This is a genomic window from Mesorhizobium comanense (assembly GCF_005503535.1).
GTDB lineage: Bacteria > Pseudomonadota > Alphaproteobacteria > Rhizobiales > Rhizobiaceae > Mesorhizobium > Mesorhizobium comanense.
The window spans coordinates 114,192-171,862 of the sequence record NZ_SCNN01000005.1; the positions used below are offsets into that span (position 1 = coordinate 114,192).

Annotated in this window: 47 protein-coding genes (2 of these 47 cut by a window edge); 28 read left to right on the forward strand and 19 right to left on the reverse strand. The window is 63.3% G+C overall.

Annotation, left to right across the window (positions count from 1 at the left end; genetic code table 11):
• The 5 genes from FFS37_RS11145 to FFS37_RS11165 all read right to left on the reverse strand — a co-directional run.
• Nucleotides 1-345, reverse strand: the start of a protein-coding gene (locus FFS37_RS11145) for an NUDIX hydrolase (RefSeq protein WP_137930998.1). Its footprint begins 396 nt before the window's first position; only the first 345 of its 741 coding nucleotides appear in the window; the start codon lies at nt 343-345; the stop codon falls past the left edge of the window.
• A gap of 72 nt (nt 346-417) precedes the next feature.
• Complete coding sequence (locus FFS37_RS11150; RefSeq protein WP_137930999.1) at nt 418-870, reverse strand: DUF983 domain-containing protein; 453 nt, start codon at nt 868-870, stop codon at nt 418-420.
• Nucleotides 870-3,176 (reverse strand): ribonuclease R, encoded by a 2,307-nt coding sequence (rnr, locus tag FFS37_RS11155; protein ID WP_137931000.1) that lies wholly within the window; start codon nt 3,174-3,176, stop codon nt 870-872. Before rnr ends, FFS37_RS11150 begins: the two co-directional genes overlap by 1 nt.
• A 6-nt stretch (nt 3,177-3,182) precedes the next feature.
• Nucleotides 3,183-5,804: a type I DNA topoisomerase gene (topA, locus tag FFS37_RS11160; protein ID WP_137931001.1), complete on the reverse strand. Its 2,622-nt coding sequence runs from the start codon at nt 5,802-5,804 to the stop codon at nt 3,183-3,185.
• Nucleotides 5,805-6,171: 367 nt separating this feature from the next.
• Nucleotides 6,172-6,549 carry a COG4315 family predicted lipoprotein gene (locus FFS37_RS11165; RefSeq protein WP_137931002.1) on the reverse strand — a complete coding sequence of 126 codons (378 nt, stop codon included), beginning with the start codon at nt 6,547-6,549 and terminating at the stop codon, nt 6,172-6,174.
• A gap of 258 nt (nt 6,550-6,807) precedes the next feature.
• Here FFS37_RS11165 and FFS37_RS11170 point away from each other — a divergent pair, with 258 nt between their 5' ends.
• On the forward strand, nt 6,808-7,554 hold the full coding sequence (locus FFS37_RS11170) for a cytochrome c biogenesis CcdA family protein (protein WP_137931003.1): 747 nt from the start codon (nt 6,808-6,810) through the stop codon (nt 7,552-7,554).
• 42 nt (nt 7,555-7,596) lie between these two features.
• Here the strand turns inward: FFS37_RS11170 and FFS37_RS11175 are convergent, their stop codons facing one another.
• A complete protein-coding gene (locus FFS37_RS11175; protein ID WP_137931004.1) occupies nt 7,597-8,727 on the reverse strand; it encodes a hypothetical protein in 1,131 nt (376 codons plus the stop codon).
• Nucleotides 8,728-8,932: 205 nt separating this feature from the next.
• On the opposite strand from FFS37_RS11175, the gene glmU reads away from it, so the two are divergent.
• On the forward strand, nt 8,933-10,306 hold the full coding sequence (gene glmU / locus FFS37_RS11180) for a bifunctional UDP-N-acetylglucosamine diphosphorylase/glucosamine-1-phosphate N-acetyltransferase GlmU (protein ID WP_137931005.1): 1,374 nt from the start codon (nt 8,933-8,935) through the stop codon (nt 10,304-10,306).
• A 1-nt stretch (nt 10,307) separates the two neighbouring features.
• On the opposite strand, the gene FFS37_RS11185 is transcribed toward glmU, so the two are convergent.
• Entirely contained in the window at nt 10,308-10,676 is a 369-nt protein-coding gene (locus FFS37_RS11185) for an ADP-ribosylation/crystallin J1 (RefSeq protein ID WP_137931006.1), read from the reverse strand.
• 27 nt (nt 10,677-10,703) lie between these two features.
• The gene (locus FFS37_RS11190; RefSeq protein ID WP_137931007.1) at nt 10,704-11,099 is read right to left on the reverse strand and encodes an MAPEG family protein; all 396 of its coding nucleotides are present in this window, start codon (nt 11,097-11,099) and stop codon (nt 10,704-10,706) included.
• Between the two features lie 278 nt (nt 11,100-11,377).
• On the opposite strand from FFS37_RS11190, the gene glmS reads away from it, so the two are divergent.
• From glmS to FFS37_RS11210, 4 genes are all read left to right on the forward strand, one after another.
• Nucleotides 11,378-13,201, forward strand: a complete 1,824-nt coding sequence (gene glmS / locus FFS37_RS11195; protein WP_137931008.1) for a glutamine--fructose-6-phosphate transaminase (isomerizing) — start codon at nt 11,378-11,380, stop codon at nt 13,199-13,201.
• 97 nt (nt 13,202-13,298) lie between these two features.
• Nucleotides 13,299-13,580, forward strand: a complete 282-nt coding sequence (locus FFS37_RS11200; protein ID WP_137931009.1) for a type II toxin-antitoxin system RelE/ParE family toxin — start codon at nt 13,299-13,301, stop codon at nt 13,578-13,580.
• A 37-nt stretch (nt 13,581-13,617) separates the two neighbouring features.
• Nucleotides 13,618-13,917 (forward strand): HigA family addiction module antitoxin, encoded by a 300-nt coding sequence (locus FFS37_RS11205; protein ID WP_137931010.1) that lies wholly within the window; start codon nt 13,618-13,620, stop codon nt 13,915-13,917.
• Between the two features lie 81 nt (nt 13,918-13,998).
• Nucleotides 13,999-14,751 carry a DUF502 domain-containing protein gene (locus FFS37_RS11210; protein WP_137931011.1) on the forward strand — a complete coding sequence of 251 codons (753 nt, stop codon included), beginning with the start codon at nt 13,999-14,001 and terminating at the stop codon, nt 14,749-14,751.
• Here the strand turns inward: FFS37_RS11210 and recG are convergent.
• Nucleotides 14,703-16,811, reverse strand: coding sequence for an ATP-dependent DNA helicase RecG (gene recG, locus FFS37_RS11215; RefSeq protein ID WP_137931012.1), 2,109 nt, complete (start codon nt 16,809-16,811; stop codon nt 14,703-14,705). The two genes, FFS37_RS11210 and recG, sit on opposite strands and share 49 nt — an antisense overlap.
• Before the next feature lie 313 nt (nt 16,812-17,124).
• On the opposite strand from recG, the gene FFS37_RS11220 reads away from it, so the two are divergent.
• The 4 genes from FFS37_RS11220 (at nt 17,125) to FFS37_RS11235 (ending at nt 23,262) form a co-directional block, all read left to right on the forward strand.
• Nucleotides 17,125-17,412: a succinate dehydrogenase assembly factor 2 gene (locus FFS37_RS11220; RefSeq protein WP_137931013.1), complete on the forward strand. Its 288-nt coding sequence runs from the start codon at nt 17,125-17,127 to the stop codon at nt 17,410-17,412.
• 13 nt (nt 17,413-17,425) lie between these two features.
• A complete protein-coding gene (mfd, locus tag FFS37_RS11225; RefSeq protein WP_137931014.1) occupies nt 17,426-20,923 on the forward strand; it encodes a transcription-repair coupling factor in 3,498 nt (1,165 codons plus the stop codon).
• Between the two features lie 216 nt (nt 20,924-21,139).
• Entirely contained in the window at nt 21,140-22,513 is a 1,374-nt protein-coding gene (locus FFS37_RS11230) for a class II 3-deoxy-7-phosphoheptulonate synthase (protein ID WP_137931015.1), read from the forward strand.
• Between the two features lie 179 nt (nt 22,514-22,692).
• A complete protein-coding gene (locus FFS37_RS11235) occupies nt 22,693-23,262 on the forward strand; it encodes a DUF4337 domain-containing protein (protein WP_232375625.1) in 570 nt (189 codons plus the stop codon).
• A 44-nt stretch (nt 23,263-23,306) separates the two neighbouring features.
• Here FFS37_RS11235 and FFS37_RS11240 read toward each other — a convergent pair whose 3' ends face one another.
• Nucleotides 23,307-24,377 (reverse strand): diguanylate cyclase domain-containing protein, encoded by a 1,071-nt coding sequence (locus tag FFS37_RS11240; protein WP_137931232.1) that lies wholly within the window; start codon nt 24,375-24,377, stop codon nt 23,307-23,309.
• A gap of 394 nt (nt 24,378-24,771) precedes the next feature.
• Between FFS37_RS11240 and FFS37_RS11245 the strand changes: the two genes are divergently transcribed.
• Together FFS37_RS11245 and FFS37_RS11250 are read left to right on the forward strand one after the other, a co-directional pair.
• Nucleotides 24,772-25,191 (forward strand): GFA family protein, encoded by a 420-nt coding sequence (locus FFS37_RS11245; RefSeq protein ID WP_137931016.1) that lies wholly within the window; start codon nt 24,772-24,774, stop codon nt 25,189-25,191.
• Between the two features lie 77 nt (nt 25,192-25,268).
• Nucleotides 25,269-25,628: a diacylglycerol kinase gene (locus tag FFS37_RS11250; RefSeq protein ID WP_137931017.1), complete on the forward strand. Its 360-nt coding sequence runs from the start codon at nt 25,269-25,271 to the stop codon at nt 25,626-25,628.
• 30 nt (nt 25,629-25,658) lie between these two features.
• On the opposite strand, the gene FFS37_RS11255 is transcribed toward FFS37_RS11250, so the two are convergent.
• The gene (locus tag FFS37_RS11255) at nt 25,659-26,246 is read right to left on the reverse strand and encodes a DedA family protein (protein WP_137931018.1); all 588 of its coding nucleotides are present in this window, start codon (nt 26,244-26,246) and stop codon (nt 25,659-25,661) included.
• Nucleotides 26,243-26,803 (reverse strand): DUF1003 domain-containing protein, encoded by a 561-nt coding sequence (locus FFS37_RS11260; protein ID WP_137931019.1) that lies wholly within the window; start codon nt 26,801-26,803, stop codon nt 26,243-26,245. The genes FFS37_RS11255 and FFS37_RS11260 overlap by 4 nt, the downstream gene beginning before the upstream one ends.
• 88 nt (nt 26,804-26,891) lie before the next feature.
• Here FFS37_RS11260 and FFS37_RS11265 point away from each other — a divergent pair, with 88 nt between their 5' ends.
• The 7 genes from FFS37_RS11265 (at nt 26,892) to gltX (ending at nt 36,611) form a co-directional block, all read left to right on the forward strand.
• Nucleotides 26,892-27,608 (forward strand): DNA-3-methyladenine glycosylase I, encoded by a 717-nt coding sequence (locus tag FFS37_RS11265; protein WP_137931020.1) that lies wholly within the window; start codon nt 26,892-26,894, stop codon nt 27,606-27,608.
• Between the two features lie 95 nt (nt 27,609-27,703).
• Entirely contained in the window at nt 27,704-29,380 is a 1,677-nt protein-coding gene (locus FFS37_RS11270) for an NAD+ synthase (RefSeq protein WP_137931021.1), read from the forward strand.
• Between the two features lie 137 nt (nt 29,381-29,517).
• Nucleotides 29,518-30,405 carry an SPFH domain-containing protein gene (locus tag FFS37_RS11275; protein WP_137931022.1) on the forward strand — a complete coding sequence of 296 codons (888 nt, stop codon included), beginning with the start codon at nt 29,518-29,520 and terminating at the stop codon, nt 30,403-30,405.
• Nucleotides 30,402-31,364, forward strand: coding sequence for a diacylglycerol kinase catalytic domain-containing protein (locus tag FFS37_RS11280; RefSeq protein ID WP_210240451.1), 963 nt, complete (start codon nt 30,402-30,404; stop codon nt 31,362-31,364). The genes FFS37_RS11275 and FFS37_RS11280 overlap by 4 nt, the downstream gene beginning before the upstream one ends.
• A 372-nt stretch (nt 31,365-31,736) precedes the next feature.
• Nucleotides 31,737-33,542, forward strand: coding sequence for an ABC transporter ATP-binding protein (locus tag FFS37_RS11285; protein ID WP_137931023.1), 1,806 nt, complete (start codon nt 31,737-31,739; stop codon nt 33,540-33,542).
• Between the two features lie 376 nt (nt 33,543-33,918).
• Nucleotides 33,919-35,094, forward strand: coding sequence for a hypothetical protein (locus tag FFS37_RS11290; protein ID WP_137931024.1), 1,176 nt, complete (start codon nt 33,919-33,921; stop codon nt 35,092-35,094).
• A gap of 143 nt (nt 35,095-35,237) precedes the next feature.
• Nucleotides 35,238-36,611, forward strand: coding sequence for a glutamate--tRNA ligase (gene gltX, locus FFS37_RS11295; RefSeq protein WP_137931025.1), 1,374 nt, complete (start codon nt 35,238-35,240; stop codon nt 36,609-36,611).
• Here the strand turns inward: gltX and FFS37_RS11300 are convergent.
• The 4 genes from FFS37_RS11300 to FFS37_RS11315 form a co-directional block, all read right to left on the reverse strand.
• Nucleotides 36,529-37,731 (reverse strand): DUF2865 domain-containing protein, encoded by a 1,203-nt coding sequence (locus FFS37_RS11300; protein WP_137931026.1) that lies wholly within the window; start codon nt 37,729-37,731, stop codon nt 36,529-36,531. The two genes, gltX and FFS37_RS11300, sit on opposite strands and share 83 nt — an antisense overlap.
• A gap of 86 nt (nt 37,732-37,817) precedes the next feature.
• Entirely contained in the window at nt 37,818-38,489 is a 672-nt protein-coding gene (locus tag FFS37_RS11305) for an outer membrane protein (RefSeq protein ID WP_137931027.1), read from the reverse strand.
• Nucleotides 38,490-38,683: 194 nt separating this feature from the next.
• A complete protein-coding gene (locus tag FFS37_RS11310; RefSeq protein ID WP_137931028.1) occupies nt 38,684-41,008 on the reverse strand; it encodes an NADP-dependent malic enzyme in 2,325 nt (774 codons plus the stop codon).
• A 175-nt stretch (nt 41,009-41,183) separates the two neighbouring features.
• The gene (locus FFS37_RS11315) at nt 41,184-41,963 is read right to left on the reverse strand and encodes an SDR family oxidoreductase (protein ID WP_137931029.1); all 780 of its coding nucleotides are present in this window, start codon (nt 41,961-41,963) and stop codon (nt 41,184-41,186) included.
• Nucleotides 41,964-42,115: 152 nt separating this feature from the next.
• Between FFS37_RS11315 and FFS37_RS11320 the strand changes: the two genes are divergently transcribed.
• Together FFS37_RS11320 and FFS37_RS11325 are read left to right on the forward strand one after the other, a co-directional pair.
• Nucleotides 42,116-42,898 carry a UDP-2,3-diacylglucosamine diphosphatase gene (locus FFS37_RS11320; RefSeq protein ID WP_232375626.1) on the forward strand — a complete coding sequence of 261 codons (783 nt, stop codon included), beginning with the start codon at nt 42,116-42,118 and terminating at the stop codon, nt 42,896-42,898.
• Nucleotides 42,899-43,026: 128 nt separating this feature from the next.
• Entirely contained in the window at nt 43,027-44,241 is a 1,215-nt protein-coding gene (locus FFS37_RS11325) for an MFS transporter (RefSeq protein WP_137931031.1), read from the forward strand.
• Here FFS37_RS11325 and dgcA read toward each other — a convergent pair.
• Nucleotides 44,212-45,195: an N-acetyl-D-Glu racemase DgcA gene (gene dgcA, locus FFS37_RS11330; protein ID WP_137931032.1), complete on the reverse strand. Its 984-nt coding sequence runs from the start codon at nt 45,193-45,195 to the stop codon at nt 44,212-44,214. The two genes, FFS37_RS11325 and dgcA, sit on opposite strands and share 30 nt — an antisense overlap.
• A 77-nt stretch (nt 45,196-45,272) precedes the next feature.
• On the opposite strand from dgcA, the gene FFS37_RS11335 reads away from it, so the two are divergent.
• The 4 genes from FFS37_RS11335 (at nt 45,273) to FFS37_RS11350 (ending at nt 49,344) form a co-directional block, all read left to right on the forward strand.
• Nucleotides 45,273-46,460 (forward strand): ABC transporter permease, encoded by a 1,188-nt coding sequence (locus FFS37_RS11335; protein ID WP_137931033.1) that lies wholly within the window; start codon nt 45,273-45,275, stop codon nt 46,458-46,460.
• A 1-nt stretch (nt 46,461) separates the two neighbouring features.
• Nucleotides 46,462-47,271 carry an ABC transporter ATP-binding protein gene (locus tag FFS37_RS11340; RefSeq protein ID WP_137931034.1) on the forward strand — a complete coding sequence of 270 codons (810 nt, stop codon included), beginning with the start codon at nt 46,462-46,464 and terminating at the stop codon, nt 47,269-47,271.
• Nucleotides 47,272-47,285: 14 nt separating this feature from the next.
• Nucleotides 47,286-48,659 carry an MlaD family protein gene (locus FFS37_RS11345; protein ID WP_137931035.1) on the forward strand — a complete coding sequence of 458 codons (1,374 nt, stop codon included), beginning with the start codon at nt 47,286-47,288 and terminating at the stop codon, nt 48,657-48,659.
• A gap of 88 nt (nt 48,660-48,747) precedes the next feature.
• Nucleotides 48,748-49,344 (forward strand): ABC-type transport auxiliary lipoprotein family protein, encoded by a 597-nt coding sequence (locus FFS37_RS11350; RefSeq protein WP_137931036.1) that lies wholly within the window; start codon nt 48,748-48,750, stop codon nt 49,342-49,344.
• A gap of 30 nt (nt 49,345-49,374) precedes the next feature.
• Here FFS37_RS11350 and FFS37_RS11355 read toward each other — a convergent pair whose 3' ends face one another.
• A complete protein-coding gene (locus FFS37_RS11355) occupies nt 49,375-49,989 on the reverse strand; it encodes a 3'-5' exonuclease (RefSeq protein ID WP_137931037.1) in 615 nt (204 codons plus the stop codon).
• Between the two features lie 112 nt (nt 49,990-50,101).
• Entirely contained in the window at nt 50,102-56,485 is a 6,384-nt protein-coding gene (locus FFS37_RS11360) for a kinesin (RefSeq protein ID WP_137931038.1), read from the reverse strand.
• 271 nt (nt 56,486-56,756) lie between these two features.
• Between FFS37_RS11360 and FFS37_RS11365 the strand changes: the two genes are divergently transcribed.
• From FFS37_RS11365 to FFS37_RS11375, 3 genes are all read left to right on the forward strand, one after another.
• On the forward strand, nt 56,757-57,125 hold the full coding sequence (locus tag FFS37_RS11365) for an Hpt domain-containing protein (RefSeq protein WP_137931039.1): 369 nt from the start codon (nt 56,757-56,759) through the stop codon (nt 57,123-57,125).
• 101 nt (nt 57,126-57,226) lie between these two features.
• Complete coding sequence (locus tag FFS37_RS11370) at nt 57,227-57,547, forward strand: 2Fe-2S iron-sulfur cluster-binding protein (protein WP_137931040.1); 321 nt, start codon at nt 57,227-57,229, stop codon at nt 57,545-57,547.
• Between the two features lie 90 nt (nt 57,548-57,637).
• Nucleotides 57,638-57,671, forward strand: the beginning of a protein-coding gene (locus FFS37_RS11375) for an NAD(P)/FAD-dependent oxidoreductase (RefSeq protein ID WP_137931041.1). Its footprint extends 998 nt past the window's final position; 34 of the gene's 1,032 nt are visible here — the first part of the coding sequence; the start codon lies at nt 57,638-57,640; its stop codon lies beyond the right edge, outside the window.

Below are 57,671 nucleotides of genomic sequence, written 5' to 3' on the forward strand. Positions count from 1 at the left end.
GGCTTCCTCGTAGGTCTCGCGAATTGCCGACAACGCGACGGCCCGGGCTCGCGCCGCGCTCGTGCGGCCAGGACCGGCAAGCAGCTTTGCCTCTTCATCACGATGCAATGCGGTGGATGTCGGTATGCGGCTGTCGGCCGGATCGGTGCGGCCGCCGGGGAAAACAAACTTGCCCGGCATGAAGGCGTGGGCGGCATGACGCCGGCCCATCAGCACCAGGACATCGGCGCCCTTGCGGTCGAGCAGGATGAGCGTTGCGGCATCGCGCGGACGCAAGGGCCGGCCGCTATGCGCGGCAAGCCCCTTGTCGAGCTTGTCGACATCCGCCTTGGTCATTGCTTCCATGCGCTGGACCTAGCGGAAACTTCATGCATGCGAAAGTGGCCTTGACGATTGGCGTGTTGCGCCAGCGGCGCTTCAGGCGCCGTGGTGGGAATCCATCCCATCCTTTTCGCCACCGAAGCCGTGCATATAGAACGCCCATTGCAGTCCGATGACGGCGCCTTTCACCGGTTGCAGCAGCGCCACCGACAACAGGATGGTCAACGGCACCCAGATCAGGATGTGCTGCCAGGTGGAAAGCGTCGAGGTCGCTTCCACGCCCATGAAGGCGCCGAGAACGATGTGCCCGACGATGACGATGACCAGATATGCCGGCAGGTCGTCGGCGCGATGGTGATGAATTTCCTCGCCGCACACGCTGCACGTGTCGACAGTCTTGGTGAAGCCGCGAAACAGCTTGCCCTCGCCACAGTTCGGGCAGCGCCCCAGAAGCCCGCGCTTCATGGCCGTCCACAAGGGACGGGCAACACGGCCCGTGTGATGTTCGCCGCCAAAAACCTGTTGTTCCATCCCAAATTCTTTCGGCATCATCGTCTCCTGCCGCGCGAACCTGGTCGCGATTGCGACGCGCGGGCGCGGCCCTTGGCCTTGTGAAACGACCTGGTGGAGCCTGGCAGGGGCTTCGGGTCGGTCAGCATCTCGAAGCGCATCGCGCCGGCCATCGGCGCCACCTCGACGAGCCGCACCTCGACGCGGTCGGCAAGCTGGTAGCCTTTGCCTGAGCGTTCTCCGAACAGGGAGCGGGCCGTTTCGTCGTATATATAGTAATCGCCGCCGAGAGTTGACACGGGGATGAAACCATCGGCGCCATATTGCGGCAATTGGACAAAAAGTCCTGATTTTGTCACGCCTGAAATACGGGCGTCGAAGCGGTCGTCCACCCGCTCGGCGAGATAGGATGCTATCAAGCGGTCAACCGTATCACGCTCGGCGGCCATGGCGCGGCGTTCCGTGCCGGAGATCAGCACCGCGACGTCTTCGAGGCGTGCCTCTTCCTCCCGCGTCAATCCACCGGGACCGAGGCCGAGCGCGGCGATGAGCCCGCGATGCACGATCAGGTCGGCATAGCGGCGGATAGGCGAGGTAAAATGCGCGTAGCGCCTGAGGTTGAGGCCGAAATGGCCGATGTTCTTGGGCGAATACTCGGCCTGGCTCTGTGAGCGCAGCACCACTTCGTTGACCAGTGCCTCGTTATCGGCGCCGCGCACGCGCTCCAGGATGCCGTTGAACTGGCTCGGCCGCATCTGTGCGCCGCGCGCCAGCGACAGGCCGAGCGTCTGCAGGAATTCGCGCAGCGATTCCTGCTTGGCGAGCGATGGAGCGTCATGGACGCGGTAGACCAGCGCCTGCTTCTTCGCCTCCAGCGTTTCCGCGGCCGCGACATTGGCCTGGATCATGAATTCTTCGATCAGTTTATGGGCATCGAGCCGCTCCGGCACGATGACCCGATCGACCGTGCCGTCCGGCTTGAGCAGGATCTTGCGCTCCGGCAGGTCGAGTTCGAGCGGCTGGCGGCCGTCACGTCCGCGCTTGAGGACCGCATAAGCGTCCCATAGCGGCTTCAGCACCGTGTCGAGGATCGGGCGGGTTTTCTCATCCGGCACGCCGTCGATCGCTGCCTGCGCCTGCGGATAGGCGAGCTTGGCCGCCGACTTCATCATGACGCGATGGAAGGAATGCCTGAGCTTTCGGCCATCGGCCGAAAAAGTCATGCGCACGGCGAGCGCCGGGCGGTCCTGGCCCTCGCGCAGCGAACAGAGATCGTTCGAGATACGCTCCGGCAGCATCGGTACGACGCGATCCGGGAAATAGACGGAGTTGCCGCGCTTCAGAGCCTCGCGGTCAAGGGCCGTGCCGTGCCGGACATAGGCCGCGACATCGGCGATGGCGACCGTTGCGATCACGCCTCCGGGATTGTTCTCGTCCGGGTCGGGCATGGCGAACACGGCGTCGTCATGGTCCTTGGCGTCGGCCGGATCGATGGTGACCAGCGGCAGGTCGCGCCAGTCCTCGCGATGATCGAGAGTCGCCGGTTTGACGGCTTCGGATTCGGCAATGACGTCGGCCGGGAAGATGTGCGGAATGTCGTGGGCGTGGATGGCGATCATCGAGACCGCCTTTTCGCTGGTCAGCGACCCCAGCACGTTAAGCACCTTGGCCCGCGGCAGCCCATAGCGGGAGGCTCGAGCAGGCTCGACCTCGACCAGGTCGCCGTTCCTGGCGCCGTTCTGGAATTCCTTGTCGACGATCAGTTCGGGCTGGCGCCGTTCCACCGGCTCGATGCGGAAGCTGCCGTCGGCGAGCACGCGGAAAACGCCGAGCACGGCATCGCTGCGCTTCTCGAAGATTTTCATCACCCGGCCGGTGTAGGCCGGGCCCGACGGATCATCGGTCGGGAAGGTCTTGGCAAGCACCCGATCGCCGATGCCGGGGGCGGGTCCATTGCCGCCGCGCGAAACGCGGATCGAGACCACGGGCGGCTCGCCGGGGCCGACAGCCTCGGCCGGGTGTGCCAGCAGCACGCCATCGCCGTCACGGCCGAAAATGTCGAGCACCGCGACATGGGGCAGGGCGCCGACGCGGGCCAGCCGCTTGCGCTCCTTGCTGAGGACGCCTTCGTCCTGCAGGTCGCGCAGCAGGTCCTTCAGCCAGATGCGGTCGTCGCCGCGCAGCGCGAACGCCTTGGCGATTTCGCGCTTTCCGGCGCGGTCTGGATTTTCGGCGATGTAGCGCAGGATTTCGTCGCGCGAGGGCCGGTAATCGTCCTTGACCTTGGCCCGGGTGTCGGCGGCGCGGGGATCGCCGTGGCTTCTTCCGGAGATCCTGCGCGCCACCCTGACCTATCCCTTTTTCTTCGCGGCCGGTTTCTTCGCAGCCGTCTTCTTTGCCGCGGGTGCCTTGGCGGCCGCCGCCTTGCGGGCCGGCTTCCTGCCGCCACCACCCTTGGCTTCCTTCTCCGCGATCAGCGCCAGCGCGTCCTCGACAGTCACCGACTGAGGGTCCTTGCCCTTGGGCAGCGTGGCATTGACCTTGCCGAAATTGACGTAAGGCCCGTACTTGCCGTCGCGCACGACGATCTTGCCGCCGCCGTCGGGATGGTCGCCGAGGTCCTTGAGCGCTGCCGGCGTGCCGCCATTGCGGCCTCCTTTGCCCTTTGCCTGCTTCTCGGCAATCACCGTCACGGCGCGGTTGAGGCCGATGGAGAACACGTCCTCGATGCTGTCGAGATTGGCGTAGGTGCCGTCATGCAGCACGAACGGGCCGTAGCGGCCGAGCCCGGCCGAAATCATCTTGCCGCTTTCGGGATGTTTGCCGACATCGCGCGGCAGCGCCAGCAGCGCCAGCGCCTTCTCATGGTCGATGGATTCGGGCGTCCAGCCTTTCGGCAGGCTGGAGCGCTTGGCTTCCTTGCCGTCACCGCGCTGGATGTAGGGGCCGAAACGGCCCGAGCGCAGCGTGATTTCCTCAGCCGTATAGGGATCCTTGCCGAGCACCTTGGTGCCGTCCTCGCCGCCGCCATTCTCGCCATTGGGATTGGCCGCGTCGCCGAGCTGGCGCGTGAAGGAGCATTCGGGGTAGTTCGAGCAGCCCACGAAGGCGCCGAACTTGCCGAGTTTCAGCGACAGATTGCCGGTGCCGCATTTCGGGCAGATGCGCGGGTTGGAGCCGTCCTCGCGCACGGGGAACACCAGCGGCGCCAGTTCCTCGTTCAGCGCATCGAGCACATCGGTGACGCGCAACTCCTTGATGTCGGCGACGGCGCCGGAAAAATCCTTCCAGAAATCGCGCAGCACATCCTTCCAGGCAAGCTTGCCGTCCGAAATCTCGTCGAGCTTCTCCTCCAGCGATGCGGTGAAGTCATATTCGACATAGCGCTCGAAGAAGCTTTCCAGGAAGGCCGACAGCAGACGGCCCTTGGCCTGCGGCACCAGCCGGCGCTTGTCGATGGCGACATAGTCGCGGTCCTCAAGCGTCTTCAGGATCGCCGTGTAGGTCGAGGGACGGCCGATGCCGAGCTCTTCCAGCTTCTTGATCAGCGACGCCTCGGAGTAGCGCGGCGGCGGCTCGGTGGTGTGCTGCGTGGCGTTGATCGCGCGGCGGGAAAGCTGCTCGCCGGCGCGGATTTCGGGCAGGCGGCGGTTTTCCTCGTCTTCGGCGTCATCGTCCTTCTGGTCGGTATAGGCGGCGATGAAGCCGTCGAAGCGGACGACCGAACCGACGGCGCGGAGCTCGGCCGTGCGGGCGCCATTGACCGCCTCGATCTCGACCGTGGTGCGCTCGATTTCGGCCGGCTGCATCTGGCTGGCGATGGCGCGCTTCCAGATCAGCTCATAGAGCCGCAACTGGTCGGAATCGAGATATTGCCGGACCGATGCCGGGGTGCGCATGAAATCCGTCGGACGGATCGCCTCGTGAGCTTCCTGGGCATTCTTGGCCTTGGTCGTGTATTGGCGCGGCTTCTCGGGCAGGTATTTGGGTCCGAATTCCTTGACGATGGCATCGCGTGCGCCCGAGATCGCTTCGGGCGCCATCTGCACGCCGTCGGTTCGCATATAGGTGATCAGGCCTGCCGTCTCGCCGCCAATCTCCATGCCTTCATAAAGCCGCTGCGCCACCTGCATGGTGCGGGTGGCCGAGAAACCGAGGCCGGAGGAGGCGGCCTGCTGCAGCGTCGAAGTGGTGAAGGGCGGGCCCGGGTTGCGCTTGGTCGGCTTGGCTTCCACCGACAGCGCCTTGAAGGCGGCGCCCTCGAGCATCGCCTTGATGTCGTCGGCCTGCGTCTTGTTGGAGATATCGAGTTTCTGGAGCTTCTTGCGCTCGAAGGCGGTCAGCCGCGCTTCGAATGTGTCGTTGCGAGGCGTGCCGAGGATGGCGGCGATATTCCAGTATTCCTCGCGGATGAAGCGCTCGATCTCGGACTCGCGGTCGCAGACCAGGCGCAGCGCCACTGACTGGACGCGGCCGGCAGAGCGTGCGCCCGGCAGCTTGCGCCAGAGCACCGGCGAAAGCGTGAAGCCGACGAGATAATCCAGCGCCCGGCGGGCGAGATAGGCATCGACCAGGGGCACGTCGATCTGGCGCGGATTGGCCATCGCCTCCAGCACCGAGGATTTGGTGATGGCGTTGAAGACGACGCGGCTGACCGGCTTGTCCTTCAGCGCGCGCTTCTGCTTGAGCACTTCCAGCACATGCCAGGAGATGGCCTCGCCCTCGCGATCCGGGTCGGTGGCGAGGATCAGGCCGTCGGCGCTTTTGACCGCGTTGGCAATGTCGGTGAGACGCTTGCCGGACGCGGTATCGACCGCCCAGGACATGGCGAAATCTTCGTCCGGCCGCACCGAACCATCCTTCGCCGGCAAATCGCGGACGTGACCGAAGGAGGCGAGAACCTTGTAGTTCCTGCCGAGATATTTGTTGATTGTCTTAGCCTTGGCCGGCGATTCGACGACGACGACGTCCATGAGGTCTCTTATCTGCTGTGAAGCGCCAGAAGAATTCCGCTGCGCGCGACGAAATCTCGTTTCTGTTTGTCGCTCACATGGCCGCGCTTTTGCATCCGGTCAAGGGGAAGCGCCCAAATTGCGAGGCCGCCGGCAGCAATACACTCTTAGAGTGTATGGAGAAAATCACAGAATTTCGATCCGGGGAGGCGATGGCCCCGATCGTGCGAAAATGGCCCCATAGACGTGCCGCGAGTCGAGGGTTCTCGTCGGATGCGGAACCGCGGCCGGATGGATGGCTCATAAAGAACCAGCCGCCTGCTGCATGGAGGAAGCAGCAGGCGGCCAGCTTCGTGTCCCGCCGGGTGGCGGGGAGGAATGTCGAGGCTCAGTCTGCCTTGACGATATGCCAGACCTCGCCGACGCCATCTCCAGTCACGTCGCCGGCTTTCTTGTCCTTGATGAAGGTGTAGACCGGCTTGCCGTCATAGGCCCACATCTTGGTCCCGTCGGTGCGGTCGACGATGCTCCATTCGTCGTCCGCCTTGGCGCCGGCCTCCGCCTTCAGCGGCGGCCAGTTGGTGGCGCATTTGTCGTAGCAGTTGGTCTTGCCCTTCTCGTCCTTGTCATAGGTGTAGAGCGTCATGCCGTTGGCATCGGTGTATATCTTGGTGCCGTTGACCTCGGCCTCCTTCCACGCTTCGGCGGCAAAGGAGGCGGCGGTGCTGAGCAGGAGCGCGGCGAGCCCCACGGTTATGGTTTTCATGAAAATCTCCCTGGCTGATCGGAGGCACGCGCGAAACCGCGGCCTCGTCCTGACAACGTCTGTCGGCATGATTTCTTCCCGGGAATGCCTGTTGGCGTCCGACCGAGGGTAACAATTCCTGCCGCCCGGCCGTATTGGGGTGACGCAGCCGCATCCCGGCCAACCCGATCGCCGGTCGGCCAATGGTTGCGACAGAATGGTGATTGGCTAACGGGTCGGCGCGTCGCTATATCGGCGCTGAACAGGCGGAGTTCTGGAATGGCATTGGACATCGGCTATGTCAGCGCGGTCGGGGCGGGCGCCATCTCGTTCCTGTCACCTTGCGTTCTGCCGCTGGTGCCACCCTATCTCTGCTATATGGCCGGTGTGTCGGTCGACGATTTCCGCGGCAATGCCGGCGTGACGGCAAGGCAAGGCGCTCGCGGCGCGCTGCTCGCATCCTCGATCGCCTTCGTGCTCGGGTTCTCCACCGTGTTCGTGGCGCTGGGCGCCGGCGCCTCGACCATCGGCCGGCTGCTGCGCGTCTGGCAGGAGCCGCTGGCCATGGGCGCCGGCGTGCTGATCATCCTGATGGGCCTGAACTTCCTCGGCATCCTGCGCATTCCATTCCTGTCGCGCGAGGCGCGATTTCAGTCGCAGGGCAAGCCGGCAAGCGCGGTGGCCGCCTATGTCATGGGCCTGGCCTTCGCCTTCGGCTGGACGCCCTGCATCGGCCCGGTACTGGGACCGATCCTGACGCTGGCCGGCGGACGCGAAACCGTGGGCGAGGGCGCATTGTTGCTCGCCGCGTATTCGCTCGGACTGGGCATCCCGTTCCTGATCGCCGCGCTGTTTTCGGGCGCCTTCATGCGCTTCCTCGGCAAGTTCCGCGTCCATCTCGGCCGCGTCGAAAAGGCGATCGGCGCGCTGCTGGTCGTCGCCGGCGTGTTCTTCCTCACCGGCGGCGTGCAGACTGTGTCCTACTGGCTGCTGGAGAATTTCCCGGTGCTGGGGCGGCTGGGGTAGCGATCCGGACGCACGCTTTTGGCTGCCGTCATTTGCCCGCTGTCAAAAATGAGGTTCGACACGCTGGAAGACGCAGACGCTTTTGAATCCGTCGGCGAGCGGCCGGACGAGGATAGCGGTCGGCTGGTTTTGCAAACCGCTTGGCTGCGCCAGCAAATAGAGCTTTCCGTCGATCCGCTGCGTATCGAAGTGGACGTAGCGCCAACTCACATCCGGATAGAGGCCTGGCATGTGTCCGGCAATCACGCTCCATCCCGATGGCAATTTGTCCGCCGAGAACGTGCCCTGATCGTCGTCGAGCATGCTCTCTTTCAGGATTTTCGAAGGATCGGCCGTTACAGGCGCCAGCAGCATCAGGTCGCCGTCGAAATAATGATTGGTCCCGCTCCAGCGAACAAGCTTGCGAAGCACGCCAGGGGACACTTCGACCGTTGCGATGTTGATATCTTGTCCTGCGGTCTCCTCGGGGAAGATCTTGGCGGTATCGCTGACGGTGGTGCTGACCCCTTGAAATCCTTTTGGCCGAAGGCGCAGAAACTTTCGGCAAAGACGCGGCTCCGTGGTCTCGCGCGCCAACAAAATAGTGCCAGTTGGCGGTCGACTGCCTTGCGCTGCATATTCGATGTGATCGACCTTGTAGCGACTGAGCTCGAATGGCTCGTCCTTACAGGTAATCTCGCCCTTTTCCGGAGCCTCGGGGCTGGCGGCGACACCGCAATAGCTCAGCCGGTCCGGCCGGATGACGATCCCGATGAGCCAAGGGTCTTCGTCCGCTCCATAGCCGGGCTTCCATTGTTTGCGTGACAGAACCTTTCGCTTTACGACCCAGAGGCTGAAGAAGGCCGGCGGATCGCCGCCGCCCATGCCATAGCCGAAGGCTTGCTCCTGACCGTCGCGAATGCGGATCGTCCAGCCATTGCCCATGGCGCAATTCGATTGGCCGAGGGTCGGCGTCGCCGATAGGCCCTGGTCGGCGCTGGCCGGCAGTTGACGATAGACGATAGGCTCTTCGTTCGCGGTCATTGTAAAGCGGACCAACGCGACATCGTGGCCGGGCTGGCAAACCACCTCTGCATGTGGGGTGGCATAATCGGCTCGGGCTGGGTCCGGACAGATCAAGGCGCAGAGCAAAATCACAAAAGCGGTAAGAGCATGCGGATCCCGGCTCACCATCGAAAGTGTCCTTATCAGAGCATGACCGCGCCACGATCCCGGCAGCCAGCAGAACGTTTTCAAAAAACCTTTTTGTAATACCAGGACCCGCTGATTAAGAGTCAGCTGCTCTGCGCCATCTCACCGGAATTTAACCGCATTGGTGCAGCATGCCGCCGCTGCTATCGTGTCTTGATTCCCAACCCTTTGATATGGTTGTCCTTCCATGAGCCAGAGATCCTGCCTGTCCGTCATCCTCGCCGCCGGCGAAGGCACGCGCATGAAGAGCGCGCTGCCGAAGGTGCTGCATCAGATCGCCGGGCTGCCGATGGTCGCGCATGTGGTGAAGGCGGCGGAAGGCGCTGGCGCGAGCGCGCTGGCGCTGGTGATCGGCCACGGGGCGGAGGACATGCGCAAGGCTGCGGCGAAGTTCGCGCCGAAGGCAGATATGTTCGTGCAGGAACAGCGGCTGGGTACCGCCCATGCCGTCCTGGCCGCGCGCCAAGCGATATCAAAGGGTTACGACGATATCCTCGTCATGTTCGGCGACACGCCGCTGATCGATGCCGAGGCGCTGGCGGCGGCGCGCGGCAGGCTGGCGGAAGGGGCAGCCGTGGTGGTCATCGGCTTCCGCACCGCCAACCCGGCCGGCTATGGCCGGCTGATCGAGAAGGACGGCGGGTTGATCGCCATCCGCGAGGAAAAGGACTGCTCCGAAGAGGAGAAAAAGATCGGCTTCTGCAACGCCGGCATGATGGCCGTGGCTGGCAAGCATGCGTTGAAGCTGCTCGACGCGGTCGGCAACAAGAACGCAAAAGGCGAGTACTATCTCACGGACATCGTCGAGATCGCCGGGGCGCAGGGGCTTGATGTGGTTGCGACCGAAGCGAGCTTCGAGAATGCGCTCGGCATCAACAACCGTGCCGAACTGGCGCAGGCCGAAGGCATCTGGCAAACGCGGCGCCGCCGCGAGGCGATGCTCGCGGGCGTGACGCTGATCGCGCCGGAGACCGTGTATTTCTCGCACGACACCGAGATCGGCGCGGACACGATTGTCGAGCCCAATGTCTGGTTTGGCCCGGGCGTCACAGTGGCTCAGGGCGCGAAAATCCATGCGTTCAGCCATATCGAGGGCGCCACGATCGCATCCAATTGTGATGTCGGCCCGTTCGCGCGGCTGCGGCCGGGCGCCGACCTCCGGACCAAGGCAAAGGTCGGCAATTTCTGCGAGGTCAAGCAGGCCATCGTCGAGGAGGGCGCCAAGGTCAACCATCTGACCTATATCGGCGACGCGCGCGTCGGGGCCGGCGCCAATATCGGCGCAGGAACCATCACCTGCAACTATGACGGCTATTCGAAATTCTTCACCGACATCGGCGAGGGCGCCTTCATCGGCTCAAACTCCTCGCTGGTGGCGCCGGTCACCATCGGCAAGGGCGGCTATATCGCCTCCGGCAGCGTCATCACCGAAAATGTGCCCGAGGACGCGCTGGCCTTCGGCCGCGCCCGCCAGAAGACCATCCCAGGCAAGGGCAAGGAACTGCGGGAGCGCTTTGCCTCGGCCGCCGCAGCGAAGAAGAAGGCTGGTTCCGACCACTAGGTCAGCCCGTAGCTTCCCTGCCGAAAGCTGCCGTTACCTCGATCTTGCCGACGATTGCTTGGTTGAATTCGCGCAGATTCTCGGCGGGTATCCAGTATTCGAGATGTGCTCTGCTGCCAGCCTGCTCAACTCGATAGCGCTCAAGGTATGTCGTCTGTACTTCGAAACGGGTCACAAACCCAGCGCCGCTGGCCGGCACGTTCCAGTCGCGAGCGATCTGAATGGCATAGGCTTCGGACAGAACCGGATAGAAAATCGGTTGATCGGGCAGTCGGGGCGGAAATTCTTGCATCCCCGAAGCCTCGATCAGTTCAAGTTCCTTCGGTCCGACTGGTCGCCACAGTGTTACAGTGTTTTTGGCTTCGCTCATGCGCGGAGTAAAACGAACAGGTGTGGCCTAGGCAAGCCACAAGTAAACGATGCGCCCGAGCGCGCCGAGCAGCAGCGCGAAGGCCGCCAGCGACTGGATGAAGAATCCGGGATAGCGCTTCAGCGGAGCCTGGAGATACCCGACGAAATAGGCGATGCGGCCGACCAGCCAGACAAGGCCGAGGCCGGCGGCCCAGCCCGGACTCCAGTAGATCGCGAACAGCCACATCGAGGGCAGGAAGACCGGTATCCACTCCACTGTGTTGAGATGGGCGCGTATGGCGCGTTCGAGCAGAGGATCGCCTGTCATGGTCGGCGCCAGAATTCCGGTTCTGGAGTGGGTTCGGGCCACGGTGAGCGCCATTCCGAATACGGTCAGGCCGCATAAAAGTGTGACGATCGATACGGCGTAATACTGGTCCATCCCGGCCTCCTTTGTTGTTATCGGCAATCACTCCACCACGGTCGTAGATGGCGCAAGGTCGCCGGCCAGCAATAGACCCGAACGGCAAAGATGAACGAACGGCATCCCGCCTGCCGAAAAACCGAACAATCGCGGTAACCCGATTGCAAGAGCGGTCTGTCATGGTGCATGCCTGAAAAAACGTCCGTTACAGCGGGCGAAATGCATTGTGACTTTCACGGCGGACCGGCCATCCCTAAATAGCGCTGGTTTTCCATGGGGAATCGGGGACTGTCTGCATGTGCGGTATCGTTGGAATCGTCGGCCATTCGCAGGTTGCCCCGCTTATCGTCGACGCCCTGAAACGATTGGAATATCGCGGTTATGACTCGGCCGGTGTCGCGACCATCGAGCACGGTGCGCTTGGCCGCCGGCGCGCCGAAGGCAAGCTGGTAAACCTCGAACGCCGGCTGAAGGAAGAGCCGCTCGACGGCACGATCGGCATCGGCCACACGCGCTGGGCGACGCATGGCGTACCCAATGAGACCAATGCGCATCCGCATTTTTCCGATGGCGTCGCCATCGTCCACAACGGCATCATCGAGAATTTCGCCGAACTGCGCGACGAACTGAAGCGTGACGGCTACTCTTTCTCGTCGCAGACCGACACCGAGGTCGTCGCCCATCTGGTGGCGCGCGAGCTCGCCAGGGGACTGAAGCCCGTCGAAGCCGCCCATAATGCGCTCAAGCGCCTCGAAGGCGCCTTTGCGCTGGCGATCATGTTCAAGGGCGATGAAGACCTGATCGTCGGCGCGCGCAACGGTCCGCCGCTGGCTGTCGGCCATGGCGAAGGCGAGATGTTCCTGGGTTCGGACGCTATTGCGCTTGCCCCGTTCACCAATTCGATCACCTATCTGGAGGATGGCGACTGGGCGGTGGTGCGCCGCAACGGCGTTTCCATCTTCGACATCGACGGCAAAAAGGTCGATCGCAAGCGCCAGCAGTCGCTCTCGACCAGCTTCATGGTGGACAAGGGCAACCGCCGCCACTTCATGGAAAAGGAAATCCACGAGCAGCCGGAAGTGATCTCTCACACGCTGGCGCACTATGTCGATTTCGTTTCTGGCGTTTCCAAGCCGCTCGACCTGCCTTTCGATTTCGCGGAGATCAACCGTCTGGCGATCTCTGCCTGCGGCACGGCGTATCTCGCGGGCCTGATCGGCAAATACTGGTTCGAGCGCTATGCGCGGCTGCCGGTCGACATCGATGTCGCCTCCGAATTCCGCTACCGTGAAATGCCGCTGTCGGCCAATGACGCGGCCTTCTTCATCTCCCAATCGGGCGAGACCGCCGATACGCTGGCCTCGCTGCGTTATTGCCGCAAGGCGGGCATGAAGATCGGCGCGGTGGTGAATGTGCGCGAATCGACCATGGCGCGCGAATCCGATGTCGTGCTGCCGACGCTGGCCGGCCCGGAGATCGGCGTCGCCTCGACCAAGGCCTTCACCTGCCAGCTCTCCGTGTTGGCCTCGCTCGCCGTGCGCGCGGGCGTGGCGCGCGGCACGATTTCGCCGGAGGAGGAGAAGGCGCTGGTGCGCGCTTTGTCGGAAGCGCCGCGCTATGCCAACCAGGTGCTGAAGTTGGAAGAGCAGATCGAGCGGATCGCGCGCGAAATCTCGCGCTATTCCGATGTGCTCTATCTCGGCCGCGACACCAATTTCCCGCTGGCCATGGAAGGGGCGCTGAAGCTCAAGGAAATCTCCTACATCCATGCCGAAGGCTATGCGGCGGGCGAATTGAAACATGGCCCAATCGCGCTGATCGACGAGAACATGCCGGTCATCGTGATCGCGCCGCATGACCGCATCTTCGAAAAGACCGTGTCCAACATGCAGGAAGTGGCCGCGCGCGGCGGCAAGATCATCCTGATCACCGATGCCAAGGGCGCGGCGCAGGTGAGCGTGAAGACGATGGAAACGATCGTGCTCCCGGATGTGCCGGAAATCATTTCGCCGATCATCTATGCGCTGCCGATCCAGATGCTGGCCTACTTCGCCGCCGTGTTCATGGGCACCGACGTCGACCAGCCGCGCAACCTGGCCAAGTCGGTGACCGTGGAGTAGCGCCACATCCCTTACGGCCAATCTGTATCAATGGATGATACACGGAGCTTGCGTCGAGCTGTGTATCAGCGTATGATACGCAACGTGGGGAAGGCTTTTGATCGTCTCATTCAAAGGCAAAACGGTCGATGAGGTAGCGGCTGGCAGGGCACCTAAGGGATTTCCGCCGGATTTGGTCGCTCGTGCTGAAAGACGGCTTCGAGCGATTGATAATGCCGTCCAGCTGAACGACCTTCGGTCGCCGCCGGGAAATCACCTGGAGGCTTTGAAGCGGGATCGTGCCGGACAGCATTCCATACGCATCAACGACCAATGGCGGATCTGTTTCAAATGGACCGCGGCCGGCGCCGAAGATGTGGAGATCGTCGACTACCATTGAGTGGGCGCTCGCCCAAACCCCTTGAGGACACAGAGCCATGCTCAAGTTCGCACGCCCCATCCACCCCGGAGAATTCCTGCGCGAGGAATATCTCGTTCCTCTTGGTATGAGTGCAGGCGCCCTCGCCAAGAAACTGAATCTTCCACGCACCCGCATTGAGCGTATCGCCAAGGAAGAGGTTGGGCTTACTCCCGATACAGCCCTTCGCCTTGCTAGGTTCTTCAACACCACGCCGGAGTTTTGGATGAACTTTCAGAAGGCTTATGAGTTGGAAACCGAAGCGAGGAAAATAGCGGCGGAACTCAAGAAGATCGTCCCCTTGGATGCAGCCGCTTAAGTGCGTTCTTTAAAAACTTCGCAGTTCCAAAGCGCCATCCGGTTCACTAATGTCGCGGCGCAACCCGCGCTCCGGTGAACCATGTCCGATACTGCCAAGACCTCCGGCATGACCCGGCTGAGGAACTATTTTCTCACAGGCTTCATCGTCTGCGCGCCGCTGGCGATCACCGCCTATATTGCCTGGTCGTTCATCGGCTGGGTCGATTCCTGGGTGAAACCCTATATTCCGGCGCGCTACAGCCCCGACACCTATCTGCCGTTTCCGGTTCCCGGCTTCGGGCTGATCGTCGCGTTGATCCTGATTACGCTAATCGGTTTTCTGGCCGCCAACATTGTCGGCCGCGCCATCGTCGGTTTCGGCGAGCGCCTGCTCGGCCGCATGCCGCTGGTGCGCGGCATCTACGGCTCGCTGAAGCAGATCTTCGAGACCGTGCTGTCGAACAAGGGCGACATGTTCAGCCAGGTCGGACTGGTCGAATATCCCCGCAAGGGGGTGTGGTCGCTGGTGTTCGTCGCCGGCGAGAAGGAAACCGAGATCAACGAGAAGCTCGACCAGGAGGGTGATCCACTGATCGCCGTGTTCATGCCGTGCACGCCGAACCCGACCACGGGCTTCCTGATGTACGTGCCGAAGTCGGACATCGTGATGCTCGACATGACCATCGAGGACGGCGCAAAGCTCATCGTGTCGGCCGGCCTGGTGGCGCCGGAAGTGAAAAGCAAGCTGGTGACGCTGAACGGTGAGCCGGTAAACGGAACGGTCGCCAATCCGCCGCTGGGGCCTCACCCGGCGCGCAGGAGCCGCACCGCTTCGTCGCGGCCGAACAAGTAGAGCAGCAGGCGCAGCGCTTCGCCGCGGTCGGACTGCAGTTCCGGATCACGCGACAGGATCAGCCGCGCGTCGTCACGGGCGGCTTCCAGCAGGTCGGCATGCGCCTCGATCCGCGCCACCTGAAAGCCCGGCGTGCCGGACTGGCGGGTGCCGAGCAATTCGCCTTCGCCGCGTAGCTTCAAGTCCTCTTCGGCAATGAGAAAGCCGTCCTCGGTCTCGCGCATCACCGACAGCCGCCGCTTCGCGGTCTCGCCGAGCGGATCCTTGTAAAGCAGCACGCAGGACGAAGGTTTGCTGCCACGCCCCACCCGGCCGCGCAGCTGGTGCAACTGGGCGAGGCCGAAGCGCTCGGCATGCTCGATGACCATGATCGTCGCATCCGGCACGTCGACGCCAACCTCGATGACGGTGGTGGCGATCAGGATGCGCGTCTCGCCCTCCTTGAAGGCGCGCATGGCTTCATCCTTCTCGGCCCCCTTCATACGGCCGTGGACAAGGCCGATGCGGTCACCGAACAAGGGCTGCAGCGAGGCGAAACGGTCCTCGGCCGACATCAGCTTGATCTCTTCGGATTCCTCGACCAGCGGGCAGATCCAGTAGATTTTCTGGCCGTCGGCGACGGCGTCCAGCATGCGACCAACCAGCTCGTCGAGCCGCTCCAGCGGCAGCGTGACGGTACGGATCGGCTGTCGGCCTGCCGGCTTTTCCGTCAGCTTGGAGACGTCCATGTCGCCGAAGGCGGTCAGTACCAGCGTGCGCGGGATGGGCGTCGCCGTCATCACCAGCATGTCGGGCGCGTCGCCCTTGGCGGTGATGGCCAGCCGCTGGTGAACACCGAAGCGGTGCTGTTCGTCGATGACCGCAAGGACCAGATCGTGATAGGTCACCGCCTCCTGGAACAAGGCATGGGTGCCGACGACGATATCGATCTCGCCGCTGGCCAGACCAGCCAGGGTCTCGGTACGCTCGCGGCCCTTTTCGCGGCCGGTCAGGATCGCGACGCGCAGATCGACCTTGGCTGCAAGCGGCGCGATCGTCGCCAGATGCTGGCGCGCCAGGATTTCGGTCGGCGCCATCAACGCCGCCTGGCCGCCGGCCTCGACGGCGCGGGCCATGGCAAGCAGCGCCACCACGGTCTTGCCCGAGCCGACATCGCCCTGCAGCAGCCGAAGCATGCGTTCGGGATCGGCGAGATCCCCATTGATTTCGGCCAGCGCGAATTCTTGCGAAGGGGTCAGCGAATAGGGCAGTGCCGCCCGCAAATTCTCGACGATGCGGCCATCGCCGATCAGGGGGCGGCCGGACAGGCGCCGCACCTTGGCCCGCACCAGCGCCAGCGACACCTGGCCCGCCAGAAACTCGTCATAGGCCAGCCGCCGCCAGGCGGCGCCATCCACTGAGACGTCGATCGGATCGGCCGGATTGTGGATGCGGGTCAGCGCGTCGCCGAAGGTCGGAAAGGTGTGGCGGCGCATGAAGGCGCCGTCCTGCCACTCTGGCAATTCCGGCAGGCGGCCGAGCGCCTGGCCGATCGCCCGGCGCAGCACCTTGCCGGAAAGCCCAGCGGTCAGTGGGTAGACCGGCTCGACCAGCGGCAGGTTTTCAGCCTCGCCGGCCAGCGCGATATGGTCGGGGTGTACCATGGTCGGGCGACCGTTGAACCACTCCATGCGGCCGGAGATCACGACATGCTCGCCGACCGGCATCGCCTTTTCGAGATAGGAGGCATGGGCGTGGAAGAAGGTCAGGCCGATTTCGCCGGTATCGTCATGGGCATAGACACGGTAGGGCACCGACCGGTTGCCGCGCGGCGGCGGCTGGTGGCGATCGATGCGGACCTCCAGCGTGACGATCGAGCCTTCGGCGGCAAAAGCAATGCCGGGCCGGTTGCGGCGGTCGATGACGGTGTGCGGCAATACGAACAGGAGATCGCCGGCGCGCGCTGCACGGTCGCCAAGATCCGCCGCCACGACCTTCTCGATCAGCGCGCCAACCTTCGGCCCGACGCCGGCAAGCGAAGTGATCGGGACAAACAGGGGGTCGAGGATGGAAGGACGCATGCCTTACCCTCCCCCTAGTGGGGAGGGTCGACCCGCGAAGCGGGTCGGGGTGGGGGGCGGTGTGCGTCTATTTTCAGAAGAAAATGGCGCGCCAGCGCCGCACCCCCACCCCGTCTCCCCCGCTTCGCTTTGCGAAGCGTGCTCGCCGACCCTCCCCACAAGGGGGAGGGTGAGGTGCGGGCGATGTCCGGCGCCGACATTGTCAGGAGTGTCCTTCACACCCATGATGTTTAGACGCCCACCAGCCTGTTGCAAGGCTGACAGCCTCTTCTATCCACGCTATATGCGCCGCTTGAAGCGAGGATGCGGCACAATGACCGGGACGAAACGATCAAGCGAGGGCCTGGACGCCCACCGCCGCAAGCTCCTGTTTCGCTCGTGGCATCGTGGCATGCGCGAGATGGATCTCATCCTCGGTACCTTCGCCGACGCCGAGATCGGCAACTTGACCGCCGGTGAAATCGAACAATATGAGAAGCTCCTCGACATTTCCGACACCGACTTCCTGCCGCTGGTCACGGGTGAGCGCCCGGTCCCCCCGGATATCGATTGTGCCGTCCTGCAGAAGATCCTGGCATCGCGCCGGACCATGACATTTTGAAAAACAGATTCGCATGACCCTCATTCCTAAAATCGGTCTGCCGAAAGGCCGTGCCGGCCAATTCATCGTCGATGGCGTCGCCGACGGCTATGAGGCCTTCGCGCTGGTGCAGGCCGCCCTGGAGATCGCGCCGGACAAGCCGGTGCTGTTCGTGGCGCGCGACGGGCAGCGCCTGCCCGTTATCACCGAGGCGCTGGCCTTTGCCGCACCTGGCCTGCCGGTGCTGGAACTGCCGGCCTGGGATTGCCTGCCTTACGATCGCGTTTCGCCGGGTTCCGATGCCGCCGCCAAGCGCCTTGATGCGCTGACGGCGATGATCGCGCTGGCGAAGAAGCCGCACCGCGCCGTCATTCTCACCACCGCCAACGCGCTGCTGCAGCGCATTCCACCCGCCGATCTCGTCGAAGCGCAGACCTTCCACGCCAGGCCCGGCAACCAGATCGACATGAACGTGCTGATCGCCCGGCTGGAGACGTCGGGTTTCGAGCGGGTGCCGACGGTGCGCGGCATCGGCGAATTCGCGGTGCGCGGCGGCATACTCGACCTGTTCGCGCCGGGCTGGAGCGAGGCACTGCGGCTCGACTTCTTCGGCGATACGCTGGAATCGATCCGTGTCTTCGATGCGGCCACGCAGCGCACTACCGGCCAGCGCAAGTCGATGGCCTTGCAGGCGATGAGCGAAGTGGCGCTGACGCCCGAAACGATCAGCCGCTTCCGCCGCGCCTATATCGAGGCGTTCGGCGCGCCGTCACGCGATGACGGGCTCTACGCCGCGGTCAGCGAAGGCCGGCGCTTCGCCGGCATGGAACACTGGCTGCCCTTCTTCTATGAGCGGCTGGAATCCGTTTTCGACTATCTGCCCGATGTGCCTGTCGTTTTCGACCATCTCGCGCATGAGGCTCTGGCTGAACGCCATACGCTGATCCTCGATCACTACGAGGCGCGCAAGAAGCAGGCGGAAGGCGCGTTGAAGGATGCGGTGCCGTACAAGCCGGTGGCGCCGGATCTGCTCTATCTCTCGCCGGAGAATTTGCGCGCCTCGCTCGGGCAGCGCGAGGATATCGACTTCACCGTCTTCGATGCGCCGGATGTCGGCGGCAAAAAAGTCTTTCACGGCGGTTCGCGGCAAGGCCGCAGCTTTGCCGAAGAGCGTGCCGATCCCAACATCAACATCTTCGATGTCGTGGTGAAGCACATCGCCGACGAGCGCGCCGCGCGCCGGCGCGTGATCATCGCCGGCTGGACCGAAGGCTCGCTCGACCGTCTTGGCCAGATCCTGGCCGAGCACAATCTCGGCAACCTCAAACCCGTGGCGACCCTGGACGAGGCCGAGAAGCTTGAACCGGGGCAGGCGGCTTTGGCGGTATTGCCACTGGAATCCGGCTTCGAGACCGACAGGCTGGTGGTCGTCGCCGAACAGGACATCCTCGGCGACCGGCTTATCCGGCGCTCGAAGCGCAAGAAGCGGGCTTCGGATTTCATCGCCGAGGCGTCTTCCCTGTCGGCGGGCGACATCGTCGTCCATGCCGACCATGGCATAGGCCGTTTTATCGGCCTGCGCACGATCGAAGCCGTCGGTGCGCCGCATGACTGCCTCGAAATCCACTATGCCGGCGACGACCGGCTGTTCCTGCCGGTCGAGAACATCGAGCTTCTGTCGCGTTACGGCTCTGATTCTGCCGAGGCGACGCTGGACAAGCTGGGCGGCGGCGCCTGGCAGGCGCGCAAGGCGAGGCTCAAGCGGCGCCTGCTCGACATGGCCGGACAACTGATCCGCATCGCCGCCGAACGGCAGATGCGCGCCGCGCCGTCTCTGGTGCCGGCCGAAGGCCTGTACGATGAATTCGCCGCGCGTTTCCCCTACGAAGAGACAGACGATCAGCAGTCGGCGATCGACTCGGTTCGCGATGATCTGGGCGCCGGCAAGCCGATGGACCGGTTGATCTGTGGCGATGTCGGCTTCGGCAAGACCGAAGTGGCGCTGCGTGCCGCCTTCATCGCCGCGATGGAAGGTTTTCAGGTCGCCGTGGTGGTGCCGACGACGCTGCTGTCGCGCCAGCATTTCAAGACGTTTTCGCAGCGCTTCTCCGGCTTGCCGATCCGGGTCGCCCAGGCCTCCCGGCTGGTCGGCACCAAGGAACTCGCGGAGACGAAGAAGGCCCTGGCAGAAGGCCAGGTCGACATTGTCGTCGGCACGCATGCCCTGCTCGGATCCTCGATATCGTTCAAGAATCTCGGCCTGCTGATCATCGATGAGGAGCAGCATTTCGGCGTCAAGCACAAGGAACGCCTGAAAGACCTCAAGACCGACGTCCATGTGCTGACCCTGTCGGCGACGCCGATCCCGCGCACGCTGCAACTGGCGCTGACGGGTGTGCGCGAGCTTTCGTTGATTGCCACGCCACCCGTCGACCGCATGGCGGTGCGCACCTTCATCTCGCCTTTCGATCCGCTGGTCATCCGCGAGACGCTGCTGCGTGAACGTTATCGCGGCGGCCATTCCTTCTATGTCGTTCCGCGCATCAGCGATCTCGCCGAAATCCATGATTTCCTGAAAGAATCGGTTCCGGAACTGAAAGTGGCGGTGGCCCATGGCCAGATGCCGCCGGGCGAGCTGGACGACATCATGAACGCCTTCTACGACGGCCAGTACGACGTGCTTCTGTCGACGACCATCGTCGAATCCGGCCTGGACATCCCGACCGCCAACACGCTGATCATCCACCGCGCCGACATGTTCGGCCTGTCGCAGCTGTACCAGTTGCGCGGCCGCGTTGGCCGTTCCAAGGTGCGCGCCTATGCGCTGTTCACGCTGCCGGCCAACCGCAAGCTGACCGATACGGCCGAGCGCCGGCTGAAAGTGCTGCAGTCGCTCGACACGCTCGGCGCCGGCTTCCAGCTCGCCAGCCATGATCTCGACATAAGGGGCGCCGGCAACCTGCTCGGCGAGGAGCAGTCCGGCCACATCAAGGAAGTCGGTTTCGAGCTCTACCAGCAGATGCTGGAGGAGGCTGTCGCCGAGGTGAAGGATTCCGGCGAGGTCCAGGACGGCGGCTGGTCGCCGCAGATCGCGGTCGGTACGGCGGTGATGATCCCGGAAGGCTACGTGCCCGACCTGCAGCTCAGGCTGGCGCTTTACCGGCGTCTCGGCGACCTCAAAACCACCGAGGAGATCGACGCTTTCGGCGCCGAGCTGATCGACCGTTTCGGCCCGCTCCCGGATGAGGTCAAGCATCTCCTGAAGATCGTCTTCATCAAGGCGCTGTGCCGCAAGGCCAATGTCGAGAAGCTCGACGCCGGGCCCAAGGGGGTCGTCATCCATTTCCGCAAACGCGAGTTTCCCAACCCGGTCGGGCTGGTCAAGTTCATCGGCGAGCAGGGCGCTTTGGCCAAGATCCGGCCGGATCATAGCGTCGTGTTCGCGCGGGACTGGCCCAACGCCGAAAAGCGCCTTGCCGGCTCGGCTGTCGTCATGACGCAACTGGCGAAGCTGGCGGAGAAGGCCGCCTGATCTCGGTTTGGGACCGCTGCACCCGGGCCAAGCCATTCGCCAGCGCTGAAATTCCGGTCTAGAATAGGAAATCGGCTTCGTGTATGGAGCCGCCACCCCTTATAGGGGCTGAGATCGCGGGCGAGGGCGCTCGCTTGTTGTTTGACGCAATTCCGGGCGGAAAGCCGCTTCAACACTTTTCCTGGAATTGCTCCGAAAGGGCGTTTGGGTGCAACGATGACGAAATGGTCGCCGAATTCGTGGAGAGCAAAGCCGATCAAGCAGGTTCCCGCCTATCCGGACCTTGCGGCGCTGAAGAACACGGAAGCCCAGCTTGCCACCTTCCCGCCGCTTGTCTTCGCAGGTGAGGCGCGCAAGCTGAAGAAGCAGCTCGCGGCCGTCGCGAATGGCGAAGCCTTCCTGCTCCAGGGTGGCGATTGTGCCGAGAGCTTTGCCGAACACGGCGCCGACAACATCCGCGACTTCTTCCGCGTCTTCCTGCAGATGTCGGTGGTGCTGACCTTTGCCGGCGCGCAGCCGGTGGTCAAGGTCGGCCGCGTCGCCGGCCAGTTCGCCAAGCCGCGCTCGTCCGACAACGAGACCAAGGGCGACGCGACGTTGCCCAGCTATCGCGGCGACATCATCAACGGCATCGAGTTCGACGCCAGGTCGCGCATTCCCGATCCCGCCCGCCAGGAAATGGCCTACCGACAGTCGGCGGCGACGCTGAACCTTCTGCGCGCCTTCGCCCAGGGCGGCTACGCCAGCCTGGAGAATGTCCATCGCTGGATGCTCGGCTTCGTATCCGACAGCCCGCAAGGCGAGAAATACGAGTCGCTCGCCAACCGCATCACCGAGACGATGGACTTCATGAAGGCCGTCGGCATCACGTCTGAAACCAACTATGCGCTGCGCGAGACCGATTTCTACACCAGCCACGAAGCGCTGCTGCTCGGCTACGAGGAGGCGCTGACCCGCATCGATTCGACCTCCGGCGACTGGTATGCCACCTCCGGCCACATGATCTGGATCGGTGACCGCACGCGCCAGCCCGATCACGCGCATGTCGAATATTGCCGCGGCATCAAGAACCCGCTCGGCCTGAAGTGCGGCCCGTCGCTGACGCCGGATGGCCTGCTGGAACTGATCGACCTGCTCAATCCTGAAAACGAGCCCGGCCGGCTGACGCTGATCGCACGCTTCGGTTCCGACAAGGTGGCCGATCATCTGCCCAAGCTGGTGCGCGCCGTGCAGAAGGAAGGCCGCAGCGTGGTGTGGTCGTCGGACCCGATGCACGGCAACACGATCGAGGCCGCCGGCTACAAGACACGGCCCTTCGACCGCATCCTTAAGGAAGTGCAGACCTTCTTCGAGGTGCACCGCGCCGAAGGCACGCATCCGGGCGGCATCCATGTCGAGATGACCGGCAAGAACGTCACCGAGTGCACGGGCGGCGCCCGCGCCATCACCGCCGAGGAATTGCAGGACCGCTATCACACCCACTGCGACCCGCGCCTCAATGCCGACCAGGCGATCGAACTGGCCTTTCTGGTCTCGGACCTGCTCAAGAAGAGCCACACGGTTCAGCACAAGCAGGCCGTCAACGGCTGATCAGCCGCCTCTGCTTGACCCTTAGGGAAGGCGCCGGAGAGATTCGGCGCCTTTTTCATTGCGCAGCCTTGCTCCCGGCCCGTCAAACCTTACGAAAATGTATACCCGCGCGACCATTGCCAGACCAAGATTGAGGCGAAGTTTGCCTCGAGATTTCCTTATTCGGCTAGGATTCGGCAATGGCAATGGAAGACGCTACCCAGGAGCACCTCGAGAACGCCGAGCATGCCGAACATGCCGCGCATGAGGGCAATCCGTTTCTGACCACGGTCTCGGTAACCATAGCGGTGCTGGCGGTTCTGGCCGCGACGGTCGGCAGTTTCGAGTCGCTCGAAACCGCCGAGGCGATCAACGACAAGAGCGAGGCGGGCTACCTCCAGAACAAGGCCAGCGATCAATGGAGCTTCTTTCAGGCAAAAAGCATCAAGAAGAACAGCTACGAGATCGCGGCGGCGATGGGTGGTCCCACTGCCGACCAGTTCCAGGCCAACGCCAAGCGCAATGAGGCCGATAGTGCCGAGATCCAGGCCAAGGCGACCGAGTTCGAGAACCAGGTCGACGAGAAACTGCGCGACAGCGACGTGCGGGAACACCGCCACCACGTGCTGACGTTGGCGGTGACGCTGCTGCACATCTCGATCGCGGTCGCGACCTTGTCCATCATTACCCATGGCAAGCGCTGGCCGTGGATCGGCTCGCTGGCGCTCGGCGGCTTGGGCATCATCGCGGCTGGCTTCGCCTATGCCTGACCGTGCCGGCTCCGCCAGCGCGGTTCGACAGGATCGATCCTTGATCAGTCCTTCTTGTAGAGCAGCCAGCTCTTGCCGGCGCGGCCGGCCATCGTCGAGTGCTTGGTGACGCGGTTGCGCCCGCTGACCTTGGAGCGGTAGAGCGCCCGGTCTGCCTTGGTGTACAGATCTTCGGGGCCTTCCGCCTCGGACGCCATGCAGATGCCCATCGAGACGGTCACGGTGCCGTAATTCATGCCGGTCTGGCTGCTGGTGAACGGCGTCTGCTCGATCAGCGTGCGAATACGCTCCGCGATCTCATAAGTGGCGTCCTCGCTGGCGCCTTCGACGATCAGCGCGAACTCCTCGCCGCCGGTCCGGGCGACGAACATGTCGCCGCGAATGCTGGTTTGCAAAATGTCGGCGATGATCTGGATGATCTTGTCACCCACAGGATGCCCGTATCTGTCGTTGATGTCCTTGAAGCGATCGATGTCGGCAAGGATCAGCGCGTTGAACAGGATGCCCTTGTTGCTGGTATAGATTCGGGTGATTTCCTTGTCGAAGGCGCGGCGGTTCCAGATCTGGGTCAGCGGATCGGTATCGGCAAGCCGCTTGTATTCCTCGAGCTTCGACTTGACGCTCTCCAGTTCCGCGGTCTTGTCGCTGAGCGTCGAGGCGACCTGCCGTCCGTGATCGATCGTGGAATTCGTGGCGACCGCCATGGCGCTGGCGATCTTCTGCAGCAAATCCTGAGAAAGCAGGCTGCGGTTGCTGAGGCCGCTGGATGTCTCGTCGAGGATCTTGCCGTATTTCTCGATGTGGCTACGCTCGCTCCTCAACAGAGAGGCGATGTCCTCGAGCTCCTTGGCAATGACATCGCGCGCATGCTCGACAATGCCCGGCCCATGGTTGTGCGCAAAAAAAGCCCGCCCGATCTTGTCCAGGTCATCCTGGGTCGGCCGGCTGCTGAGCGAAACGACGGCGAGACTGAGTTCGCGGTTCGAGCCACTCAGGGCTTCGTAGAAGATCTCATAGTTACGCGGCAGGCCAAGCACGCCCAGCTGGCGCATCGTGGCGACGACGGTGCTGGCAATGTCGGTGTTTCTGTCGGTCTGGACGGCTGCCGGCTGCATCTTGTTGTTCACTCTTCCCCCTGGAGGCCATCGCCAATCTGGCAGGCATCCATTATCGCCGTCCTGGGGAACGCTACCCGTATCAGTCCATTTGCGTCAGGCGCGTCCCCACCCGCACCCTACGCATGACCCGACCATAAATGCAGCAGCGCTAAAGTTTTCTTAATTTGCAGCACGGTCCGTGGTTTTCTCTACCTGTGGCTGTAAAAGCTCATCGCTCAGCCACGATCACCTTCGGACAACGGTCACTTGCGCGCGAATTCACGCAATGTGATGTCGAAAATGAAATTCAATTCCGGATTTTCTGCATCAGTACATGTCGCATTTGCTTGCGTGTCGCGCCTGGAAAGCTGGAATCCTCGGGGAAAGGCGAGGTCCTTGAAGGAGGGGCGAGATGAGTGACGGTCACCAGGGCTCATGTCTGTGCGGAGCGATCCGGTTCCGCACGCGCGGGGTGCTACGCGGTGTCATCTACTGCCATTGTTCGCAGTGTCGCAAACAGAGCGGACATTTCTATGCGGCGACCAATATCGCGGATGCCGACATTGTCGTCGAAGGTGCCGACAACATCACCTGGTACGAGGCATCGTCCTTCGCCAAACGCGGTTTCTGCAAGACATGCGGCTCGCTGCTGTTCTGGAAGCCTCGCGAAGACGCCTATGTTTCGGTCCTTGCGGGATCGTTCGATCAGCCGACCGGCCTCGAGGGCGAATGCCATATCTTTGTCGGCGACAAGGGTGACTATTACTCGATTGACGATGACCTGCCGCGGTTCGAAAAATCGACGCCGTCGGTCAAGGTGGCCGGCGATTGAAATTTGGCCGCTGAGCCTTATTCCATTGATCGGGCCATTGCTTTATCCCGGGCCGGTGACTCGCAAAGGGGCCTGGCATGCAGCGGCTGATCGATGCTTTCTTCAACTCGGTGCGGGCGTTCCGCAAGCTGACCGCCAGCGAAAAGGCCTTTCAGCAGGAGTTGATGCTGCTTGTGCTCGCGCTGCCGGCCGGATGGTTCATTTCCGTCTCCTGGCGCGGTTACGCCCTGCTGATCGGCGCGGTGCTGCTCCTGATCATGGTCGAGGTGCTCAACACCGGCATCGAGGCGGCCTGCGACGCCTTCAGCCGTGAGTTCAATGTCGACATCCAGCTGGCCAAGGACTGCGGTTCGCTGGCGGTCCTGATCTCCGTGGTCATTGTCGCCGGTGTCTGGGGCATCGCGCTCATCGAACGGATTACCGGCTTTCCCATTTAATCACCCTCCCGGCGATCGCCGCCGACGAGCTCACTGTTCCCGGCCGCGCTCGCGCCTGGCGATGTGGCGGGCGGCCAGCCACGCCAGGACGGCCACGGTCAACCCTATGCCCAGGCCGATCAACAGCCGCTCGTGATGGGCCAGTGCCTTGCCGATTATCTGCTCCGCGCCCAGTCCAAAGACATAGCCGATCGTGCTGAACAGCATCGCCCAGATGACAGATGAAATCGCGTTGAGGACGACGAAGCGGGGTGCCGGTATGGTCGAAAGACCGGCGGCGATGCCCCCGACCAGCCGCATCCCGTAGATGTAGCGGTTCGACAGCACGAAGATGTTGGGGTGGGTGTTGAGCAGGCGGTAGGCGCGGCGAAAGCCGGGACGCCGGCGCAACCTGACGACATGACGGTTGTCGGCGAAGCTTCGGCCGAGGATGAAGAAGAAGGTGTCGCCGACGAATGCTCCGAGCGAAGCCGCCACGAATGTATGCCAGAGCACGAAAACATGCTGGTGGGCGAAGAATCCGCCAAGGATGGCGGCGCTTTCGCCTTCGGCCACGCAGCCGAGGAAAACCGCCAGCAATCCGTATTGTTCGATGAAGTGATGGATCGCCTCGGTCATGGCGCGGACTGCTGCGAAAGTCTTTCATCGATGCGCTTGACCGTTTCCGCCAGCCGCACGATCTCGTCGCGCATGCCCAGAATCTGGCTGTGGCGCAGCTCGTCCAGTTTCTCATGCAGCGCCATGATCTCGATCTCGGCCTTGAGATTGACCTCGTAGTCATGCGCTGCGTCGATACGGTCCCGCTCGGTCTGGCGGTTCTGCGCCATCATGATGACGGGCGCCTGCAAGGCGGCGATCATCGACAGCACCAGGTTGAGGAAGATGAAGGGGTAGGGGTCGAAGGCATCGCGGGTCAAAAGCCAGACATTGCCTGATGTCCACAGGACCAGGAAAACGATAAAGCCGACAATGAAGGACCATGAGCCGCCGATGCGCGCGATCATGTCGGCGAGCCGGTCGCCAAAAGTCTGGTGGAAGGCGACGGCCTTGTTGGTATCCCTGGTGATGGTGGTGCGTTCGATGGTGCTTTGCAGCACCCGGCTTTCGAGCAGGCTCAGTCCATCCGGCCTTCGCTTCAGCCAGCGGTTCGCCAGGTCGTCGATCGTCTTGTTCATGGCCGTCTCCGGGGCTTGCCTGTCATAAGACCTAGAGGCTGCGGGCCGTCTCGGGAAGTGTTACATCTAGCCGAACTGTGAGGGACCCATGGCCGATTTCCAGAAAATTCGCCAGCGCGCGGCAAAACGCAAAGGCGGCGAGGCCGAGCTTGCCACTTTGCTGGGACCGGCGCCCGACAATGCCGCGGTCGCCGACATCGCCGATGACCGCATTCTCTCCACCATGGCCGAGCGCGTCTTCGCCGCCGGTTTCGTTTGGCGTGTCATAGAGCAGAAATGGCCTGGTTTCGAAGAGGCGTTCCTGCGCTTCGAGCCGAAGCGGCTGTTGTTCCAGCCTGACGATTTCTGGCATGACCTGGCCTCGGACCAGCGCATCGTGCGCAATCCGCAGAAAATCAGGTCGGTCCGCGAGAACGCCGCCTTCGTCGAGCGCGTCTCGAAGGAGCATCATGGTTTCGGCCAGTTCCTCGCCGATTGGCCCGCCGACGACCAGGTCGGGCTGATGGCATATCTCGGCAAGCATGGCAGCCGGCTTGGCGGCAACACCGGCCAGTACTTCCTGCGCTGGCTGGGCTGGGACGCTTTCGTCATTTCCGCCGACATGGCGGCGGCACTTCGCGATGCCGGCCTCGACATCGCCGAAAGCCCGACCTCGAAGAAGGACCTCGACAAGATCCAGGCGCAGATCAACCGATGGGCTGGTGACACCGGCCTGCCGCGTCGGCACATTTCGCGCATCCTGGCGATGTCGATCGGCGAGAACCACTCTCCGCAATCTCTGCGCGACTATATGGGAGACGACTGAGCGCGGCCCGTACCCGATCGACAGATGTCGGCAGGCCCGAATTGGTCCAAGCGAACGCCATTGCGGGGCGGATTTTGCCGCGCTAAACCGCAGGCATGACCAAGAAGCTCGACGTCCTGCGCATCGCCATCGCCCAGCTCAACCCGACTGTCGGCGACATATCGGGCAATCTCGCCAAGGCCCGCGAGGCGAGGGCGGACGCCGCCCGCCAGGGCGCCGATCTCGTGCTCTATACCGAACTTTTCCTCGCCGGCTATCCGCCGGAGGATCTGGTGCTGAAGCCGGCCTTCCTGAAAGCCTGTGAAAAGGCGGCGCAGGATTTTGCCGCTGACACGTCGGACGGCGGCCCGGGCGTCATCATCGGCACTCCGTTGAAGCGCAAGAGCGGCACGCACAATTCGATCGTCTTCGCCGACGGCGGCAAGATCATCGCCGAGCGCTACAAGCTCGACCTGCCGAACTACGGCGAGTTCGACGAGAAGCGCGTTTTCCAGGCTGGCCCGGAGCTCCAGGGACCGGTCAATTTCCGTGGCGTGCGCATCGGCGTTCCGATCTGCGAGGACATCTGGGGCGATGTCGATATCTGTGAATCGCTGGCCGAAAGCGGGGCGGAAATCCTGCTGGTGCCGAACGGGTCGCCTTACTACCGCGCCAAGATCGACGTTCGACATCAGGTCGTCATCAGGCAGGTCATCGAAACCGGGCTGCCGATGATCTACGCCAACCAGCTCGGCGGCCAGGACGAACTGATCTTCGACGGCGCGTCCTTCGCCATCGGCGCCGACAAGGCGCTGGCCTTTCAGATGAGTCAGTTCGAGGAAGCCGTCGACGTCACCACCTGGAAACGGCAGGGGGAGAGCTGGGTCTGTTCCGAAGGGCCGATGTCGAAAATCCCGGAGCGGGAGGAGGCGGATTATCGCGCCTGCATGCTCGGCCTGCGTGACTACGTTAATAAGAACGGCTTCAAGAACGTGGTGCTGGGCCTGTCGGGCGGCATCGATTCGGCGATCTGCGCGGCGCTTGCCGTCGACGCGCTTGGTGAAGAACGCCTGCGCGCGGTCATGATGCCCTACCGCTATACCTCGAAGGATTCGCTGAAGGATGCCGAGGACTGCGCCCGCGCGCTCGGATGCCGCTACGACATCGTGCCGATCTTCGAGCCGGTCGAGGGTTTTCTGCATGCGCTGACGCAGCTTTTCGAAGGCACCAAGGAAGGCATCACCGAGGAGAACCTGCAAAGCCGGGCGCGCGGCACCATCCTGATGGCGATCTCCAACAAGTTCGGCTCGATGGTCGTCACGACCGGCAACAAGAGCGAGATGTCGGTCGGCTACGCCACGCTCTATGGCGACATGAATGGCGGCTTCAATCCCATAAAAGACCTCTACAAGATGCAGGTCTACGCGCTGTCGCGCTGGCGCAACAGCCACGTGCCGCCGGGCGCGCTCGGGCCGTCGGGCGAGGTCATCCCGAAGAACATCATCGACAAGGCGCCGTCGGCGGAATTGCGCGAAAACCAGACCGACCAGGATTCGCTGCCGCCCTATCCGGTGCTGGACGATATCCTCGAATGCCTGGTCGAGAACGAGATGGGCGTCGACGATATTGTCGCGCGCGGCCATGACCGCGCGACGGTGACGCGCATCGAGCATCTGCTCTACATCGCCGAGTACAAGCGCCGGCAAGCGGCGCCGGGCGTGAAGATCACCAGGAAGAATTTCGGCCGCGACCGCCGCTATCCCATCACCAACCGTTTCAGGGACCGCGGCTAGAGCAATTCCAGGAAAAGTGTGAAACGGTTTTCCGTCCGGAATTGCGACAAAACAAAGAGTTAGAGCAGTTCACCGTTTCCGTGAAAGGGTGAGCTGCTCTGGATACCCGGCAGTTTTAAGAAACCTTGGGGGCTTGCATGTTCATCAGCTATTTCAAGGGAACGCCTGAATATCACATCGTTCGCTTCCGGAACGGCAAGATCCGGGGACAGGGCCGCGGCATCAGTTTCTGGTACGGCACATTGGGCACGACTATCGCCATGGTGCCGGTGACGTCGCTCGACAACCCGTTCATCTTCACGGAGACGACGGCGAATTTCCAGGATCTGGCCATTCAGGGGTCCGTCAGCTACCGGATCGTCGATCCGGTGAAGGCGGCGGAAGGCTTCGATTTCAGCGCCAAGCTCAACAAATCCGATGTCGCCGGCGATGGCCGCGAGAAGATCGCCGAACGCCTTGTTCTGGCCATTCAGAGCCGCGCCCGGACCGTCGTCTCGAGCATGACACTCGAGCAGGCGCTGGCGGAGGTGACCAAGCTTGGCGGCAATCTGGCCGAGTTGTTGCGGAGCGATCCGATCGCCTCCACGGCCGGTCTTTCCATCGAAGAGGTTCACATCACCTCGGTCCAGCCGACGCCGGAAATCCGTAAGGCGCTGCAGACCGAATATCGCGAGGCGCTGCAGCGCCAGGCTGACGAGGCGATCTATGCCCGCCGCGCCTATGGCGTCGAGAAGGAGCGCGAGATCAAGCAGAGCGAACTGGCGACCGAGATCGAACTGGCCGAGCGCAACAAGCTCCTGGTCGATACCGAGGCGCGCAACAAGCTGACACTTGCCGAGGCGCAGGCCAAGGCCCAGCAACTGGAGTTGACCGTCTATTCGTCGGCGCCCGCCAGCGTGCTGACGGCGATGGCTTTCAAGGCCTGGGCGGAAAAAGGCGGTTCGGTCGGCAATCTGTCGATCACACCCGACATGCTGACCAGCGCGCTGGGCCAGCTTGCCGCCCCGGCCAAGACCGAGAAGTGATCCAGCCGGTGGCTGGCGATCAGGGCGATAGGCCGATCGACCGGGTGATTGTCGTCACCCGCAGGACCGAGCTCGAGGAACTGACCTCGCGTTTCAATACGCAAGGGCAGGCCCGCTTCTATCTCAGGCAAGCCGGCATGAATTTCGACCCCGTCAAATCGGCGCACGATACCTATCATGCCGCGCTCGACCGGGTGATGGGTTCGCTGCCTTCGGGCCTGAAGCAGTTGCGGCTCGACCGCGATCTGGTGCCGCAATTCGAATTCGGCGCCGATGTCGTGATCGCGCTCGGCCAGGACGGGCTGGTCTCCAACACCGCGAAATACCTGCCGTACCAGCCGCTGATCGGCATCAATCCCGATCCCACGCTGTTTGACGGTGTTCTGTTGCCCTGGCGCGCAGAGGACACGCAAAGGGTGCTTGATCTGACGATCTCCGGCGCGGCGAGGCGCCAGGCGGTGGTGATGGCCGAGGCCCGTTCCAATGACGGCAAGCGGCTGATCGCCTTCAACGACCTGTTCGTCGGGGCCGGCACGCATGTTTCGGCGCGCTACGAACTGACCTATGGCGGCAGGACGGAGCGGCAATCGTCGAGCGGCATCATCGTCTCGACCGGCGCCGGCTCCACCGGCTGGCTGCGCTCTGTCATGGCGGGCGCCGCCGGACTGGCGGCGGCCTATGGCGATACGGGCGTGCCGACAGTGCCGCCGCAAGGCTACGACCGGGAAGGCGAGCAGTTGTTCTTCTCGGTGCGGGAGCCGTTTCCGAGCAACACGACAGGCGTCTCCCTGGTCCATGGGATCATCACCCGCGACCGGCCGCTGGTCGTCTCCTCGCGGCAGAGCAAGGGCGGCGTCATCTTCTCCGACGGCATGGAAGCAGACTTCGTCGAGTTCAATTCCGGCACCGAGGTGACCATAGCGATCGCCGATCAGAAGGCCTGGCTGGTGGTGCCGTGAGCGGCCGGCATTGTTGCAAAATCGTCTCACCCGCTGGGCCACGCCCGCTTTTGGCAGCTGCTTGCCTTGGCGAGGCGTCGCGGCCCCTCTATACCAACCGTTCCGCGATTCCCAATCGGGAGGAACGAATGGCAGGAATCTCTATCGTCATGCGAGGCCGCGAAGCCTAGGTCTCGACCAGCGCGCCGCAAGGCATTTGCCCTTGCTGCCAAGCCGGATCGAGAACAGGCCTTTGCCGATGCCGGTCGCCGCCCAACCTGCGGGCAAGCGACCAATTCCGCCGAACCTCCGCGTTTGCGGGCGAAATTGCTCAACGCGGTTTCTTCATTTTCATATTACCGGGATCGGGCTCGTTTGCGCCCGAATGACATCATGGCTCGTTTCAAGATCGATTTGCGCGCAAGCGCCTTTCGCAGTGTTCTTGGTTTCACATTCACCCATTGGCGGCGCCAGCCCTGGCGGCTTTCGCTGATCATGGGCGGCTTCCTGCTGTCGACGCTGGCGGACGTTTTGACGCCGCTCTATTCCGGCCGACTCGTCGATGCCGTCGCCAGCAGTGCCGGCGCCGACACAATTGCCTGGAATGCCGCGCTGACGGCATTCTTCGTCCTGATGGCGCTGGCGCTGACCGGCGTCGTGCTGCGCAACCTGGCGTTCATGGGCATCGTGGAGCTGACGCTCAAGATGATGGCCGACATCGCGGCGGACGCCTTCCATCGCGTTCAACGCTTTTCCACCGACTGGCATGCCAACTCGTTTGCCGGCTCTACCGTGCGCAAGATAACGCGCGGCATGTGGGCGCTCGACCTGCTCAACGACACCATACTCATCGCGCTGCTGCCCTCGGTGGTCATGCTCGTCGGCTCGACGTTGCTGCTCGGCTGGTTCTGGCCGTTGATGGGGGCGGTTGTCGCCGCGGGTTCAGTGCTGTTCATCGTTGTGACCGCGATGCTGTCGCTCGGCTATGTCGCGCCGGCGGCAAGGCTGGCCAACACCTGGGACACGCGCCTTGGCGGCTCGCTGGCCGACGCGGTGAGCTGCAATGCCGTGGTCAAAGGCTTTGGCGCCGAGGAGCGTGAGGAGAGGCGGCTTGCCAAGGTCGTCACCAAATGGCGTGCCCGCACGGGCCGCACCTGGGTGCGCGGCACCATCAACGGCACGACGCAAGGGGTATTGCTGCTGGTCATGCGGGCCGCGGTGATCGGTCTGTCGCTGATATTGTGGTCGTGGGGGCAGGCGACGGCCGGCGATGTCGCCTTCGTGCTGACCTCGTTCTTCGTGCTGCAGGGCTATCTCAGGGATATCGGCACGCATATCCGCAATCTGCAGCGCTCGATCAACGATATGGAGGAACTGGTCGACTTCCAGTCCGAACCCCTCGGCATCGAGGACCGGCCTGGCGCGAAGCCGATCCGGATCACGCAAGGGGCCATCGGCTTCGACAATGTGACCTTCCATTACGGCAATCACCGGTCTCCGCTTTACCGCGACTTCTCGGTCGACATAGCGCCGGGGGAACGTGTCGGGCTCGTCGGCCACTCAGGCTCGGGCAAGACGACCTTCGTCAAACTCATCCAGCGGCTCTATGACGTGAATGCGGGCAGAATCCTGATCGACGGCCAGGACATCTCGCAGGTTGCGCAAGCATCGCTGCGTGGGCAGATCGCCATCGTCCAGCAGGAGCCGATCCTGTTCCACCGGTCGCTGGCGGAGAACATCGCCTATGCCAGGCCGAGCGCCACACAGGAGGAGATCGAGCATGCCGCCAGGCTGGCGAGCGCGCATGACTTCATCGCCAACCTGCCGAAGGGCTACGGCACGATGGTCGGCGAGCGCGGCGTGAAACTGTCGGGCGGCGAGCGGCAGCGGGTGGCGATCGCCCGCGCGTTCCTGGCCGATGCGCGCATCCTGATCCTGGACGAGGCGACGTCGAGCCTCGATTCCGAATCGGAAGTGCTGATCCAGCAGGCGATGGAACGGCTGATGGTCGGCCGCACGACGCTGGTCATCGCGCATCGGCTCTCGACGGTGCGGGCGCTCGACAGACTGCTGGTCTTCGACCGCGGCAAGATCGTCGAGGAAGGCTCGCATGACGAGCTGATCCGGCTGAAGGGCGGCATCTATCGTCGGCTGTTCGAGCGCCAGGCGCTGGAACTGACCAAGGGTCTGGTCATCTGACGTGAGATGGCCTCCGGCTTCGGCTGGAGGCCATCTCTATCAGACGCTGTCGGCCGAGCAGGTGGATGGCGCAGGCCCGCAATCGTGGGGGCAGGCCGATCTGTTGCGATTGCGTTGGCAGGACGGGCCGTGTCCGACCCCCGTCGCTCGGCGTTGGCTGGCCAAGCAGACCCGCAACGCCAAGTGGTATCCGATTTTCTTCCAGATCTTGAATTTTGAGGCGCTCGTTTACGATACCGAGCGAGATATGTTGCCTCAACCACTGATTGGTATACATTTGTTTTGAGCAACCCATGGGCGATCTGTGCATGCCCTGGGGTTCGATTGATCAGCGTGGGATTTCACCCTCCGGCAGGCGACCTCCATAGGTTTCACAATGCAACTTGTTTCCAGGGTTACCGGCGTGGAGAAAGTGTTGGCACCGGCTGTGCTGGCAGCTCAGCACGGTTCGGTCCGGCCGCTCGCGGCCGGAGATCTCGAGCGCGTTGCGGCACTCTTTCTGACGAAGTTTCGACGTCGGCGGCGCCACCTCCTCGATCGCGCGATCGCGGAGACGGCCGAGTATATGAGAAAGATCTACTTTGACCCTGCCGGCAGTGCGAGCGACGCTCTTGTCCAGATCACGCCGCAGGGCGAGCTGGGTGGCTTCCTCGGCGTCCTGAAGGCCCGCTATGAGCTCAACGGAACGGTGTTGAACGCGGCGGTCATCGGTCCGTTCATGGCCGACACCAACACCGATCACGGTTCGGCCGGACCGCAATTGCTGCGCGCCTTGCATCAGGGCGGTTTCGATCTGCAACTGACCGATTCGGCCAACCGGGTATCTCTGGCCTTCGCGCGCCCGATGAAGTACCAGCTCCTGCCGGCCCATTGTCTGGGTTGGGCCCGCATTTTCCGCCCGGCCGCCGTGGCCTCCGCCGTGCTGCGCGCCAAATGGCCCGCCCTGTCTCGTTTCGTAATCGACCCTTGCGCCAAGGCGTTCGACCCTTTCACAAGAAAAAGGTTCGAGCCGCCCGCTCAGCATTCCCCGTCACACAAGGTCCATCGCGAGTCTATGGACGCCGCGCAATTTGCGGAGCAGTTGCCGACCCTCGTCTCGGATTACGCGCTTCGGCCGCGGTGGCAGGATGGCGAATTACCACGACTGCTCGCGCTGGCGGCCGAGAAACGTGCCGACGGCCCTCTTCATTTCAGGGGAATCTACGACGAGGCCGGTAAAATGCTTGGTTGTTACGCCTTCTACGGCCAAGCCGGCGGCATCGCGAACCTGTTGCAAATGCAGTCTTCCGGAACGCACTGGGGCGCGACGCTGGATGCCCTGGTCGCCGATGCGTGGACTATGGGCTGCGCGGGCGTCATCGGGCAGACGCAGATCCGCTTCATGCCGCAACTCTTCAGCTACAAGAATGTCTTCTTCCGCTATGCCGGGGGGACGATGGTGCGCTCGCGCATCCCCGAGGTCATGGAAGCGGTACGCTCCGGCGACATCTTTATCGGCGGCGTGATGGGCGATCGCTGGACCCGCCTCAGTTCCGACGACTTCGGCCGCTGATCGCCTTCAATGATCTGATCGGATAACGGTCATACGTCTCGCATGGCCGCCAGTCTTTTCATTGCGCGCGCCATGTTCTATGTCTGCGGCACGGCGCGGGGGCGCATCTTGTCAATCACAAAGGCATCCGGTACGCCCCGCTCATGACAGTTACCGTTCGTTTCGCCCCATCGCCGACCGGCCGCATCCATATCGGCAATGCGCGCACCGCTCTTTTCAACTGGCTTTTTGCCCTGAACAACAAGGGCCGTTTCATCCAGCGCTTCGACGACACCGACCTTGCCCGCTCGAAGCAGGAATTTGCCGACTCTATCCTTTATGACCTGCACTGGCTGGGGATTTTCCCCGATGCCACCGAATATCAGTCGCGGCGCTTCGAGATCTATGACGCCGCGGTTGAGCGGCTGAAGGCGGCAGGTGTTCTCTACGCCTGCTACGAAACGCCGGAGGAACTCGATCTCCGGCGCAAGGTTCGCCGCACGCGCGGCCTGCCGCCGGTCTATGGGCGCGAGGCATTGACGCTGACGAGAGAGCAGATCGCCGAGTACCAGTCCGACGGCCGGCGACCGCACTGGCGCTTCCTGCTCCCCAATTTCGCGGGCGATCCGCAGCAGCCGGAACGCACCGAAGTTCACTGGAACGATCTGGTGCGCGGCGAGGAAACCGTTGATCTCGCCTCGCTCTCCGACCCTGTCCTGGTGCGCGAGGACGGCACCTATCTCTATACGCTGCCGTCCGTCGTGGATGACATCGAGATGGGCGTCAGCCATGTCATTCGCGGCGATGACCATGTCACCAACACCGGTGTGCAGATCGCTCTGTTCAAGGCCCTCGGCGCCGAGCCGCCCGTGTTCGGCCACCACAATCTGTTGACCACCGTCTCGGGTGAGGGGCTGTCGAAGCGCACCGGCGCGCTCTCCATCGAGAGCCTGCGCGAGGACGGCATCGAGCCGATGGCGGTCGCTTCGCTCGCCGTGCTGGTCGGCACGTCGGAAAATGTCACGGCCACGCACGATCTGACCGAACTCGCCGCTCATTTCGATCCGGCCGCGACGTCGAAGTCATCGGCCAAGTTCGATCCGGACGAGCTGTTCGTGCTCAACCGCGTGCTGCTGCACCATATGCCGTTCGACGAGGCCCGGGACAGGTTGATGGTGCTGGGCATCTCCGGTGACCAGGCCGAACCTTTCTGGCTGGCGGTGCGCGGCAATCTCGACCGGCTGGCCGATGCCGTGGGCTGGTGGCGCATCCTGCGCGAAGGGCCGCAGGAGCGGTCCGAATTTTCCCCTGATGATCGTGATTTTCTGCATCAGGCCTTCGATATCCTGCCTGAAGAGCCATGGAACGGCACGGTCTGGAAAGACTGGACCGGCAAGATCAGGGAAGCGACGGGGCGCAAGGGCAAGGGGCTGTTCATGCCGCTCAGGCTGGCGCTCACTGGACTGTCTTCGGGCCCGGAGCTTGCAGATTTATTGCCGCTGATGGGTCGGGAAGGAACGTTGGCCCGACGACCCTGACCTTGCGCTGCTCGGGCGGTATCGCCGAAACGGGCGATGTCACCGGCTTGGCGGAAAGGCGCTTGATGGCCTCTCGGTCGAGGCCACCTTCCATATTGGCGATGGTCTCCGGATCGGCGCCCGGGTCCGGCTTGGAGGCTGGTACCGGGACAAACGGCGCCGCATTCGCTTCGGGCTGCGATTGCTGCGGGGCAGGCGAATTGCCGCCGATGATCTGGAAGTTCTGCGCTGCATTGCAGCCGCATGCCGGCGGCCGGGATGTGTTGGGTTGCTTGTAAAGGTAGGCGGTCGGCAGTTCGCTGTAAGGCTTTCCGGTAACCGATGACGTCATGCCGGCCGAATCATCGTCCATGCCACGCGAATAGAAGACCTGCATTTCGGTGCCGGGGCAGCTCGATTCGCAATTTTTCTGGTCACGCTCGAAATCGCTGACGGAGGCGGCATTCGACATCGGGAAGAAATAGCCGTCGCATGTGCGCACGCAGCTGGTGTGGAACTCGCCGCCGGTGGTCGGAAAATCCGGAATGCCCGGCTGGTTCAGCACGCGGCGGACATTGCCGTCCTCGCCGGGATCATCCGGCTGGTCGAGCGTGTCGCTGTGCTGGCTGTCTCCACCGAAAAGCTGCTCGAACAGGTTGGCGTTGCCGTCGTCGCCGCGATCCGCCTCCTCCAACGGGGCGCGGCGCTGGGGCGCAGCGTCGTCGCGGCAGCCATTGGCGTCGAGCGCCGCCAGGATGCGGCCACGGTCGCGGCGGGAGCCGCCACCGGCGAGCTGGGCGCGTTTGGCCTGGAGGCTGTCGAGATTGGCATTCATGCGGTCCAGCGTGGCGTTGAGCCCGGCGCACTGATTGATGTTGCGGGAGAACAGCGAAAACCCGCAGCCGGCGGCGTTCGCCTGGCTGCGGGCCTTCGATATCTGTTCACGCTGCCGGTCGATCGCGGCGTCGTATTTGCGGACCATTGCGGGACCGCCACCGCCACCGCGCGAGGCTGAGGCGAGATCGGCCTCCAGCTGGCGGCAGACCCGCGAGGCGGCCTGCGGTTCGGTGATGGCGGCGCCGGACAGCAACAGGCCAAGCAGCATGGCAGCATGCGCCCGCTTCAACCCTCCGCTTGTCATCCGATTCAAATCCCGCTTGCCTATGGTGGCCAAGCTACGCCGTACGCGGTTAATCGTCTATTTCGGATGTGGTCTGGCGATGGCTGTCAGAACTTGTAGTTCATGCCGATCTTGACCGTATTGAAGGTGTTATCGAAGGTGGTGTTGGAGTTCGGAGCAAAGTCGATGGTCTGGTCCCGCAGATCGACATACTGATATTCGAAACTTGCCGACCAATGGTCCGAGATGGCTTGCTCCAGCCCGGCGCCGATGGTCCAGCCAATCTTGGTGTTCTTCTCGGAAAAGCCGTTGTAGGGATACTGGTTTTCGACACTTCCGAATGCCAAGCCGCCGGTGCCGTAGACCAGCGTACGATCGAACGCATAGCCTGCTCTGGCGCGCAGCGTTCCAAACCAGTCCACTTTGGTATCGTAACTGTCGCTCAGGCCGGAGGTGATCTCGCCGGAGTGGCCCTTGATGTCGGCTCCGGAAAAATCGGCGACGACGCCGAGAACGGCGGCGTTGATCTGGTAGTTGTAACCGATCTGGACGCCGCCCAGGAAACCGTCGGCATCGTAATCCTGCGAACCCCGGACTGTCGGTGTGTTCGGCAAATTGTAAGTCGCGTCGGTCTTTCCGAAACCGTAGCCAATTTGGCCGCCGACATAGACGCCGGACCAGTCGTGGACGGCGGCGGGCTCGACACTGACGGCATCCGCGGCAAAAGCGTGTCCGCCGATCAGCGACAGCAATGCGGATGCAACAAGCCGGCCCTTCATGACGTCCTCGCCGTCAAATCAGATGAGCAACTGTATCAGCTCCGCTTTTCCTGTGAAATCGGCGTCCGGCCAATCCCTGTTTTCCGCAATCGCAAGTTGCCGGTCCGCAACACCGGTTTGGGCCGGGCGGCGTGCCAAGCTGGGATGGAGGGTGTTTGCCCAGCCGGCCGAACCGAACTTGCAGAGCGCAGGGTTCAGCCCAGATTGACGATCGCCTGCGCCTTGTGAGCGGCCTCAACCACGGCAAGTGCTGTCATGTTGACCACACCGCGTGACGTGACCGAAGGCGTCAATATGTGCGCCGGCTTGTCGGTGCCAAGCAGGATCGGTCCGACATGCAGCGCATCCATCATCGCGCGCAACGCCGTCAGCGTGATGTTGGCCGAATCGAGATTCGGGAACACCAGCAGATTGGCTTCGCCCTTCAGGCGCGAATGCGGGTAGACGCGCTGGCGAAGGTGTTCCGACAGAGCGGTGTCGGCATGCATCTCGCCGTCGCATTGCAGTTCGGGCGCGATGCGGGCCAGGATAGCGGCGGCCTGCCGCATCTTGAGCGCGCTCGGCGAATCGCGCGAGCCGAAATCCGAATGCGACAGCAGCGCCGCCTTCGGCTCGATGCCGAAGCGTTGGATTTCCTCGGCTGCCAGCACGGTCATCTCGGCGATCTCCTCGGCCGTCGGATCGACGGAGACATGGGTGTCGGTGAGGAAGATGATGCCGCGCTGCGAGATCAGCATGGACAGCGTCGACAGGTCATGGTCCCGGATGCCGGCGCGCGGGCCGATGATCAGCGTGACGTTGCGCAAATGCCGCTCGAAGCGGCCTTCCAGGCCGCAGACCATGGCGTCGGCGTCGCCGCGCTGGAGCGCCAGCGCCGCGATCACCGTGTTGTCGGTGCGCACCATGGTGCGCGCCGCCTCCGTCGTCACTCCGCGCCTGCCGGCAAGTTCGATCAGGAGATCGACATAGTGCCGGTAGCGCGGATCGTCCTCGGGGTTGATCAGGCCGAAATCCAGGCCCGGCTTGATGCGCAGGCCATAGCGCTTGAGCCTGACCTCGATGACGTGCGGACGTCCGATCAGGATCGGTTCGGCAATACCTTCCTCCAGAACGACCTGGGCGGCGCGCAGCACCCGCTCGTCCTCGCCATCGGCATAGATGACGCGCTTGGCGCTCGAAGCCTTGGCCGACGAGAACACCGGCTTCATCACCAGGCCCGAACGGAAGACGAAGCGGTTGAGCTTGTCGATATAGGCCGTGAAATCGGTGATCGGCCTTGTCGCGACGCCGGTGTCGCAAGCCGCCTTGGCCACGGCCGGCGCGATGCGCAGGATGAGGCGCGGATCAAACGGCGAGGGGATCAGGAATTCGGGCCCGAAGACAGGCGTCTCGCCGGAATAGGCGCGTGCGGCGACGTCAGAGGGTTCTTCGCGGGCAAGTGCCGCTATTGCCCTGACCGCGGCCATCTTCATCTCCTCATTGATGGCGCTGGCCCCGCAGTCGAGCGCGCCACGGAAGATGTAGGGAAAGCAAAGGACGTTGTTTACCTGGTTGGGGAAGTCGGAACGGCCGGTGCAGATCATGGCGTCCGGGCGCGCCGCGCGCGCCACTTCCGGCATGATCTCGGGATTGGGATTGGCCAGCGCCAGGATCAACGGTTTCGGCGCCATGTGCTGCAGCAGTTCCGGCTTCAGCACGCCCGCGGCCGAAAGGCCAAGGAAGACATCGGCGCCGGGGATGACATCGGCCAGCGTGCGCGCCTCCGTGTCCTTGACGTAGGGATCCTTCCAGCGGTCCATCTCCTCGACACGGCCCTTGTAGGCGACGCCGAAACGGTCGGTGACCCAGATGTTTTCGACCCGCGCGCCCAGCGAGACGAGCAGATTGAGGCAAGCCAGCGCCGCCGCGCCGGCGCCCGATGTGACGATCTTGATGTCCGATATGGTCTTGCCGGCGAACTCCAGCCCGTTGAGCACGGCGGCGGCGACGATGATGGCGGTGCCGTGCTGGTCGTCATGGAACACCGGTATGCTCATCCGGGCCTTGAGCTGCTCCTCGACCTCGAAACACTCCGGCGCCTTGATGTCCTCGAGGTTGATGCCGCCGAAGGTCGGCTCCAGCGCCGAGACGGTTTCCACCATGCGTTCGATTTCCGGGGCGTCGATCTCGATGTCGAAGACGTCGATACCGGCGAACTTCTTGAACAGCACCGCCTTGCCTTCCATGACCGGCTTGGAGGCGAGCGGACCGATATTGCCGAGACCCAGCACGGCCGAACCGTTGGAGACGACACCGACCAGATTGGCGCGCGCCGTGTAATCGGCGGCGGTCGCCGGATCGTCGCGGATTTCGAGGCAGGGCGCGGCGACACCAGGTGAATAGGCCAACGCCAGGTCGCGCTGATTGCCGAGCGGCTTCGTCGCCTGGATTTCGAGCTTCCCCGGGGTCGGATGCTTGTGGAAGAAGAGGGCGGCCTCATCGAGGTCCGAACGGGCCGTTTTCTTGTTCTCGCCTTCCATGCGGCCGCTCCTTCGAAACTTGCTTGGACGGACCTTTTAGCATGTGGTCATGCGTTTTCGCGACGCTAAATGACGCGCCGGCGGGTTTAGATGCCGGCGCGCCGAAAAGTATCGTTTATCAGATAGTTACGGACATCTCATGCTGGATTTCTCCAGTTATCCGGCCATGGTTGGATCAAAAAGCGCTGACGTAGAGACCACCATCCACGGGTATGTTCTGGCCGGTCAGATAGCCGGCATGGACCGAGCATAGGAAGGCGCATATCTGGCCGAATTCCTCCGGGGTGCCGAGCCGCTTGGCCGGCACGTCTGCGCTGATGCGGGTCTTGCGGGCTGCTGCGGCGGCAGGATCCTCTGGGGTACCGGCCTCGTGCGGGCCACGCAGACGATCGGTGTCGAGTTTGCCGGGCAGGAGGCTGTTGATGGTGACGTTGCGGTCGATCACCGTTCGCGCCACGCCGGCGAGGAACGAAGTGAGGCCGGCGCGGGCGCCGGACGACAGATCGAGGCCCGGGATTGGAACGTACACCGACAGCGAGGTGATGTTGACGATGCGGCCGAAGCCTCGCCTGGCCATGCCGTCGAGCACCGCCTGCACCAGCTCGATCGGCGTGACCATGTTCTGGGTGACGCCTTCGAGGATCTTGGCACGGTCGAGTTCGCGAAAGTCGCGCAACGGCGGGCCGCCATTGTTGTTGACCAGGATGTCGGGTTCGGGGCAGGCGGCGAGCAATGCCTTCTGTACCTCGGGTTTCGAAACGTCGCCGACGACCTCGGTGACCGTGACACCGTAGCGCTCGCGCAGCTCTTTCGCGGTCTTCGCCACCAGTTCGGCATTACGCCCGTTGACGACGATGTCACAACCGGCTTCGGCGAGCGCCATGGCGCAGCCTTTCCCAAGCCCCTTGCTGGAAGCGCAGACGATGGCTTTCTTTCCGCGAATGCCGAGATCCATGACGATTTCTCCTGTGATTTGCCCGGCAGGCTAGCGCCAGCGCTGGACCAATCGCAACCGTCATACGGTTGTTGCATGAATCGGGGCATAGGCTGCTCGAAAGCAAGGGTGAAATCGCGATGTCAGGCCAAGAGCCCCGCACTTTCCGTAGCATGTTCATTTCCGACGTTCATCTCGGCTCGAAGGCGGCGAAAGCCGATTTCCTGATCGATTTCCTTAGATACCACGACGCCGATATCATCTATCTGGTCGGTGATATCGTCGACGGCTGGCGGCTGCGGCGCAGCTGGCACTGGCCGCAAAGCCATAACGACGTCGTGCAGAAACTGCTGCGCAAGGCGCGCAAGGGCGCCAGCATCACCTATATAGCGGGCAATCATGACGAGTTCGCCCGACAGTTCCAGGGCGTGCATTTTGGCGGCATCGTCGTCGCCGACCGGGCCATCCATGAGACGGCCGACGGCAAGCGCCTTCTCGTCATCCATGGTGATCAGTTCGACACGGTGGTCCACAATCAGCGCTGGCTCGCCTATCTCGGCGATCACGCCTACGACGCGGCGATGATCGTCAACCGGGTGGTGACGCGACTGCGCCAATGGCTCGGCCTGCCTTACTGGTCGTTCTCGTCCTGGGCAAAGGTCAAGGTCAAGAAAGCCGTCAACTTCATCGGCTCGTTCCAGACCGTGCTGACCGAGGAAGCGCGTCGTTCGCATGTCGACGGCGTGATCTGCGGCCATATCCACCATGCCGCGATCGAGAATTTCGATGACGTGCGCTACATCAACACCGGCGACTGGGTGGAAAGCTGCACGGCGGTGGTCGAACATTTCGACGGACGCATGGAAATCCTGACCTGGGCGCATGTGTTGCCCGAGTCGCTGGACGAGCCTTTCATACCGATGCTCATCGAGGATCGGGTAGGGCAGGCGGCCTGAGGCCGACGTCTCGACGGTTTTCGGCGCTAATCGATTAGTCCAGCCGGTTTCGTCCGGTTTTCCGCCATGTTATGGATCGATCCACGTTGCTCGCCTGCCGGTCGAATGCGGCGTAATTGGATCGATTCATGTCCCTGCCGCCGCTTTCGCCCGAACAACTCGTCAAGCCGCGCCATTTCGAACTGCGCATGAGCCTGATCTTCGGCACCTTGTTCATATCGCTCGGCACGCATCTGCCCTATTTCCCCCTCTGGCTTCAGGCCAAGGGCTTTCATGCCGAGCAGATCGCCATCATCCTCGCGGCCCCGATGTTCATGCGCGTGGTGACAACGCCCCTTTTGACCACGCTCGCCGATCGGGCAAGGGACCGCGCCGACGTCTATGTCGCGCTGGTGGCGGCCTCGATGCTGCTGTCGGCGGGTTATTTTCTGACGCCGACCTATGCGGTGGTCCTGGCCGTGTCGCTGGCGCTGACCATCGTCTGGACGCCGCATTCGCCGATCGCCGATTCGCTGGCGCTTTCGGGTGTCCGCCGCTTCGGCTCGAACTATGCGAGCATGCGCAAATGGGGTTCGATCTGCTATCTCTGCGCCAACGTCGCGGGCGGCTTCATCCTGGCGGCGACCGGCCCCCAGGCCGTGCCGGTGATCATATTCCTCGCGCTCGGCGCGGCACTGGTCGCGGGACTGCTGGCGCCGCGCATGGGGCGTCCGCGCAAGGCTTCGCCCCTCTCGGCCACGGAAATCCAGCATGCGGCGCCGAGCCTGTTCAATGCCTATTTCCTCTACTTCACCCTTGGTGTCGGCGTCATCACCGCCAGTCACGCCTTCCTTTACGGCTTTGTTTCCATCTACTGGAAATCGATCGGCATCAGCGACTCGTTCGTCGGCTTGCTGTGGGCCTGGGGTGTGGTGTCGGAAGTCTGCATGTTCTTGTTTTTCAATCGTATTTTTGCTTCCGTTTCCGTCGTCAGGGTGATGGTCATCGCCGGTGTCGGTTCGATCGTGCGCTGGATCATCTTTCCGCTCGTATGGCCGCTCGGCCTTGGCATTGCCGGCTTTTTCGCCGTGCAATCATTGCATTCGGTATCCGTCGCGATGGTGCTGATCGGCCTCCAGAAAATGATCGGTGAAACCGTCGCCGAGGAACGCACGGGCGCGGCGCAAGGCATCGCCTATTTCTTCAACGGTTTCTTCATGGCCGCCGTTACGCTGGCTTCCGGTCCGCTCTATGACCGGCTCGGTGTCGATGGTTTCCTGGTGATGATCCCGGTCGCGATCGTCGGCCTGGGCCTGATCGGGCTTGCCGCGCGTTCAGCCCCACAGCACCCGGTCAGGGGGTGAGACGAGCGAACCCTCATAGATGAGGCCCGGTTCGCGGTCGCGCGCGAGCAACAACGGACCGTCGAGGTCGACAAAATCCGCGTCCTGGGCAAGCAGCACCGCCGGCGCCATCGCCAGCGAGGTGCCCACCATGCAGCCGACCATGACGCCCAGCCCCAACTGCCGGGCGCGATCGCGCAGCACGAGAGCCGCCGTCAGTCCTCCGGCCTTGTCCAGCTTGATGTTGACCGCGTCATACAGGCCGACCAGCGCATCGAGGTCCTTCGCCTCGTGCACGCTTTCGTCGGCGCAAATCGGCACCGGATGTGCGATGCGGCGCAGGATTTCGTCGTGGCCGGCGGGCAGGGGCTGTTCGATCAGCGCAATGCCATGGCGCGCGGCAAAAGCCAGATTGGCCTCGACATTGTCGCCGGTCCATCCCTCGTTGGCATCGAGAATGATACGGCTTCGCGGCGCGGCTTCGGTCACGGCGCGGATCCTGGCCATGTCGTTGTCGCCGCCGATCTTGACCTTCAGCAGTGGCCGGCCGGCGTTGGCGCGGGCCTGTGCCGCCATGGCCTCCGGCTCGCCGAGGGACAACGTGTAGGCGGTTTCCAGCGAGCGCGGCCGGGGCGGGCAGATCGCGTTCGCGACCGGGGTGCCGTTCAGCTTTGCCTCGATGTCCCACAGGGCGCAGTCGACCGCGTTGCGCGCCGCGCCGGCGGGCATGGCGGCAAGAAGGGCGGTCCGGTCGATGCCGCCGGCAATCCGTTCGCGCATCGCCTCTATTGCGCCGCGCACACCGTCCACCGTCTCGCCGTAGCGTTTGTAGGGAACGCATTCGCCGCGTCCGACATGCCCGTTTTCGCGGATTGTGCAGCTGATGACCTCGGCTTCGGTCTTGGAGCCGCGCGAAATGGTGAAGGTCCCGGCGATTGGAAAACGCTCCGCCTCGACCGAAATGACACGCGCCATATTTTTCTGCTCCGGTTATGCGAGAAGGGTGGTCGGCAAATCGACAAGGCCGGACCCATCGGGCTACACAGGACGCCATGTTGACCATCGGCAAGCGCGACGCAAGCGGCACGACCGGCTCGGAAGCCGACCACGACCCGCGCGTGGCCGTCGGCGAGGAGGATGGCGTTCTGGGTTGCGCGTTCTCCGGAATCTGGACGACACGGACCGTGGCGCTGATCGACGGCGAGATGCGCAAGATCGAGAAACGAAACGGTTTCAAGACCTTGGCGCTGGATCTTTCAGGCGTCGAGAAGATCGATACCGCCGGTGCCTGGCTGATCGATCGCCTGGTGAGCGTTTTTGAGAAGAAGAATGTCGAGGTCCGCTTGCAAGGCCAGAGCGAGATCGCGTCCATCCTGCTCGACGCGGTCGGCGAAGCTGTTCGCCGCGAGCCCGAATCCGGCCCGGCGCAGCCGCCCAACATCGTCATTCGCGCGCTGGAGGCTGTCGGCCGGCGCGTCTACGAGATGCGGGATGATTTTCTCGCCTCCATGAACATTCTGGGCGCCACCATCCGCGGTGCGCAGATGAAGCTCGGCCGGGGTCATGCGGTGAACCCGGCGGCGATCTTCAACCAGATCGATCGCATGGGCGTCGGCGCCATTCCGGTGGTGGTGCTGATGTCGGCGATCGTCGGCGCGATCGTTGCCCAGCAGGGCGCCTATCAGCTCAGCTATTTCGGCGCCGATATCTTCGTCGTCGATCTTGTCGGCGTGCTGATCCTGCGCGAACTCGGCGTGCTGATGACGGCAATCATGATCGCCGGCCGCTCCGGCAGCGCCATCACCGCCGAGATCGGCTCGATGAAGATGCGCGAGGAGGTCGACGCACTGAAAGTCATCGGCCTCAACCCGATCGGCGTGCTGGTCTTTCCGCGCCTGGTGGCGCTGGTCATCGCCCTGCCGTGCCTGACCATCATCGCCAATTTCGCCGCGCTCGGCGGCGGCATTGTCGCGGCCTGGCTCTATTCCGACATTCCGCCGGCGGCGTTCCTCGACAGGCTGCGGGTCGCCATTGATCTCAGCACCATTTTCGCCGGGCTGATCAAGGCGCCGTTCATGGCCATGATCATCGGCACGATCGCTTCCGTCGAGGGCATGAAGGTCGGCGGCAGCGCCGAATCGCTCGGTCAGCACGTTACCGCCTCGGTGGTGAAGTCGATCTTCGTGGTCATCATCCTCGACGGGCTTTTTGCCATGTTCTACGCAGCGATCGCGTTCTGAGATGGCAGAGGGCAATGGAGTGACCACGCAGGTGCAGGACGAGAGCGAGATCGTGCTCTCGGTGCGCGACGTTACCGTCGCCATCGAGGACAAGCTGATCCTCGACAAGCTTTCGCTCGACATAAAGCGCGGCGAAATCCTGGGTTTCGTCGGAGCCTCGGGCGCCGGCAAATCCGTCCTGTTGCGAACCATTCTCGGGCTGATGCCCAAGCAATCGGGAACGATCAAGCTGTTCGGCGTCGACGTCGATAAGGCGAGCGATATCGAGAGACTGCGCATCGACATGCGCCTTGGCGTGCTGTTTCAGCATGGCGCGTTGTTTTCGGCGCTGACCGTGCTTGAGAATGTGCAGGTGCCGATGCGCGAGTATCTCGACCTGCCGAGGAAACTGATGGACGAACTGGCGCTGCTGAAGATCGAACTCGTCGGGCTGCCGCCGGACGCGGCGCAGAAATTTCCCTCCGAACTCTCCGGCGGCATGATCAAGCGCGCGGCACTTGCGCGCGCCCTGGCGCTCGATCCGGACATCGTCTTCCTCGACGAGCCGACCTCGGGCCTCGATCCGATCAGCGCGGCCGAATTCGACGAGCTCGTCGTCAAGCTGCGCGACACCATGGATCTGACCGTCTACATGGTCACGCACGACCTCGACACGCTGTTTACCGCTTGCGACCACGTCGCGGTGCTGGGCAAGAAAAAGGTGTTGGTCGAGGGCACCATAGACGACATGCTGAAGAGCGAGGAACCGTGGGTAAAATCCTATTTCCGCGGAAAACGCGCCCGGCAACTTGATCTTGCCGCACGTGCATAGCCATAAGTGAAGCAATGGAAACCAGAGCCAACTACGTCATTGTCGGCATTTTCACGCTGGTTGCGATCCTGGCGGCGTTCGGCTTCGTCTACTGGACGGCGGCGATCGGCGACAAGGGCGAGACCACGCTGCTGCGCGTACGCATTCCAGGCTCTGCTTCCGGTCTTGGCCGTGGCAGCTTCGTGCTGTTCAATGGCGTCAAGGTCGGCGACGTCAAGCGCGTCTATATCGATGTCGACAATCCGACCGTCGCCATCGCCGATACCGAAATCGACCGCATGACGCCGATAACCAAGTCGACGCAGGCCGATATCGGTCTTGCGGGCCTCACCGGACAGGCCAATATCGAACTCAAGGGCGCCGACCCCAAGGAAGTGAAGCTGCTCGACCAGGCGGAAAAGGAGGGCAAGGTCGCCGAGATCATCGCCAACCCGTCCGCCGTGACCAATCTCCTGCAGACGGCGCAGACCATCTTTACACGCGCCGACAAGGTGCTCTCGGACCTCGAGGGGTTCACCAGGGATGTCCGCGGTCCGCTGACGCAGACCGTGCAGAACGTCCAGACCTTCTCCGATGCGCTGGCCAAGAATTCCGACGGTATCGACAAATTCCTGTCCAGCGTCAGTGCGCTGTCCGACGAACTGAAGGGCGTGTCCGGCAAGCTCGACGGCACGCTCAAGGCAGCGGAAGGCCTGCTCAATGCGGTGGACAGGGACAAGATCAAGAGCATCGTGGCCAATGTCGATACGGTGACGGCGAACCTCAAGGAAACGTCACAGCAGCTCGACGGCGTCATCAAGAACGTCGACACCGCCGTTGGATCCGTCAACGATTTCGCCAAGCAGACGCAGGGCACGCTGGCCAAGGTCGACGGCGTGCTCGATGGCGTCGACCCGGCGCAGGTGCGCGCTGCGCTGGCCAACATCCAGAAGGCCAGCGAAAACGCCAACAAGGCCGCCGCCGATATTGCCGTTGTCACGGACAAGTTCGCCAGCCGCGCGGACGACATCGACCAGACGATCAAGGACGCCAAGCAGCTTGCGCAACGCCTCAACGACGCTTCGGTGCGTGTCGACGGTATCCTCGCCAAGGTCGATACGCTGCTTGGTTCGGGGCAGGCGGATGGCGTGATGGCCGACGCCAGGGATACGCTCAAATCGTTCAAGCAGGTGGCCGATACGCTGAATGCGCGGCTCGGCGTCATCACCGACAATCTGGCCCGCTTCTCCGGCCAGGGGCTGTCGAATGTCGAGGCGCTGGTTCAGGACAGCCGCCGTTCGATCGGCCGCATCGAGGAGGCGGTGACGGACCTGAGCCGCAATCCTCAGCGGATACTTTCAGGGGGCGACGGCGAGGTTCGCCAGTTCGATGGCAGGGCGCGGCGTTGACTCCGGCCTCCGCCCGCCTCAGAAACAGTTATCGCGGATGCGCGTTATTTTCGAGACCGAGGGATAACGGGGACAGCAGGGGTCGCGCGTGAAGTCGATTGTGTCCAGATCGGGCGTGGCATTGCTTGCCCTGGCCCTCGCCAGTTGTGCGGCGCTGCCGGGTGGCGGACCCGCGCCGCTCGATACTTTCGAGCTGTCGGCGCCTTCGGTCGGTGCGCATGGCCATAGCCGCCGCCAGATTCTGATCGCCCAGCCTTCGGCGCTGAAGGCGCTGGACAGCCAGAACATCGTCATCAAACCCTCCGCGCGCTCGATCCAGTATCTGAAAGGCGCCCAATGGGCCGACCGCCTGCCGCTGATCGTGCAGGCGCGGCTGGCCGAGACGTTCCAGCGCTCGGGCAGCTTTGCCGGCGTCGGCAAGCCGGGCGAGGGCCTGGCGATCGATTACCAGGTGATCGTCGAAATCCGGTCCTTCGAGGTGCGGGTCGACGGCGGCGAGCACGCGGAGGTCGATCTGTTCGTGCGTTTGCTCAACGACCGCAATGGCGAGGTTCGCGCGTCGAAGAGCTTCACGGCCTCCGCACCTGTTTCGGGCAGCGGCAATGCGGCCTATGTCGGCGCGCTGGACAATGCGTTCGGGCAGGCGGCCAAGGACATCGTTCGCTGGACGGATTCCGTGATCTGAGCTTCGCTGCCGGAAGCGGGCGCATTCGGGCTACAAGCGGTCGAAGACATCCGGGCGCAGCTTTCCGGCCTTCATCAGATGCTGCAGCGTATAGGCAATGGACAGCGCGTCATCGAGGGCGTCATGGCCCCGCAACGGCGGATGGTCGACGCCATGGTACTCCGCGAGCTTGTTGCTGGGCGTCCGCGCCAGATCCTCGATCGGCATGCCCGCCGCAATCAGCAGCTTTACGGCGTTGTCGAACCGCGTGGCCGGAATGGAAGGCTGAATGCCCGCGACATAGCAGCTGATGGCCATCATGTTCAGCTCGTCCTTACCCCAGGACCAGAATCGCGCGCCGGCTGAAAAACGATCGAGGTCCGAAAGGGCTTGCTTCAGCGTCACCCCCTCGGTCTCGATGTCCGTTTCAGTTACGCCGGTCAGTTGGCTGAAAAACGGGTCGAGCGCGTATCTTTCGCCGAACCGGTCGATAGGCCTGACATAAGATTTGTGTGTCGCGATGAGCGGAAAATCATCCTCCAGCCCGAGTCTGACAGCCCCGATCTGCGCGACGACCGGATCGGGATCGTGCGCCGCGCACCAGAATCGGCGCTGGGAGCCTTCGAGGCACAGAAATTCGCAGTCGAATATGATTGCCGATTTCATAGGTCATGTCCCCAACAGGCGGTTGGTCGGCCGGGTTCGCGTGAATTTACGCCCTACTGGAAATGAAAACGGCGGGAGACAAAATCTCCCGCCGCTTCGATCCGGCTATGCCTTAGTGCAGGCGGCCGCTGGCATGGGCCAGCATGGTGTAGACCTTGCCTGTGTCCGACGTCAGATAGGTCTGCGCCATGATGTTGTCGCGGTCGTTGCGCGAGACATCCTTGAGCAGCTTCTCGAAATCGTCGCAATAGCGGTCGACGGCGGCGCGGAATTCGGCCTCGGCCTGATACTTGCGGCGGATTTCGTCGAATGTCTGCTGGCCCTTCAGCGTGTAGAGCCGGCGCGTGAACACGTCGCGCTCGCCGCGCCGATAGCGGTTCCACAGTTCGATCGACGCATCGTGGTCGATGGCCCTTGCGATGTCGACCGAGAGCGAGTTCAGCGATTCCACGACATGCAGTGGCGAACGCTGGGCAGGGGCCGCGCGGGGCGTCTCGGCGGGCGCCTGGGGCGCTGCCGGCCTCAGCTCAGCATCGTTCGATGCCGCAGTCAGCAGGTCACGCACCCAACCACCCTGTGGCGCACGTGCATTGGCCTCCGACCGCTGCCGCGGCGCAGCCTCGGCCGGGCGCTCAAGGTCCAGCGTGCCGCGCAGACCAGCACCAGCCAGCGGCGCCTGTGGGTTGCGCAAGTCCGGCTGCGGTGCCGGGGCGCGGCGCGGTGGCTCGGCGGCGCGTGCCGCCGGCGCCTGGGGCGCCGGTCGCAGCGGACGTGGCTCCGAGCCATCGCCGCCCCGGCCAGACTTGGCGACGATATCGGAGAGCTCCTTCAGGGCGTTGATCTGCTCGGAAACCGCGCGGCGGATGGCAGAGGTCGATTCCTTTGCCTCTTCCGGCATCTCGATGACGCCCTTCTTGAGCTCGGCGCGGGTAAGGTCGAGCTCGCTCTTGATCGAGCCGGCAGTGCGCCGCATCTCATCGGTCGCGTCGGCGAAGCGCTTGGTGGCCGAATCGACGACGTCGGTGATCGCGTTGCGGATCTTGTCGGCCGATTCCAGCGTCTTGCCTTCGGCGTTCTGCAACGTCTGGCCGACCAGGTTTTCGAACGAGCGCATGACGCGTTCGAGATCTTCCGATTTCTTGACGAGCCCGACGGCGAGATCCTCGAGCGACGACTGCCTTTCCAGTGTGTGCTCGAGATTGCTTTGGGCCGAGCTCAACAGATCCGATGCGCTGGCCAGCAGGCGGCTGTGTTCGTCGAACTTGGTGGCGATCGAGGCCACCTCGCGCAAGGTCGACGATGACAGTTCCGTCAGCCTCGTGGTGTTCGAATCGACCAGACGCGCCGAGCTGGCGAAGGTCTGCGCCGCCTTTTCCGTGGTGGCGGCGAAGCTTTGCGTGCTGCCGGTCAGGCGTTCGTCGACCTGGCCAAGGTTGACCGCGGCCTGCTCGATCAACTGACCGAGCTGCGAGCTGGACTTGGTCATGCGGCCGATGAGGTCGGCGACGCTGTCGGAGAGCGACGAGCGGGCGCCTTCGACCGCCGACAAGGTCTCGGCGGTGCGGTTGGCGAGCGCGTTGACCAGCGCGGCATTTTCGCTGCGCAGCTTCTCGGTGGCGCGCTCGGTGACCTCTTCCATGCTCTTTTGCAGTTCCGAACCGCCCTGGGCAAAACGCTCGACCAGCGGACGGGCGGTTTCGTCGAGGATTTTCGACATTTCGGCAGACCGCGCCGCGAGCATCGTGTTGAGTTCGCGGGTGTTGGCGCCGATGGTCTTGGCGGCATCGTTGGTGCTCTGGCCGATATGCTGGCCGACCGCGGTGAAGGTCTCGGCGATCACATTGGCGCGTGACACGAGTTGCGCCTCGGCGGTCGAAACCTGCTCGTTGAGCCTCTGGCCCATCGCCTCCGTGGTGTAGGCCAGCCGGTTCTCGACGCTGGCGATCTGCTCTTCGACACGGGCGGCCGCGGCCGCCGCGCTCGACGCAAGACGCTCGTCGGCTCCGGCAAGCGCCTGCTCGATTTCCCGGGCGTGAACGGCCATCTCCTGGCCGGTCTGGCGCGCGCGGTCCGCCACCCTCTGCTCGGTGCTGGCGAAGGCTCCGACGATGGTTTCCGCGTGCTCGCCGATCGTCGACGTGCTGTTGGCGATGCGCGAGACCAGACGCTGATCGGCGTCGTCGAAGATGCGGCCGATCTCCGAGGCGCGGCTGGACAGCGCGTCGGAGCCTTCTGCGATACGCGCGACCAGTTGCTGGTCGGCGGCATCGAAGATGCGGCCCAAATCGGAAGCACGCGCCGCGAGCGCCTCGGCCGATTCGCCGATACGCATGCCGAGCCGCTGGTCCGCGCTTTCGAAGTTACGCAGTATATCGCCGGCGCGGGCGGCCAGCGATTGTGCCGTCTCGACGGCGCGGGCGACCAGCTTCTGGTCGGCGGCGTCGAAGGCCCCGGCGATTTCACTCGCACGGGCGGCGAGCTGATCGGCTGTATCCTGAGCACGGGCGGCCAGTTGGTCGTTGGTTGCCTGTGCGCGGGCGGCAAGCTTCTGATCCGCGACGTCGAAAGTGCCGGCGATCTCGCCTGCGCGGGCAGCCAACTGGTCGGCGGCATCCTGGGCGCGGGCCATCAGCGAGCTGGACGTATCGTCGGCGCGAGCGAGAAGGGCGTTTGACGTATCTTCGGCCCGGGCGTGCAGACGACGGTCCGCTTCCTCGAAGGTGCGGGCGATGTCCTCGGCGCGCGCTAGCAGCGCCGCGGAGGTCTGTTCGGCGCGCTCGGCGATCTTGCGATCGGCATCGCTGAAGGCCGCGCCGGCCTGCTCGTGCAGGGTGCTTGTGACCTCCAGGACCTTTTCGCGCAAGGCGCCGGCAACGAAGACCGCGCTCTTTTCCAGGACGCTGCGGACATTGTCGACGCCGGTCGAGAGCGCGCGTTCCATCGTGCCGGCGCGTTCCTCGATGATGCCGGTCTGGCGGCTGAAGGCCTGCTCGATCTTTTCGACATCGGCCGCGATCGCGGCCGAAATGTCGGTGCTCCTGGCGGCAATCTGGTCGATATGGCCAGACAGCGAGCGATCGACCTCCTTGCGGCTCTCCGCGAGTTTGCCGAGGTCGTCTTCCAGCGCGCGGCTCAGCATGTTGCGGCCTTCGGCCAACTTGCCGACATGGCCGGCGATGACATCATCCATCTCGCTGCGGCTTTCGGTCAGCCTCTGCAGATCGGCCTCCAGCGCACGCTTGAGGATGTCGCGGCCCTCGGACAGCTTCTCGACCTGGCCGGCGACCAGTCCGTCGATGCTGGAGCGGCTTTCGGCCAGCTTGGCAAGGTCGGCTTCCAGCGCGCGCTTCAGGACATCGCGGCCTTCGGCCAGCTTTTCGACCTGGCCGGCGACCAGTCCGTCGATGCTGGAGCGGCTTTCAGCCAGCTTGGCGAGATCGTCCTCGAGCGCCCTGGACAGGTTCGAGCGCTCCTGGACAAGCCTTTCCGCGTGATTGTTGGCGTGGCCGCTGACGGTCATCAGGTCGGCCTCCAGGGCTCTCGACAGGGTCGAGCGATCCTGGACGAGCTTCTCGGTATGGCCGTTCACATGGTTTGCGACAGCCTCCAGATCGGCCTCCAGTGCCTTCGACATTGCCGAACGCTCCTGCGCGAGACGGTCGGAGTGGCTGTTGACCAGGCCGTTGACGGTCTCGAGATCGGCTTCGAGCGCACGGGCGAACTGCGCCCGGTCATCGACGAGTTTCTGCGACTGGTCGGCAACGGTGTTCCTGACAGCGTTGAGGTCGGCCTCCAGCGCGCGGCGCAGGATGTCGCGGCCTTCCGACAGCTTCTCGACCTGACCTGCCACCAGTCCGTCGATGCTGGAGCGGCTATCGGCCAGTTTGGCAAGATCGTCCTCGAGTGCCTTGGATAGGGTCGAGCGATCCTGGACGAGTTTGTTCATGTGGTCGGCGATGACGCTGTTCACATTCTGCAGGTCGGCTTCCAGGACCCGCGAAAGCTGCCCACGGTCCTCGGCAAGCTTCTCGGACTGGCTCGATATGACATTCTTGATGGTATTGAGGTCCGATTCCAGCGCACGCTTGAGAATGTCGCGTCCCTCGGCCAGCTTCTCGACCTGGCCGGCCACCAGTCCGTCGATGCTCGACCGGCTATCGGCCAGCTTGGCAAGGTCGGCCTCGAGTGTCTGCGACAGCAGGCTGCGGTCATTGGCAAGCCGTCCCGAATGATCGTCGAGCAGGCCCCTGATGCCCGAGAGATCGTTCTCGAGCGAGCGGCCAAGCTGGCTGCGATCTTCGACCAGTTTCGCCGAATGCGCCTCGATCAGGCTCTTGATCCCGGCGATGTCGTTTTCCAGGGCCTTGGCAAGCACCGCGCGGCCCTCGGCGATTTTCTCGACCTGGCCGGCGACAAGTCCGTCGATGCTGGCGCGGCTGTCGGTCAACTTGCCCAGATCCGCTTCCAGGGCGCGCGACAGGATGTTGCGGCCTTCAGCAAGCTTGCCGACATGCCCGGCGACCATTTCATCAATGATCGTACGCGCTTGTACGAGTTTCCCGGAGTCTTCATTGAGGGCCAGGGAGAGCCGGTTGCGGCCTTCTTCCAGCCTTTCGAGGTGGCTGCCGAGCGATGCGTCGATGGCCGCGCGCGATTCGTTGACCTTGCGCAAATCCTCTTCGAGGGCGCGTGCGATCAGGTTGCGGCCTTCGGCAAGTTTCTGCACCTGGTTGGTCACGGCGGCATCTATGCCGGCGCGGCCTTCGGCGAACTTCGCCAGATCCGCCTGCATGGCGGCCGCCATGCGTTCGCGGCTCTCGGACAGTTTACGGCTGTGGTTCTCAACGGCTTCCTCGATGCCGACGCGGGCGTCGGCGAGGCGCTGGATGTCGGTGTCGAAGGAGCGCGAGACGACATGACGCGCTGCCTCCATGCGCCCGGCGAAGTCGCTGGCGCGGGCCTCCAACATGGAGGAGGTGGAGGTGACGATATCGGCCATGTCGGCGCCGATCTGGGTCTTGCCCTGATCGATCATCGCAGCCAGTGTATCCTTGCTCTCGGCGAAGGTATGAGCAATTTCGCGGGCGCGCTCGACAAGCGTTTCGTTGATCTGGCGGGCGCGGGCTTCGAGCGCGGCGTTGAGTTTCTGCGTGCCTGTGTCCAGCGCCTCGGCGCGGGTCTGGAATTCACTGATCAGAGCCTGGCCGCGCTCGGCCAGCGTGCGCTCGATGCCGTTGAGGCTGGCCTCGAATTCCGAGTTCAGCGTCCGCGCCGCGCCGCCAAGCAGCGAAACCATGCCGGTGGTGCGGTCGTCCAGCAGGTCGGTCAGCGACCGGGTCAGGCCGTCAGTCGTGTCCGTCAGCTTGGCGATGCGCGTATCGAGCAGGCTGGCGAAGGCCTCGCCAGAAGTCGACAGGCGGTCGGTGATGTTGTCGAGCCGGCCTTCCACCGAATCGAAGATCGACATCGAGCTTTCGTTGATGCGGTCGATCAGCGTGTCGCCGGAATTGGTGATCGTCATCGACAGCTTGGTCGAGGCGTTGAGGATCGAGTCGCGGATGATGTCGCTGGCGGCCCCGATCTCGTCCCTGAGCGTCTCATGCGCGCCGGCGATCGAGGCGCGGACGCGCTCCGCATGGGTGACGACCGCCTCACGCTCGCTGCCGAGCCCGTCGACGAGCGAACGAATGCGGTTCTCGTTTTCCGAATAGGAGCGTTCGATCTGGTTGACTTCGCTGTGCACCAGCGTTTCGAGTTCCACGGCGCGGGCAAGCGTGCGCTCGATGCCTTCGCCCATGGCCGCCACCTCGCGGCGAACGGCCTGGCCGATCATCATGACGCGATCCTGCGCCATGTTTTCCGGCTCGGTCAGGCGGAAGGCCACTTCCGTCATCGATTGCGCGGCGATGCGCATGTCCTGGGCACGGCGGATCATCGCCGCGAAGGCCCAGAACAGGATCACCGGCACGATAGCTGCGACCGCCAGCCCGATAAGTTCGGGGCGGGCGAAGAACTGGTCGAGCGTGCGAATCTGCCAGATGCTCGGTCCGAAAAGCAGGTTGGCCAGGCCGCCGGCGCCTGCGATCCAGGCCAGCGAGACAAAGGCGATAACCCAATAGATGGTGTTGGAAGCACGCCTGTTGAGGCTGTGCAGCAGCGTCTTGTAATCCTTCTGTCGGTCGTCATTGGCCGGCGCGAAGCCGGCGGCAGGCTGGGCGCTGGCGCGCGTCTCGACGGGACGCAGTTCGGCCGGCTTGGCTTTGGGCGAAGGCTTCGCCGGCTGGGCCTGGCTGACGGCCGGCGCGGGCTGCTGGTTGCGCCCCTCGCGGGCGAGTTCGTCGGCGGCCTGGGATATCTGCGCCTCCAGGTCTTCCATCGAAGCCGCGATATCGAGGTCGCCGCCTGCGTCGTTGCCGAGGTCGATGTCTAGCGCCTTTTCCAGTTCCCTGGCCACGTCGCTGTCGAGATTTCTCGTTGTCGTTGGTTTCTTCGCCATGCCTTCGCTACCCTGTACTAGCTGCCGCGGGCTTATAATTCTGGTTGTCGTACCCCCGCGCAGGAGGCTGAAAATGGACCCTCGTATCGTAATGACACAGGGGGGTAAAGAAAACATGCATTCCGCGGGATACGTAAAACTTTAAATATAAGGTTAACGGAAGCGTGATTTGGGCGCCGCTTTCGCAACATTTTTCCCGGCCATTCATTAACCCGTTGTCCACTGGATTCGCCTAGTTTTTCAGGCGACCGAAGTAACGGAGTTCGAGTTCATGCGTGGCGAAAGCGGCATTGCCTTCTCAATGCCCGGGGGCGACGTATCGGGAACCAGGCAGTCCCGGCCGGTCGATTTGGCACACCTTGCCCGGCAGACGATGGGTGATCGCGCCCTGGAGCAGGAAGTGCTGGCGCTGTTTGTACAGCAGGCGCTGTCGGTGCGCGACAAAATAGTCGATGCCGACCTCAAGGACCGGCTTTTGCTGGCTCATGGGTTGAAGGGGTCGGCTCGTGGTGTCGGCGCATTCGCCATCGCCGATTGCGCCACCGAGATCGAACGGCGGCCGGAAGACGGTCAGACGCTCAAGCGGCTTGGCGGGCTGATCGACGAAGTGCGCGATTTCATCGCCGCCATCAGCCGCTGATTCCAGTTTGCGACAAAAACGTCACCGGGCGGCGCTTTCGCGCGGCAGTTGACTTGTGCGCCGGAGTGATTATCTCGGCGGAAACTCGCTTCAGGTGACAAATGACCAAGCTGACCTTCATTGCCCATGACGGCACACATTTCGACGTGGATGCCGAAAACGGCTCGACGGTCATGGAGAACGCCATCCGCAACGCCGTGCCGGGGATCGAGGCGGAGTGCGGCGGAGCCTGCGCCTGCGCGACGTGCCACGTCTATGTCGACGAAGCCTGGACGGCCGAAGTCGGCGAGCCGGAGGCGATGGAGGAGGACATGCTGGACTTCGCCTACGACGTCCAGCCGAACTCCCGGCTGTCGTGCCAGATCAAGGTGCGCGACGCGCTTGACGGCCTGGTCGTGCGCGTCCCCGAACGGCAAGGCTGAACACCGCTATTTCAGATTTTTCCCGCTGGTGCTTGGCAGCGGGCCAATGGTCATGCAGTCTCGGCTGGTCTTTAGCGGCGAGGCACTGGCATGACCGGCATAATCAGCACGGACGTTCTCATCG

Excerpts from the sequence above, each read along its gene's own strand:
- FFS37_RS11150 (WP_137930999.1), bottom strand. The coding sequence starts at position 870 with ATGCCGAAAGAATTTGGGATGGAACAACAGGTTTTTGGCGGCGAACAT.
- topA (WP_137931001.1), bottom strand. The coding sequence starts at position 5,804 with ATGGACGTCGTCGTCGTCGAATCGCCGGCCAAGGCTAAGACAATCAAC.
- FFS37_RS11165 (WP_137931002.1), bottom strand. The coding sequence starts at position 6,549 with ATGAAAACCATAACCGTGGGGCTCGCCGCGCTCCTGCTCAGCACCGCC.
- FFS37_RS11170 (WP_137931003.1), top strand. The coding sequence starts at position 6,808 with ATGGCATTGGACATCGGCTATGTCAGCGCGGTCGGGGCGGGCGCCATC.
- FFS37_RS11175 (WP_137931004.1), bottom strand. The coding sequence starts at position 8,727 with ATGGTGAGCCGGGATCCGCATGCTCTTACCGCTTTTGTGATTTTGCTC.
- glmU (WP_137931005.1), top strand. The coding sequence starts at position 8,933 with ATGAGCCAGAGATCCTGCCTGTCCGTCATCCTCGCCGCCGGCGAAGGC.
- FFS37_RS11185 (WP_137931006.1), bottom strand. The coding sequence starts at position 10,676 with ATGAGCGAAGCCAAAAACACTGTAACACTGTGGCGACCAGTCGGACCG.
- FFS37_RS11190 (WP_137931007.1), bottom strand. The coding sequence starts at position 11,099 with ATGGACCAGTATTACGCCGTATCGATCGTCACACTTTTATGCGGCCTG.
- glmS (WP_137931008.1), top strand. The coding sequence starts at position 11,378 with ATGTGCGGTATCGTTGGAATCGTCGGCCATTCGCAGGTTGCCCCGCTT.
- FFS37_RS11205 (WP_137931010.1), top strand. The coding sequence starts at position 13,618 with ATGCTCAAGTTCGCACGCCCCATCCACCCCGGAGAATTCCTGCGCGAG.
- FFS37_RS11210 (WP_137931011.1), top strand. The coding sequence starts at position 13,999 with ATGTCCGATACTGCCAAGACCTCCGGCATGACCCGGCTGAGGAACTAT.
- recG (WP_137931012.1), bottom strand. The coding sequence starts at position 16,811 with ATGCGTCCTTCCATCCTCGACCCCCTGTTTGTCCCGATCACTTCGCTT.
- FFS37_RS11220 (WP_137931013.1), top strand. The coding sequence starts at position 17,125 with ATGACCGGGACGAAACGATCAAGCGAGGGCCTGGACGCCCACCGCCGC.
- mfd (WP_137931014.1), top strand. The coding sequence starts at position 17,426 with ATGACCCTCATTCCTAAAATCGGTCTGCCGAAAGGCCGTGCCGGCCAA.
- FFS37_RS11230 (WP_137931015.1), top strand. The coding sequence starts at position 21,140 with ATGACGAAATGGTCGCCGAATTCGTGGAGAGCAAAGCCGATCAAGCAG.
- FFS37_RS11235 (WP_232375625.1), top strand. The coding sequence starts at position 22,693 with ATGGCAATGGAAGACGCTACCCAGGAGCACCTCGAGAACGCCGAGCAT.
- FFS37_RS11240 (WP_137931232.1), bottom strand. The coding sequence starts at position 24,377 with ATGCAGCCGGCAGCCGTCCAGACCGACAGAAACACCGACATTGCCAGC.
- FFS37_RS11245 (WP_137931016.1), top strand. The coding sequence starts at position 24,772 with ATGAGTGACGGTCACCAGGGCTCATGTCTGTGCGGAGCGATCCGGTTC.
- FFS37_RS11250 (WP_137931017.1), top strand. The coding sequence starts at position 25,269 with ATGCAGCGGCTGATCGATGCTTTCTTCAACTCGGTGCGGGCGTTCCGC.
- FFS37_RS11255 (WP_137931018.1), bottom strand. The coding sequence starts at position 26,246 with ATGACCGAGGCGATCCATCACTTCATCGAACAATACGGATTGCTGGCG.
- FFS37_RS11260 (WP_137931019.1), bottom strand. The coding sequence starts at position 26,803 with ATGAACAAGACGATCGACGACCTGGCGAACCGCTGGCTGAAGCGAAGG.
- FFS37_RS11265 (WP_137931020.1), top strand. The coding sequence starts at position 26,892 with ATGGCCGATTTCCAGAAAATTCGCCAGCGCGCGGCAAAACGCAAAGGC.
- FFS37_RS11270 (WP_137931021.1), top strand. The coding sequence starts at position 27,704 with ATGACCAAGAAGCTCGACGTCCTGCGCATCGCCATCGCCCAGCTCAAC.
- FFS37_RS11275 (WP_137931022.1), top strand. The coding sequence starts at position 29,518 with ATGTTCATCAGCTATTTCAAGGGAACGCCTGAATATCACATCGTTCGC.
- FFS37_RS11285 (WP_137931023.1), top strand. The coding sequence starts at position 31,737 with ATGGCTCGTTTCAAGATCGATTTGCGCGCAAGCGCCTTTCGCAGTGTT.
- FFS37_RS11290 (WP_137931024.1), top strand. The coding sequence starts at position 33,919 with ATGCAACTTGTTTCCAGGGTTACCGGCGTGGAGAAAGTGTTGGCACCG.
- gltX (WP_137931025.1), top strand. The coding sequence starts at position 35,238 with ATGACAGTTACCGTTCGTTTCGCCCCATCGCCGACCGGCCGCATCCAT.
- FFS37_RS11300 (WP_137931026.1), bottom strand. The coding sequence starts at position 37,731 with ATGACAAGCGGAGGGTTGAAGCGGGCGCATGCTGCCATGCTGCTTGGC.
- FFS37_RS11305 (WP_137931027.1), bottom strand. The coding sequence starts at position 38,489 with ATGAAGGGCCGGCTTGTTGCATCCGCATTGCTGTCGCTGATCGGCGGA.
- FFS37_RS11310 (WP_137931028.1), bottom strand. The coding sequence starts at position 41,008 with ATGGAAGGCGAGAACAAGAAAACGGCCCGTTCGGACCTCGATGAGGCC.
- FFS37_RS11315 (WP_137931029.1), bottom strand. The coding sequence starts at position 41,963 with ATGGATCTCGGCATTCGCGGAAAGAAAGCCATCGTCTGCGCTTCCAGC.
- FFS37_RS11320 (WP_232375626.1), top strand. The coding sequence starts at position 42,116 with ATGTTCATTTCCGACGTTCATCTCGGCTCGAAGGCGGCGAAAGCCGAT.
- FFS37_RS11325 (WP_137931031.1), top strand. The coding sequence starts at position 43,027 with ATGTCCCTGCCGCCGCTTTCGCCCGAACAACTCGTCAAGCCGCGCCAT.
- dgcA (WP_137931032.1), bottom strand. The coding sequence starts at position 45,195 with ATGGCGCGTGTCATTTCGGTCGAGGCGGAGCGTTTTCCAATCGCCGGG.
- FFS37_RS11335 (WP_137931033.1), top strand. The coding sequence starts at position 45,273 with ATGTTGACCATCGGCAAGCGCGACGCAAGCGGCACGACCGGCTCGGAA.
- FFS37_RS11340 (WP_137931034.1), top strand. The coding sequence starts at position 46,462 with ATGGCAGAGGGCAATGGAGTGACCACGCAGGTGCAGGACGAGAGCGAG.
- FFS37_RS11345 (WP_137931035.1), top strand. The coding sequence starts at position 47,286 with ATGGAAACCAGAGCCAACTACGTCATTGTCGGCATTTTCACGCTGGTT.
- FFS37_RS11355 (WP_137931037.1), bottom strand. The coding sequence starts at position 49,989 with ATGAAATCGGCAATCATATTCGACTGCGAATTTCTGTGCCTCGAAGGC.
- FFS37_RS11360 (WP_137931038.1), bottom strand. The coding sequence starts at position 56,485 with ATGGCGAAGAAACCAACGACAACGAGAAATCTCGACAGCGACGTGGCC.
- FFS37_RS11365 (WP_137931039.1), top strand. The coding sequence starts at position 56,757 with ATGCGTGGCGAAAGCGGCATTGCCTTCTCAATGCCCGGGGGCGACGTA.
- FFS37_RS11370 (WP_137931040.1), top strand. The coding sequence starts at position 57,227 with ATGACCAAGCTGACCTTCATTGCCCATGACGGCACACATTTCGACGTG.